At 69.8% G+C, this 57,671-nt stretch carries 41 protein-coding genes and 1 pseudogene (2 of these 42 running past the window's edge); 21 read left to right on the forward strand and 21 right to left on the reverse strand.

What is annotated here, in order from left to right:
- Together IE97_RS0124400 and IE97_RS0124405 are read right to left on the reverse strand one after the other, a co-directional pair.
- Positions 1-1,078 carry the 5' portion of a pyridoxal-phosphate dependent enzyme gene (locus IE97_RS0124400; RefSeq protein ID WP_030244446.1) on the reverse strand. Its footprint begins 263 nt before the window's first position, so only the first 1,078 of its 1,341 coding nucleotides appear in the window; the start codon lies at positions 1,076-1,078; its stop codon lies beyond the left edge, outside the window.
- Positions 1,075-2,547 (reverse strand): Y4yA family PLP-dependent enzyme, encoded by a 1,473-nt coding sequence (locus tag IE97_RS0124405; protein WP_030244455.1) that lies wholly within the window; start codon positions 2,545-2,547, stop codon positions 1,075-1,077. Before IE97_RS0124405 ends, IE97_RS0124400 begins: the two co-directional genes overlap by 4 nt.
- Before the next feature lie 652 nt (positions 2,548-3,199).
- On the opposite strand from IE97_RS0124405, the gene IE97_RS0124410 reads away from it, so the two are divergent.
- Positions 3,200-4,060, forward strand: a complete 861-nt coding sequence (locus IE97_RS0124410) for an alpha/beta fold hydrolase (protein WP_030244462.1) — start codon at positions 3,200-3,202, stop codon at positions 4,058-4,060.
- 21 nt (positions 4,061-4,081) lie between these two features.
- On the opposite strand, the gene IE97_RS0124415 is transcribed toward IE97_RS0124410, so the two are convergent.
- The 4 genes from IE97_RS0124415 to IE97_RS0124430 are packed head-to-tail and all read right to left on the reverse strand — an operon-like array spanning position 4,082 to position 7,820.
- Positions 4,082-4,963 (reverse strand): sugar phosphate isomerase/epimerase family protein, encoded by an 882-nt coding sequence (locus IE97_RS0124415; protein WP_030244465.1) that lies wholly within the window; start codon positions 4,961-4,963, stop codon positions 4,082-4,084.
- On the reverse strand, positions 4,960-5,826 hold the full coding sequence (locus IE97_RS0124420) for an alpha/beta fold hydrolase (RefSeq protein ID WP_078603361.1): 867 nt from the start codon (positions 5,824-5,826) through the stop codon (positions 4,960-4,962). Before IE97_RS0124420 ends, IE97_RS0124415 begins: the two co-directional genes overlap by 4 nt.
- A gap of 34 nt (positions 5,827-5,860) precedes the next feature.
- The gene (locus IE97_RS0124425) at positions 5,861-6,934 is read right to left on the reverse strand and encodes a class I mannose-6-phosphate isomerase (RefSeq protein ID WP_030244469.1); all 1,074 of its coding nucleotides are present in this window, start codon (positions 6,932-6,934) and stop codon (positions 5,861-5,863) included.
- 40 nt (positions 6,935-6,974) lie between these two features.
- Positions 6,975-7,820, reverse strand: a complete 846-nt coding sequence (locus IE97_RS0124430) for an SDR family oxidoreductase (RefSeq protein WP_030244470.1) — start codon at positions 7,818-7,820, stop codon at positions 6,975-6,977.
- Positions 7,821-8,073: 253 nt separating this feature from the next.
- On the opposite strand from IE97_RS0124430, the gene IE97_RS0124435 reads away from it, so the two are divergent.
- Together IE97_RS0124435 and IE97_RS0124440 are read left to right on the forward strand one after the other, a co-directional pair.
- Positions 8,074-9,087, forward strand: a complete 1,014-nt coding sequence (locus IE97_RS0124435; RefSeq protein ID WP_030244472.1) for a permease — start codon at positions 8,074-8,076, stop codon at positions 9,085-9,087.
- Positions 9,084-9,800 carry a TIGR03943 family putative permease subunit gene (locus IE97_RS0124440; protein ID WP_030244475.1) on the forward strand — a complete coding sequence of 239 codons (717 nt, stop codon included), beginning with the start codon at positions 9,084-9,086 and terminating at the stop codon, positions 9,798-9,800. The genes IE97_RS0124435 and IE97_RS0124440 overlap by 4 nt, the downstream gene beginning before the upstream one ends.
- Before the next feature lie 43 nt (positions 9,801-9,843).
- On the opposite strand, the gene IE97_RS0124445 is transcribed toward IE97_RS0124440, so the two are convergent.
- From IE97_RS0124445 to IE97_RS0124455, 3 genes are all read right to left on the reverse strand, one after another.
- Positions 9,844-10,263, reverse strand: a complete 420-nt coding sequence (locus tag IE97_RS0124445; RefSeq protein ID WP_030244477.1) for a PIN domain nuclease — start codon at positions 10,261-10,263, stop codon at positions 9,844-9,846.
- Positions 10,263-10,505, reverse strand: a complete 243-nt coding sequence (locus IE97_RS0124450) for a type II toxin-antitoxin system VapB family antitoxin (RefSeq protein WP_030244479.1) — start codon at positions 10,503-10,505, stop codon at positions 10,263-10,265. Before IE97_RS0124450 ends, IE97_RS0124445 begins: the two co-directional genes overlap by 1 nt.
- An 89-nt stretch (positions 10,506-10,594) precedes the next feature.
- Positions 10,595-11,032 carry an ATP-binding protein gene (locus tag IE97_RS0124455; RefSeq protein WP_030244481.1) on the reverse strand — a complete coding sequence of 146 codons (438 nt, stop codon included), beginning with the start codon at positions 11,030-11,032 and terminating at the stop codon, positions 10,595-10,597.
- Between the two features lie 175 nt (positions 11,033-11,207).
- Here IE97_RS0124455 and IE97_RS0124460 point away from each other — a divergent pair, with 175 nt between their 5' ends.
- Together IE97_RS0124460 and IE97_RS0124465 are read left to right on the forward strand one after the other, a co-directional pair.
- The gene (locus IE97_RS0124460) at positions 11,208-12,089 is read left to right on the forward strand and encodes a helix-turn-helix domain-containing protein (RefSeq protein WP_030244484.1); all 882 of its coding nucleotides are present in this window, start codon (positions 11,208-11,210) and stop codon (positions 12,087-12,089) included.
- On the forward strand, positions 12,086-12,277 hold the full coding sequence (locus IE97_RS0124465; RefSeq protein ID WP_030244486.1) for a DUF397 domain-containing protein: 192 nt from the start codon (positions 12,086-12,088) through the stop codon (positions 12,275-12,277). Before IE97_RS0124460 ends, IE97_RS0124465 begins: the two co-directional genes overlap by 4 nt.
- Before the next feature lie 65 nt (positions 12,278-12,342).
- Here the strand turns inward: IE97_RS0124465 and IE97_RS0124470 are convergent, their stop codons facing one another.
- On the reverse strand, positions 12,343-13,989 hold the full coding sequence (locus IE97_RS0124470; RefSeq protein WP_078603362.1) for a hypothetical protein: 1,647 nt from the start codon (positions 13,987-13,989) through the stop codon (positions 12,343-12,345).
- 826 nt (positions 13,990-14,815) lie between these two features.
- On the opposite strand from IE97_RS0124470, the gene IE97_RS0124480 reads away from it, so the two are divergent.
- On the forward strand, positions 14,816-19,642 hold the full coding sequence (locus tag IE97_RS0124480) for a ricin-type beta-trefoil lectin domain protein (RefSeq protein WP_234310487.1): 4,827 nt from the start codon (positions 14,816-14,818) through the stop codon (positions 19,640-19,642).
- Between the two features lie 10 nt (positions 19,643-19,652).
- Positions 19,653-20,330, forward strand: a complete 678-nt coding sequence (locus IE97_RS0124485) for a hypothetical protein (RefSeq protein WP_030244493.1) — start codon at positions 19,653-19,655, stop codon at positions 20,328-20,330.
- A gap of 78 nt (positions 20,331-20,408) precedes the next feature.
- Here IE97_RS0124485 and IE97_RS0124490 read toward each other — a convergent pair whose 3' ends face one another.
- Positions 20,409-21,938, reverse strand: coding sequence for a helix-turn-helix domain-containing protein (locus IE97_RS0124490; protein ID WP_030244495.1), 1,530 nt, complete (start codon positions 21,936-21,938; stop codon positions 20,409-20,411).
- Between the two features lie 83 nt (positions 21,939-22,021).
- A complete protein-coding gene (locus tag IE97_RS0124495) occupies positions 22,022-22,222 on the reverse strand; it encodes a DUF4236 domain-containing protein (RefSeq protein WP_030244497.1) in 201 nt (66 codons plus the stop codon).
- A gap of 250 nt (positions 22,223-22,472) precedes the next feature.
- On the opposite strand from IE97_RS0124495, the gene IE97_RS0124500 reads away from it, so the two are divergent.
- Complete coding sequence (locus IE97_RS0124500; protein WP_078603363.1) at positions 22,473-25,286, forward strand: aconitate hydratase; 2,814 nt, start codon at positions 22,473-22,475, stop codon at positions 25,284-25,286.
- Positions 25,287-25,429: 143 nt separating this feature from the next.
- On the opposite strand, the gene IE97_RS0124505 is transcribed toward IE97_RS0124500, so the two are convergent.
- The 5 genes and pseudogenes from IE97_RS0124505 to IE97_RS0124525 all read right to left on the reverse strand — a co-directional run.
- Positions 25,430-26,788, reverse strand: a complete 1,359-nt coding sequence (locus IE97_RS0124505; RefSeq protein WP_030244502.1) for an ABC transporter substrate-binding protein — start codon at positions 26,786-26,788, stop codon at positions 25,430-25,432.
- 112 nt (positions 26,789-26,900) lie between these two features.
- Entirely contained in the window at positions 26,901-28,196 is a 1,296-nt protein-coding gene (locus tag IE97_RS0124510; RefSeq protein WP_234310489.1) for a sugar ABC transporter permease, read from the reverse strand.
- Positions 28,193-28,972, reverse strand: coding sequence for an ATP-binding cassette domain-containing protein (locus tag IE97_RS0124515; RefSeq protein ID WP_030244506.1), 780 nt, complete (start codon positions 28,970-28,972; stop codon positions 28,193-28,195). Before IE97_RS0124515 ends, IE97_RS0124510 begins: the two co-directional genes overlap by 4 nt.
- Positions 28,973-28,990: 18 nt before the next feature.
- Positions 28,991-30,070: a substrate-binding domain-containing protein gene (locus IE97_RS0124520; RefSeq protein ID WP_030244508.1), complete on the reverse strand. Its 1,080-nt coding sequence runs from the start codon at positions 30,068-30,070 to the stop codon at positions 28,991-28,993.
- 602 nt (positions 30,071-30,672) lie between these two features.
- Positions 30,673-33,408: pseudogene (locus IE97_RS0124525) on the reverse strand (SpoIIE family protein phosphatase); the annotation flags it as partial.
- A gap of 239 nt (positions 33,409-33,647) precedes the next feature.
- On the opposite strand from IE97_RS0124525, the gene IE97_RS0124535 reads away from it, so the two are divergent.
- The gene (locus IE97_RS0124535) at positions 33,648-34,571 is read left to right on the forward strand and encodes an aminoglycoside phosphotransferase family protein (protein ID WP_030244515.1); all 924 of its coding nucleotides are present in this window, start codon (positions 33,648-33,650) and stop codon (positions 34,569-34,571) included.
- A 110-nt stretch (positions 34,572-34,681) separates the two neighbouring features.
- Here the strand turns inward: IE97_RS0124535 and IE97_RS0124540 are convergent, their stop codons facing one another.
- Positions 34,682-35,773, reverse strand: a complete 1,092-nt coding sequence (locus IE97_RS0124540) for a lytic polysaccharide monooxygenase auxiliary activity family 9 protein (protein WP_030244517.1) — start codon at positions 35,771-35,773, stop codon at positions 34,682-34,684.
- Between the two features lie 325 nt (positions 35,774-36,098).
- Complete coding sequence (locus IE97_RS0124545) at positions 36,099-37,088, reverse strand: acetylxylan esterase (protein WP_030244519.1); 990 nt, start codon at positions 37,086-37,088, stop codon at positions 36,099-36,101.
- A 231-nt stretch (positions 37,089-37,319) separates the two neighbouring features.
- On the opposite strand from IE97_RS0124545, the gene IE97_RS0124550 reads away from it, so the two are divergent.
- Genes IE97_RS0124550 through IE97_RS0124570 form a run of 5 tightly spaced genes read left to right on the forward strand, consistent with a single transcriptional unit; the run spans position 37,320 to position 43,595 of the window.
- The gene (locus tag IE97_RS0124550; RefSeq protein ID WP_030244522.1) at positions 37,320-38,312 is read left to right on the forward strand and encodes an ABC transporter permease; all 993 of its coding nucleotides are present in this window, start codon (positions 37,320-37,322) and stop codon (positions 38,310-38,312) included.
- On the forward strand, positions 38,306-39,178 hold the full coding sequence (locus IE97_RS0124555; RefSeq protein WP_030244526.1) for a carbohydrate ABC transporter permease: 873 nt from the start codon (positions 38,306-38,308) through the stop codon (positions 39,176-39,178). Before IE97_RS0124550 ends, IE97_RS0124555 begins: the two co-directional genes overlap by 7 nt.
- Before the next feature lie 40 nt (positions 39,179-39,218).
- Positions 39,219-40,874, forward strand: a complete 1,656-nt coding sequence (locus IE97_RS0124560; protein WP_030244528.1) for an extracellular solute-binding protein — start codon at positions 39,219-39,221, stop codon at positions 40,872-40,874.
- Between the two features lie 34 nt (positions 40,875-40,908).
- Positions 40,909-41,592, forward strand: coding sequence for a hypothetical protein (locus IE97_RS0124565; RefSeq protein WP_030244530.1), 684 nt, complete (start codon positions 40,909-40,911; stop codon positions 41,590-41,592).
- The gene (locus IE97_RS0124570) at positions 41,589-43,595 is read left to right on the forward strand and encodes a beta-galactosidase (RefSeq protein ID WP_030244532.1); all 2,007 of its coding nucleotides are present in this window, start codon (positions 41,589-41,591) and stop codon (positions 43,593-43,595) included. Before IE97_RS0124565 ends, IE97_RS0124570 begins: the two co-directional genes overlap by 4 nt.
- Here the strand turns inward: IE97_RS0124570 and IE97_RS0124575 are convergent.
- Together IE97_RS0124575 and IE97_RS0124580 are read right to left on the reverse strand one after the other, a co-directional pair.
- Positions 43,589-45,571, reverse strand: coding sequence for an alpha-glucuronidase (locus IE97_RS0124575; protein WP_030244534.1), 1,983 nt, complete (start codon positions 45,569-45,571; stop codon positions 43,589-43,591). The two genes, IE97_RS0124570 and IE97_RS0124575, sit on opposite strands and share 7 nt — an antisense overlap.
- Before the next feature lie 20 nt (positions 45,572-45,591).
- Positions 45,592-49,389, reverse strand: coding sequence for a GH92 family glycosyl hydrolase (locus IE97_RS0124580; RefSeq protein ID WP_199807009.1), 3,798 nt, complete (start codon positions 49,387-49,389; stop codon positions 45,592-45,594).
- Between the two features lie 366 nt (positions 49,390-49,755).
- Between IE97_RS0124580 and ngcE the strand changes: the two genes are divergently transcribed.
- The 7 genes from ngcE to IE97_RS0124615 all read left to right on the forward strand — a co-directional run.
- Complete coding sequence (gene ngcE / locus IE97_RS0124585) at positions 49,756-51,210, forward strand: N-acetylglucosamine/diacetylchitobiose ABC transporter substrate-binding protein (protein ID WP_030244539.1); 1,455 nt, start codon at positions 49,756-49,758, stop codon at positions 51,208-51,210.
- Positions 51,211-51,252: 42 nt separating this feature from the next.
- On the forward strand, positions 51,253-52,179 hold the full coding sequence (locus IE97_RS0124590; RefSeq protein ID WP_030244542.1) for a carbohydrate ABC transporter permease: 927 nt from the start codon (positions 51,253-51,255) through the stop codon (positions 52,177-52,179).
- A 4-nt stretch (positions 52,180-52,183) separates the two neighbouring features.
- Positions 52,184-53,107 carry a carbohydrate ABC transporter permease gene (locus tag IE97_RS0124595; RefSeq protein ID WP_030244544.1) on the forward strand — a complete coding sequence of 308 codons (924 nt, stop codon included), beginning with the start codon at positions 52,184-52,186 and terminating at the stop codon, positions 53,105-53,107.
- Positions 53,108-53,600: 493 nt separating this feature from the next.
- A complete protein-coding gene (locus tag IE97_RS0124600) occupies positions 53,601-54,812 on the forward strand; it encodes an ROK family transcriptional regulator (protein WP_030244546.1) in 1,212 nt (403 codons plus the stop codon).
- Between the two features lie 133 nt (positions 54,813-54,945).
- Complete coding sequence (locus IE97_RS0124605) at positions 54,946-56,046, forward strand: sugar ABC transporter substrate-binding protein (RefSeq protein ID WP_030244548.1); 1,101 nt, start codon at positions 54,946-54,948, stop codon at positions 56,044-56,046.
- A 200-nt stretch (positions 56,047-56,246) separates the two neighbouring features.
- Positions 56,247-57,038 (forward strand): ATP-binding cassette domain-containing protein, encoded by a 792-nt coding sequence (locus tag IE97_RS0124610; protein WP_030244550.1) that lies wholly within the window; start codon positions 56,247-56,249, stop codon positions 57,036-57,038.
- Positions 57,035-57,671 carry the 5' portion of a sugar ABC transporter permease gene (locus IE97_RS0124615; protein WP_030244553.1) on the forward strand. The gene runs 665 nt beyond the window's last position, so 637 of the gene's 1,302 nt are visible here — the first part of the coding sequence; the start codon lies at positions 57,035-57,037; its stop codon lies off the right edge, out of view. Before IE97_RS0124610 ends, IE97_RS0124615 begins: the two co-directional genes overlap by 4 nt.

Below are 57,671 nucleotides of genomic sequence, written 5' to 3' on the forward strand. Positions count from 1 at the left end.
CGAGCGGCCGGGCGGACTCGATCCACCGCCGGGCTTCGGCCACGGTGACCGAGGGCGCTCCGCTCACCTCGGCGTCGGTCAGGTCGGCCGGCGAGTTCCTCCGGGCCGGCCGGCCCAGCAGATCGGGCCGCCGCTGCCGGACGTAGCTCAGATAGCTCTCCACGCGGTCGCAGACGATGAACACCGCGGTCCGGCGCTCCGTCAGTTCCTCGCCGCGCTCGGTCAACTCCTCGTCGAGCGGGCGCAGATGGCGGGCGGCCCCGAAGTAGGCGGCGCCCGAGGTGGGTCCGCCCAGGATGCCGCAGCGGCGGTTCAGGACCAGCATCCCCTCGATCGCCTCGTCGGCGCTCACCGACTCCAGCGTGTCGTACGTCCCGGGATCGAACAGGCCGACCTCCTGCACCTCGTCGATGGTGCGGATCCCCGGGATGAAGTCGGACTTGGCCGCGACCAGTCCGACCACCCGCACCGACGGGTCCTCCTGGCGCAGCGCGCGGGCCACGCCCGTGGAGGAACCGGCCGTGCCCACACACGCCACGAACCAGTCCGGCACCCGGCCGTCCAGGTCCTTGACGATCTCCGGGCCGGTGCCGGTGAGGTGCGCCTCGGTGTTGCGCGGGTTGAAGTACTGGTCGGTGTGCAGATGGGCGCTGCCGGAGGCGGACAGCGTCCGGTGGAAGAGGGTCAGCGGGTCGTCCGTCGCGGTCGGGTCCAGGCACTCGCTCTGCCCGGGCAGTTCTTCGATCTCCGCGCCGAGCAGCAGCAGCAGGTCCTTGATCTCCGGGACCCGCATCCGGTTGGTGACGCTCTTGAAGTCGAGACCGTGCATGCCCGCGACGACCGCCAGCGCCTTCGCCGTGTTGCCGCTCGACAACTCCACGACCTGACTGCCCTGTTCGACCGCGCCGGCCAGCAGGGGGCGCGCCATGCTCCAGGCCGCCCGGTCCTTCACCGACCCCCAGGGGTTGAGCATCTCCAGCTTGGCGAACAGGTCGATGTTCCGCAGCCCGTGCACGGCCGGGTCGATCCGCACCAGCGGGGTGTTGCCGATCGCATCGGTGATGCTGTCGTACCTCACTGGGATCCCCCCGAGGGCGTGGTCGGCCAGAACAGTTCGTCGAGGCACCAGCGCCACAGGTCGCCCTCCTGCCAGGCGGCGACCTTGCGGGCGGCGGGCTGGTGCTGGGCGCGGGTGGCGTGGAAGTCCATGACGTAACCGGCGGTGTTGGCGAAGGCCAGCAGGTCGCCCGGTTCCGGGCGGCGCGGCAGGAACACCGTACGGCGGGTGATCAGGTCCGTCTCCAGGCAGAGACTGCCGAGGAGATGCACGGCGACGGGACCGGAGCCGCTGAGCGACCCCGTCGGGCTTCTCGGTACGACGACCGGGTCCATGAGCACTCCGTGGTCCTCCAGGGCGATGTCGTCCGCCTTCGCCGCCAGCCGTACGAGGAGTTCACCGCCGGTCTCCTGGGCGCGGACCTCCAGCACTCTCGCCAGTGTCAGCCCGCACTGGTCCAGCAGTGCCCGGCCGGGTTCGGTGTGCAGGTCGTAGAGGTGCTCCAGCAGCAGCGCGGCCAGCGGCCGGCCGCCGAGGGAGGCGGCGGGACGGGACAGCAGCTCGTCCAGGTACGCCGCGCCCGCGAGGGGCCGGTGGGCGGGGTAGAGGCCCAGCGCGCCCCGCAGGGTGCCGGACTCCTCGCGCAGCCCGTAGCCGTGACCTCCCCACGTCAGCGGCGGACGCCGGCCCAGCACGGCCGACGTCAGCGCGGTCGTGTACGCCTCCCACTGCTCCCGCTCGGCCAGGTAGCTGACGCCGAACCCGCCGCCGATGTCCACCGCCCGGGGCCGTAACCCCCGGCTCCGGCACGCCTCCAGAGCGGCCAGACAGCCCTCGAGCGCGGTCGCCTTCTCCGCGACGCTGGTGGTGTCCAGGTGGTAGGCCACGCCGACCGGATCGACCGCGTCACCGTGCCGCTCGACCGCCTCCAGCAGGGCGTCCAACTCCCGTACGGGAGTGCCGAACCGGCTACGGCGGCTCAGCACGCGCACACCCGGCGTCTCGAACCCCGACAGACGCAGCAGCACTCGCACCGGGGCGAGCGCGTGCGCCCGCACCAGGGCGGCCAGCTGGTCCAGCTCGGCGGTCGTGTCCACGCTGACGGTCACGCCCGTACGGGCCGCGAGCCACAGGAACTCGGGGTTCTTCGGCCCTGTGGCCGTGATCCGGTCGCCGGTGAAACCGGCCCCCAGGGCGTGCTGCAACTCGCCCAGGGACGCGACGTCGACGCCCGCGTCCGTGGTGGCGAGGCGGCGCAGCAGCGCGCTGGACCGGTTGGCCTTGTGGGCGAAGAAGACCTGGCCGGACAGATGGTGCGTGCGATACACCGACCGGAACCCGTCCAGGTTCTCCGCGATCTGGTCCGGCACCACGACGTGCAGGGGTGAGCCGAGCGCGTCGCTGAGCGTGTGCAGCGTCCCGGTCGCCGCCAGGAGCGACCCGAGCCGGGGTGCCAGCCGGGGTTCCAGATACAAGGGCCGGCCGTCCATGCGCGCTCCCTCCCCTGAAGCCGCGCGCCCGGTGTCCGGGCACGTCCCGACACTCCCCGCGTTTCGCCGTATAGCCCCTATCCATTCTTCGGTCGCTTTACGCCCGGAACGGGCCGGTCCCGTCCCGTCGCACCAGCCCGTCGCTCACCGCGTACCGCACGCCGTCCCAGGAGTGGCCCCGTCGCCGAATCGAGATCGATCCGGAGCCCGATGCCCAGTTCGGCCCGCGGCCGCTCGACCCCGTCCGGGCTGCCGACTTCGTCACCGGCAACCGTCTTGGGCGCCCGTGGATCAGGGCGGACCCGGAAGGGGGGCGGCAGGGCGGTCCGGGGAGTTGAGGCGCAGGACGGCGCCCGGTGACATCGGGGCCCCTTCGACGCCTTCACCGGCCGGTCGGCCAGATTGCCGAGGGCCGGGGAGTACCGGCCAGAGCCGGGGGCGACTGCCGCCCGTAAGGCGCTCAAATGGTCGACGAGCACCCCGACCCTGGATACGGCATATGGCCGTATCCAGGGTCGCAGCGACTGGCACACGGGTCATGCTGGGCTCCATGGACGTCCGCCCCTTGAGTTCGCGGTCAGCGACGGAAGACAGCCCGGGCCTGGCCACTGCCGCCGGACGCGGTCAGCAGCCGCGAAAGCTGTCTCCGGGGGTGCGCCCGGTCACCCTCGACGCGAACGGCATCACCCTTTCCGGCTTGCTGAGTGAGCCGGCCCAGGATCCGCCGCGCGCTGTGATCGTCGCCCTGCACGGCGGTGGCGTGAATGCCGGGTACTTCGACGGCCAGGCGCACCCCGACGTGTCCCTGCTGACGCTGGGCGCGGGCCTGGGCTACACGGTGCTGGCTCTGGACCGCCCGGGTTACGGGGCCTCCGCCGCCGGCCTTCCGGGCGGGCAGAGACTCAGCGCGCAGGCCACCACCGTCCGTGCGGCGATCGCCGCCTTCACCGCTGCCCATGCCTCAGGGGCCGGCACGCTGGTGCTGGGCCACTCGTTCGGCGCCAAGGTCGCTTTCGCCGTGGCCGCCGACTGGCACGCGCCGGCGCTGCTGGGCGTGGATGTCTCCGGGTGCGGCCGCCGGCTGGCCGTACCCGCCGGCCGGCTCGACCCCGACCGGAGTGAGGGGCTGCGGCACCGGAACTGGGGACCCCTGAACCTGTATCCGCCCGACACGTTCCGGATGAGCCGGACGGTCGTGGCGACCATGCCGGCTCAGGAGTTCAGCACGGTGGCGGGCTGGATGCGGCTGTCGGCGGGGATCCTGCCGCGGGTCCGCGTCCCGGTCCGGCTCACCTTCGCGCAGCACGAGTCGTGGTGGGGCCGTGAGGACGATGACGTCGCCGACCTGATGGGACATCTGTCGGCGGCCCCCCGGATCGTCGTCGACCATCTCCCGCACGCCGGGCACAACATCAGCCTCGGCTGGGCTGCCCGCGCGTACCACCTCAAGGCGCTGGCATTCGCCGAGGAGTGCCTGACCGCTCGGGCTCACCAGGCGCGGCAAGACCGCTGAGCGGCACGCGTGGCCATGTTCTCAGCCGGTCCGCCAGGCGGCATCGAGCGCTGTCCGGTTGGCGCGGACCAGCTCGTGCAGATCCGTCTCGTACAGGGAGTCGGGCACCTGGTCGGAGAAGATCTCCAGCACACATGGCCCGCGGTACCCGGCACCGTGCACGGCGCGCAGCAGCGGACCCACGGGTATGTCACCGGTACCGACGGTGCGCCTGTCCATGGGGGAGCGGGGTGTGCGCCAGTCGCTGACCTGGAGCAGGAACAGACGGTCGGGGGCGGTGTCGAGCGTGGCCGTCAGCTCGCTGTCCTGCCACAGATTCCACAGGTCCAGGCAGACGCCCACGTTCTCCCGGTCGACCTCCTGGACGATGTCCAGCGCCTGCCGGTACGTCCAGATGGCGGTCTCCGTGTTGATGAGCACCGGGTTGAGCGGCTCCAGCGCGACCCGTACGCCATGCTCCGCGGCGATGCCGGCCAGTTCCCGATGATGGGCGATCACCCCATCCACGGCCCGGTGCAGGTTCCCGTCCGGCGCGGGACCGGTGTTGGTCACGAAGACCGCGTCCGGCGCCACGGGGGCGATCAGCTCCACGCTCCGGCGGAAGCGGGCCAGCCGGTCGCGCCTGTCGGTGGGCTCCGGCTGCGTCCGGCTGGGGAAGACGGTGCGTACGGCCGGCTGCACCGAACTGATCGGCAGGCCCGCGTCGGCGACCGCGGCGAGCTGCGCCCTGGCCAGGCCGGGGCTCTCGCCGCCGTCGCCCCGGGCGCCGAGTTTGGCCTCGCACAGCTCCATGGCCTCGACGCCGAGCCGTGCGTAGCGCTCCACGTCCTCCTCGAAGGACCACGGCATCGTGGTGAACTGGTTGACGCCGTACGCGAAGGGAAGGGCGGCGGTGTCGTTCATGTCAGGGTGTCCGTGTCCGTGTCCGTGTTCGTTTCCGTGTCGGTCTCGGTCTCGGCCTCGGTGAGGAACTCCGCGACCGTGCGGTTGAACTTCTCCGGTTCGTCGAAGAACAGCGCATGGCCGCCGTGGTCGAAGAAGACGGTCCTGGCGCCAGGGATCGCCTCGCCGACCCACGCCGGCCCCTGCCAGGGGAACACCTCGTCCCGGCGGGCCACGAGGACGAGGCTGGGCAGTCGGACGGTGGGCAGCAGATCACGCCAGTCGTACCGGGTGTGGTCCGCCATCAGCGCGCTGCGCGCCCACGGCGGTGACTTGGCCATCTCCCCGAGGAACAACTCCCTTTCCTCCCCGGTGGGTTCGGTGGCGAACACCGTGTCGATCTGGTCCCGGTCGAAGGCGGGCGGATCGCAGGTGAGCTGGGTCTGCAAGGCGGCCAGGGACGCGTCGTCGTAGCAGGTGGCGTGTGCGTGCTTCCAGTCCTGGGCGTAGTACTGGCGGGGCGCCTGCTCGACGAAGACCGCCCGCGCCAGCCGGTGCCGGCCGAAGAGTTCCAGATAGCTCCAGATGACGGGGCAGCCCAGTGACCAGCCCAGAACCGTCACCTCGCGCAGGTCGAGCGCTTCGAGAAGATCGAACAGGTCCCTGGCGAGCCGTGGGACGCGATAACCGTGGGGTGGTGTGCCGGAGTCGCCGTGCCCGCGCAGATCGACGGTGATGACCCGGGCGTGTTCCGCCAGAGCGTCCACATTGCGGGTGAAGAACCGGCCGCTGAAGCCCCAGCCGTGGATCAGGACCAGCGGCGGTCCGCTTCCGTGTTCCTCGTAGTGAAGGGTCACGCCGTCGTTGGTGGTGATGTCACCCATCCGTGGTGTGCGCCTTTCCCGTCGTTCTCTGCTGTCAGCCGGTCCCGTCGAGCCCTTCGCCGAGCGCGGCGACGGCGGCCTGCCCGTGCCCTGCCGCCAGCAGCGGCGAGCGGATGTCGTGCTCCAGGTCGGGCAGATACCCGGCGAGCACGTCGGCGGGCCCCTGGATCCGCACCCTGCCCAGCGCGGCGGGCAGCAGAAGAGTGCGGGCGCGGTCCAGCGGCACCCGCTGCCCGCCGGACTCCACCGTGACCGCCGCCCCGGCGTTGCTCAGCACCAGTGCGGTGGAGAAGTCGCGCACCAACGGCGCCGCGGTACCGACCCGCCACCGCTCCAGGGCGAAGTGCGGACCGGCGCACAGCACCGTGCGCTCCACCCCGTCGTCCACCGGGACGCACAGCCCCGGCTGGAAGTCGGGCCGCGACTCGGGGCGCCACTGCTCGAGCAGCCGCTCCAGATTGGCGTGCCGCTCCTCCTCGTCCAGGGCGGAGCCGTCCTCCATGCGCCACGCCATGGCGTGCTGCTGGATGTCGGAGGTCTGCTCGATCTCGTACACCAGGGTGCCGGGCCCGAAGCTGTGCAGTGTCCCGCCGGGGACGTACAGCGTCTGCCCCGCCCGTACCGGAAGCCGGCGCATGACCTCGTCGAAGTCCTGTGCCAGCAGGGCCCGGTGCAGCCGGTCCCGGTCGACGCCGGCCTTCACCCCGACCAGGGCGGTGGCGCCTGGTTCCGCGTCGAGGACGTGCCAGGCCTCGGTCTTGCCGTGCGGTTCGCCCTCCAGCCGGCGCGCGGTGGCGTCGTCGGCGTGGAGATGAACCGGAAGGGGGCCGGCCGCGTCGATGAACTTCGTCAGGACCGGGAAGTGCGGGCCGCGCCATCCGGGCCCGACGAGTTCGTCGGGGTGGTTCTCGGCGAGGCCGCGCAGCGAGTGTCCGGCCAGCGGGCCGTCCGCCACCCGCGCGCCCTCCCCGTCGACGTCGCTGACCTCCCAGGTCTCGGCCACCGGCCCGTCGGGCAGGCCGGTGCGCCCCCACCGTTCGGCGAGCGCCCGGCCACCGAACACGTGCTGCTTGACCGGTGTGGTCAGGCGCAGCGGGTACCAGTCCACGAGTGGCTCCTGCTCGTCGGAGGATCGGTCAGTGGATCGGTCAGAGGATCGGCTGGCCACCGGTGACCGGGACCCGGGCACCGGAGACGTACGAAGCCTCGTCCGAGGCGAGCAGGACGTAGACGGGGGCCACTTCGGCGGGCTGGCCGGCGCGGCCCAGCGGTGCCTGGTCGCTGCCGAAGTCCTCCACCTGCTCGGGCGGCATCGTGGCCGGGATCAGCGGTGTCCAGATCGGGCCGGGGGCGACGCTGTTGGCCCGGATGCCGCGGTCGGCGAGCAACTGGGCGAGCGAGCCGACCATGTTGGCGATGCCCGCCTTGGTCACGTTGTACGGCAGCAGGGCGGGCGGCGGCATGTCGGAGTTCACCGAACTCGAGGCGATGATCGACGAACCCGGCTTCATGTGCGGCACCGCCGCCTTGCACAGGTGGAACATGGCGCTCAGGTTCGTCGCCAGTGTGTGGTCCCACTCCTCGTCGGGGATCTCCTCCAGGGAGTCGCGGCTCATCTGGAAGGCCGCGTTGCTGACCAGTACGTCGATCCGTCCGAAGGAGTCCACGGCCCGGGCCACGACCTCCCGGCAGACGGCCGGGTCCGCCAGGTCACCGGGCACCAGCACCGCCTTGCGGCCGGCCTTCTCCACCCAGTGCGCGGTGTCTTGGGCGTCCTGCTCCTCCTCACCCAGGTACGAGATCAGCACATCGGCGCCTTCCCGGGCGTACGCGATGGCCACGGCCTTGCCGATGCCGCTGTCGCCACCGGTGATCACGGCCGCCTTCCCGGCCAGCCTGCCGGAGCCGCGGTAGCTGTGCTCGCCGTGGTCGGCCGAAGGCCGCAGTTCTGCCTCGCTGCCCGGCGGTTGCTGCTGCTGGGCGGGCAGACGCATGGGAATCCCTCACTCCTGCTGATCGGGTGTCACGTGCTGTGCGCGGCCGCTTCTTCTTCCGCGCGCTCCGGCGTCACATGCCGTGGGCGTCTCGAGACGCGCCGGAGGGCCGCGTTGCCCGGTCCGGGTTGCCCGGCACCGCACCGCCCAAACGAAGGCGGTGCCGGTCTCCGTCAGCCGCATCGGACGATGGACGTCCCACCCGATATGTTGATCCGGTCTTATGAAGAAACCGTGACGGCTCGGAGCGTGGATGCAGGACACACAGGAACGCTCCCCGGAAGCGCCCGTGGCTCCCGAGCCGGGTGCCCACGCCTGGCCGCGGCACTGGCTGCTCCTGCTGGGCGCCGCCGTGCTGCCCGGTCTGGTGCTCTACCTCGTCGGGAGGTGGGGTGACGCGCCGGCGGTACAGGCCTGGCGGACGGTCGCGCTCTCCGTGACGGTGCAGGCGGTGCCGTTCCTGCTGCTGGGCACCGCGCTGTCCGGGGCGATCAACGCGTTCGTACCGGCCTCGGTCTTCACCCGGCTGCTGCCGAAGCGGCCGGCCCTGGCGGTGCCGGTCGCCGGGGCCGCGGGGGTGGTGCTCCCGGGTTGTGAGTGCGCGTCCGTTCCGGTCGCGAACAGCCTGATCGCACGCGGGGTCACGCCCGCCGCCGCCTTCGCCTTCCTGCTGTCCGCCCCGGCCGTCAACCCGATCGTCCTGACCGCCACGGCCATCGCCTTCCCCGGTCGGCCCGAAATGGTGCTGGCACGGCTGCTCGCCTCGCTTCTGGCGGCCGCCGCGATGGGCTGGCTCTGGCTCTGGCTCGGCAAGGAGGAGTGGCTGCGACCGGCCGTACGGCACACCGGGCACCAGCCGGGGCACAGCCGCTGGACCGAGTTCCGCAGCGGCTTCCAGCACGACTTCCTCCACGCCGGCGGCTTCCTGGTGGTGGGGGCGCTGGCCGCGGCCACCTTCAACATCGCCGTGCCGCCCTCGGTGCTGGGTACGTTCGCCGACTCGGCCTGGCTGTCGGTGCTCTTCCTGGCCGCACTGGCCATCCTGCTCGCGGTCTGCTCGGAGGCGGACGCGTTCGTGGCGGCCTCGCTGTCCGGTTTCTCGCCAGTCGCACGGCTGACGTTCATGGTGGTCGGGCCGATGGTCGACGTAAAGCTGATCGCCTTGCAGGCGGGCACGTTCGGGCGGGCGTTCGCCGTCCGCTTCTCCGCCGCCACGACGGTGGTGGCGATCGTGTGCAGCGTGCTGATCGGAGGGGTGCTGTTGTGAAGCGGCCCGTACAGGCGGTCCTGCTCCTCCTCAGCGGTCTCGGCCTGCTGCGGGCGTCGCTCTTCACCGACATGTTCCTGCGGTACGTGAAGCCGGGCATGCGCCCGCTGCTGATCGTCTCCGGCGTCGTGCTGCTGACGCTGGGGCTGGCGGAGGCGTGGAGCGCGTACCGCACGGCGCGTCGCGAAGAAGGGCACCCCCCTCCCCACGTCGCGTGGCTCCTCTTCCTCCCCGCCCTGAGCCTCCTCTTCTACTCCCCACCCGCTCTCGGCTCCTACACCGCGGCCCGCGAGGCGCCCCGCGTCACCGAAACGCGGGACGCGGGGGGCGAGGACTTCGATCCGCTGCCCGCGACCTCACCCGTCCCGATCACCCTGGGCGACTTCACCAGGCGCGTGCGGCAGGACCGCACCGGGGCCATCAAGGAGCGCACCGTGCGGATGACGGGCTTCGTGACGCCCGCCGACGAAGACGACGGCTGGTACCTGACCCGCCTGCTGCTCAACTGCTGCGCCGCGGACGCCCAGTCGCTGAAGGTGCGGGTGCACGGCGTCGAGGCGCCGAAGGCCGACACCTGGGTGACGGTGATGGGCACCTGGCACCCCGGCGGCACCCTGGGCACCAACTCCGCCGAGGTCGCCCTCGACGTCCGCGAGGTGAAGAAGGTGCAGCGCCCCTCGAACAGCTACATGGACGCGCTCCCGCTCGACTGACCACTGCCGGCGGTCAGGGGGAGCGGCGGGGATGCCCACGCGCTCACCGGTCGGCACTGCCGGGTGGGACGACCCATTCGGTGGGCTGGCCGGTGAGGGAGGCGATCATGTCGAAGTCGCCGTCGTAGTGGAGGACCGTTCGCTGGTTCAGTTCCGCCGTGGCGGCGATCAGCAGGTCGGGAAGGGACAGGGCGCGGTGGAAGCCCGCGTTGAGGGCATGACGCTGGATCTCAAGAGCGCGGGTGAAGGCCTCGTCGTCGGTTCCGAGGTAGTCGAAGGCGTGGAGCCAGGTGCTGATGCGTGTCGCTTCCGAGCTGTCCCGTGCGGAGTGGATCATCTCGAACTCGGTGGGGCGGCATACGGCGAGGAGGTAGCGCTCGTGCAGAGGCTTGAGCACCTCCTTGACGCTCGGCTTCGTCCAACGGGCGAGCGCGGACTTGTCGATCAGGTAGCGGTCCTGCATCAGGCGGCTCTGCCTCCCCCGCGCTTGAGGGAGCCGTCTGCGTTGCGGGGGCCGGTGTTCTCGACGATCTCGCTGAAGTCGAACTCGCCGGCGTCCATGGCGTCGAAGCCCTCCTGTCGCAGGTGCCTCTTGACGGCGTCTTCCATGGCGAGGCGGACGGCCTTGGCCTTGGTTTTGGTCCCGAAGATGCGCATGGCCTCGGCGACCATGTCCTCGTCGAGGTCGATGACGGTTCTGGCCATGTGGACGATCCCTTCGGAGACGACTCTACCAGCGAAACGATACCATTCTGAACCTATAGAAGATATCGTTTGAAGTGTAAGTCCTCCCTTCACCTCGAGAGCACTGCCCGGACGGTCTTGCCGCTGGGTGGGTAGGGGACGCAGTCCCAGTGGTCGGCGAGGGCGGTGACGAGCGCCAGGCCGCGCCCGCCGAGGCGGAGTGCGTCGGGGTCGGCCGCACCCGTCGCGATCTGTGGACAGAGGTCACCGCGGGCATCGCTGACCTCCACGCGCAGGCGGCCGGCCGAAGGGTGGAAAACGAGCGTCAGCCGGAAGCAGCGGCCCGGCGCGCGGCCGTGGAAGACGGCGTTGGCGGCAAGCTCCGCGACGACGACCTCGGCACGCTCCGTGAGGTCCTGCGGTACGCCCCAGGATCGCAGCTCGGTGACACCGAGCAGCCGAGCCAGCCGGGCGCCGCGCCGGGTGGACGACAGCAGCTGCGTGAAACTGCGGGTGGGGGCGTCGAGTTGGGGGACGGGGTGGTTCATGACACCAGCGTGGCGGTCGGAGGCGGGTGTGCGCGAGCGCGGCCGCACGTACGCGGAGTGAGCGTACGGGCACATTGGGTGGACAGTACGCAAGGCGCTCCGTCACGCTGAGTGGCGTATGTGGAGCGGCGGCGCAAGGGCCTGTCGCGGTGCGGTACAGAACGAGGGGCGGCGGATGGACATCGTCGAAGCGGGTGCGGCCGGGGACGCTGGAGCGCGGGCGGTCCCCGCGGGGGATTGGGAGCGGGAACCCCACCCGTCGGACAGTCTGCGCACCTTCGGCGCGGTCGTCCAGGCGTTGCGCGAGCACGCGGGGCTCAGCAGGGTCGACCTCGGCGACCGGGTGCGGTACTCCAAACACACCGTGGAGTCGGTGGAGTTGGGCCGCCGGATGCCGGACAAGGCGTTCGTGGAACGCGCGGAGGAGGCGCTCGGCAACACCGGTGCGCTGCGCAAGGCCGCCCGCCATCTCACCCGCGGCGAGGCAGGTCTCGCCGCGTGGTTCCGGCAGTGGGCTCGGCTGGAGCGGGAGGCGGTGAGCCTGTGTACGTACGAATGCCGACTGGTGCCGGGGTTGTTGCAGTCGGAGGCGTACGCGCGGGCGGTGTTCGAGGGCACGATCCCGCTGCGGACGGATGAGGAGCTGGAGGCGCAGCTCGCGGCTCGGATGGAACGGCAGGCGATGATGCGGGAGCGGCCGACCGTGCCGTTCAGCTTCATCGTCGAGGAGCATGTGTTCCGGCGGCGGTTCGGTGATGCGGAGGCGATGCGCGGGCTGTTCGACCATGTCCTGGAGCTGAGTGCTCCGCGCAACGTGACGCTGCAAGTGGTACCGCTGGAGGCTGGGCTGCACCCGTGCCTGGATGGGCCCGTACGCATCTTGGAGACCCCTGCGGGGCAGCGGCTCGGCTACTCCGAAGGGCAGGAGAACGGGCGACTGATCTCGGACCGGAAAGAGGTGAGCCTGCTCTGCCAGCGCTATGAAACACTGCGCTCGCAGGCCCTGAGCCCTACGGAATCCCGGGCCCTGCTGGAGCGACTGCGAGGAGAGCTATGAGCAGCGGTACGACGGAACTCGCCTGGTTCAAGTCGAGCTACAGCGGTAGCCAGGGCGACGACTGCGTAGAGGTCGCGGTCGCCGAACAGGCCGTCCACGTACGGGACTCCAAGGACGTGACCCGGCCGGACTTCGCGGTGAGCCGTGAGGGCTGGGGGCGGTTCGTGCGGTTCGCGTCGGAGTGCTGAGCTCGAGGTGTGCTGTCCGCCGCGTCTGAGGCTGGAGCGACGGACAGCACACGTGCGCGGGAGCGTCAGGTGAGGGTGTTGCGCAGGTGCGGGCCCAGGTGGCCGACGTACACCTTCCCCGAGCGGGGACAGTCGTCGTAGAAGTGGAGGCGCGGGGCGATGGTGTTGCCCCCGCCGATCTTCAGGTGTGCCTGCATGAAGACCCGGCCGTCGGGGTTCACCGCCTTCGGAACCGGGAGCATGCGCTCAGCGCGCAGTTTCGGTTTGCGGGCGACGGTGTCCGACTCGCGCATGGCCACCTTGGCCGCCGGGAAGGGAAAGGCGCTGGAGGCGTCGGACTTGCACCAGCTCAGGAAATCGCCGGAGGTCGCGCCGTCGGCGGAGGACCTCGCGAAGTGATCCAGGGCCAGTAGCCCGTCCCAGGCGACGTACAGCCAGTTGTCCACCGACTGGCTGTCGAGGGACCGTGTGGTCTTGGGGTTCCCGGTGAACGAGATGCCGGACAGTTCGTCCAGGCGGTCCAGCAGCTCGGAGAAGGTCGTCGGGTAGGTGATGTCCGCAGCGACGGCGGCCGTGTGCGCGACGGCGAACCGCCCGGCCTCCTGCAGCTGTTCACGCAGGAACCGGATGAGCCGCTGGGACTCCTGGGCCTTGTCGTACAGTTCCTCGTTCTCGCCGCGCAGTTCGTTGCTGGCCTGATCGGCCTTCGCGAGCTCCGCGTACAGGTCGTTGATCTCGTTGACCCGGATCTGCTCCGCGCGCTCCGCCTCGTCCAGCAGGGCTGTCAGAGCCGTGTTGTCGGAGCGGAGTTCGGCGATGTCCGTGCCGTCCGAGGTCGAGCGGGGGCGAGTGCGCTGGCGCGGAATGCTGAGCAGAGCGGCGGGCAGCGGCTGCCGGGAGGACAGTCGCTGGGGGAGTGCCGCGAGTGTGGAGGCGGCGCGGCGGGGGTCGGCCTCGATGGTGCGGCGCGACATCACGGGGTGACGTTGTGCGTCGGGTTTCCACGCCGGGTCGAGTCCCGGCAGGTAGGTGCGGACGCCACCGCCGAACACGGGGTGGTACTCCAGCGCGGCGTTGAACTTGGCCTGCGCTTCCGGCGTGAGGACGTAGAGCACGGCCAGCCCGTGCAGACAGTAGAAGAGCGGTTCGACGACCGATCGGGACCAGTCGTCGGGATCCTTTCCGTACGGCACCGTGGCGATGACGACGGGCAGACGGCGGTTGCTGTCGCAGAGTTCCTCGATGGCGTCGTCGACGTCCTCGGCCTCGATGAAGACCGGCGCGGAGGCGACGTCGGCGAGCGCGTCACGTGCTTCGAGCGCGTCCAGGAGGGAACGGACGATGTTCGGTGTCTTGGCGCGTTTGGGTACGTCGCCTTCGCGGGCCGGCTGGTGCTCGATGTCGATCTGCACCCATGTACGGCCTTCGTCCTCCTCCAGGCCGGAGCGCACGATGAGTGTGGACTGCCAGGTGCCCGAGGTCGAGGAGGGTGTTTCCCGCATGCGCCACCGGCTGTACGCGCCCTTGCGACCGCCTTCCGAGTCACGGTCGAGGGTGGCGTGCGGGGCGATCTCGGTCCGTCCCTCGTCGAGCCCTGACGGGTCGTACCCCTTGCCGCGTATCCATTCGATCAGCTGCCGCTCCGCGATGCCGCAGGCCTTGACGTAGTTGAGTTCGGTCGAGACCACCATGCGGTAGCCGCGTGGTTCCATGGGCGCTCCTCGCTGCGGGGTGGGGCGGGGCGGTTCTCAGTTCGGGACAGGCGGCCTTGCCGCTGCCCCAGGCCTTGTCGGTCGGCTCCTGGCCGGGGGCCGCACGGTTGATGAAGCGGTCGCCGAGGTCGCGAGCAGGCGTGAGCCTCGGCTTCCGCGCCGTGGCGCTCGCCGTCGACTTCTTCGCGACAGAATTCTTACCGCCCGAGTGGGCGGATGGTGCCCGTTTCGGCTTCTTGCCCTGTATCGCGGCCGGCGGGTTGCGCGCGGTGTGCGGCATCAACGGATTACCCGCGAGTAGGTAACTTTCGGTCAACCTTTGACGGGTAATCTCCGGTACGCACACTCCTTCCTTACATCTCTCACACATGTGACTCCTGCTGTGAGCTCCGCATTTGCAGATGCCGCGCCGTGAGGGGCCACGCCCCACAACGCCGTGGAGTGGTCCGGACGCCTGGGGCAGTGCTTGCCCTGCCCGGTTGGCCTGTGGCTTAGTTGATCGCCGCGCAACGCGTCAGGGGCCTTGACCATCCCCTGTCGTGACGTGTGCTCGTCATTCGGCGGCGGGGACTGTGCCGCTACGGGGAGGAATGCTTCGTCATGCCGCGACACCGGCTCGTTGTGAACGCCCGCCTGGCCGCTGCTGCCTGCTGCCCCTGCTCCCTGGGCTGACCGACCCGCGCGTTTCGCAACCGCCTGTTCGGGCGGTCGCCCCCGCCTGCTCTCGTTCGCTTGCTACGAAGGATGCCCCCCTTTGCGATTCAGACCGGGGTTGTTGAACCCCAGATCACCCATGTCCGCGACGGTCACTTCGGCTGTCACGTCGGTGGCTGCATTGGCCGTGCTCGGTGGCCTGGTCGTCCAGCCAGGCCAGCTTGGTCGAGGCACCGGACAGACCATCGCGCCTGTCGCCGCGACGGGTGACTCGTACGACGGCTTCGACACCAAGGCGGCTGAGCAGCTGCGCGAGGACCAGTGCGTGGCCGTCGACGCCTTGCGCAAGGGCGGGCCCAACTTGTTCGCTCTGGCACAGGAAGCCCTCGGACTTCCACCTGGGCAACTTCATCAGAAGCTCCGCCGGGACTTCCTCGACAACAAGACCCCGCTGCACCAGGCCGAGGATGCGGACAGCGACAGCAGAAACCAGTGGGTCGAGAAGATTCAGAACCAGGAGTTGGCATTCGCCAGGACCACCACCGGTCTGAGCTCCTACCCGGGCGAACCGCCGGGCGAGTTCGAGATCTATGACAAGACCGGGCTGCTTCCTTGGCTGTGGCAGTCGTACAACGACTCGACGGAATTGGTGCTCTCCCCGTACTGGGATCCGTCGCCCACCGCCGACGACAAGACGAAGGCCGCCGCGCTCGCGATCGGTGACCCGCTGTACACCTCCGGGGGGACACCGCAGGAGCAGCAGGCGTGGAAGCTGTGGAAGAAGAACTCGGGGAAGATCGAGCCCAATGTGCTGTTCGTTCCCAGGGTGTTCGCCGATGATGCCCGTATCTTCCTGGCCTCCGGCGGCTTTCCCCGCACCGCCCCGGCCCCGGGGACCGCGGAGTACCGCATCGCGGTCGAGGATCTGAAGGCCCGCTTCGCCTCGTGCGCCTGGCACGCCCCGATCGACCCGAACCGGGTGCTGGGCAAGGAGGTGGCGCAGGCGTCCGCCGAGTGGCAGCAGGAGATCGCCTCGCAGGCCACGCAGCGCCAGCAGATCCTAACTGCCAGTGCCACCGCCACCAAGGCGTTGCAGGAGGGCACGTTCACCCTGGGGCTGGTCCTGGGCCAGTCCTGGCTCGCGGACTATTCCGCGCGCTGGCAGGACTACTACTCCGCCGGCGGGCTGGGCTGGATCGGCGACAGCCCGGTCACGATCGAGGTGCCGGGCGCGAAGGGCAACTGCCTGGACGTCGCGGGCGGGAAGGAGGCCAACGGCACGCCCGTGCAGATCTACACCTGCAACGGCAGTTCGGCCCAGCAGTGGACGTTGGAGGGCAGCGAGGGCAACCTCCACCTCCGCAACGTCAACTCCTTCAAGTGTCTGGACGTGGCCGGGAACAAGTCGGCGAACGGCACGAAGGTCCAGATCTATGACTGCTACAAGTCCGAGGGGCAGTCGTGGAAGGGTGATGTCCGTGCCACCTCGCCCTTGAAGAGCGTCAGCACGGGCAAGTGCCTGGACCTGAGCGCGTTCACCAAAAGCACGGATGCGCGGCTGTGGGACTGCAAGAACACCACTGCGCAGAAGTTCCTGATCAAGCCGTCCGGCCACCAGGGAACGGACAGCCCCTCCTACCCGGACAAGGCGGAGTTCGACAAGGCGAAGAAGGTCATCACCGACGCCCAGGCGGCGGCGAAGAAGCACCTGGTCACGCTCAAGACCCAGTTGGAGAACGCCAAGAAGGCAGCCACCGCCTCCGACAAGGCGGAGCAGGCCGCGTACGACATCGCGGACGCCGCTGGTGCGCCGCGGGGCCGCGGGCTCCTGGTCGGCCAGCAGAAGGCGCAGGTCACCAACGGGTCGGTGGCGGCGCTGACGGCGATGGTGAAGGCCGCTGAGACCGCCGAGGCCGCGACCAGGGCTTCCGCGGGCGACAGCCAGACCATCGCCCAGCGCGCTCTGGCGCAGGCGGCGCAGTCGAAGGCGGAGTTCCGCAAGGCCGCCGCGGCGATGGCCGAGTCCCAGGCCAAGGCCGCGGCCGACGCGGCGAAGGTGCACCGGGACAACGCCAAGAAGGACAAGGAGACCGCGCAGGCCAAGCTGGCCGAGGCGCTGAAGGCCGAAGGTGTCGCCAAGGCGGCCGCCGCCGACGCGCACGCCAAGCGGCTAGCCGCCGAGGCCGAGGAGAAGACGGCCAAGGCGGAGAAGGAGACCGCCGAGGCCAAGCAGACCGAAGCGGCTCGGCACAAGCAGAACGCCCAGGCCGAGGCGGCGAACGCCAAGGACGCCAAGGAGAAGGCCGAGGCCGCCGAGGCGACCGCGGTCGCGCGGAAGGACGACGCGGTCAAGGCCCGCGACAAGGCGCGTGACCTGCGTGACGACGCCTGGGACGCGGAGCAGAAGGCGGATGCCGCCCGCGCGAAGGCGGACGCGAAGGAGGCGTTCGCCCAGGCCCACGAGTCCGACAGCAACGCCCAGGAGTCCCGAGCGGCGGCAAACGCGGCTTCCGCGCACGCGGACGACGCCGAGGCAGCCGCGGGCCGGGCCCGGGCCTCCGCGAACGCGGCCACCGAGGCGGCGGCCGAGGCCGACGCCGCGGCCACCCGCGCCGAAGCCGCCGCCAAACGGGCCCGCTCCCACGCGGACGCCGCCCACGCCGCCAAACTGAAAGCGGACGCGGCGATGAAGACCGCCACCAGCGCGGCGGCCGACGCCATCGAGGCGTCCGAGCACGCCTCCTCCGAGGCCAAGACGGCCGTCGAGCTGGCGAACGAGGCGGAGAAGCTGGCCAAGACCGCCAAGTCCCAGGCGGACGAGGCGAACAAGGAAGCCGCCAAGGCCCTGGCCGCCTCCGCCAAAGCCGCCGGTTTCGCCCACGTCACCGCGCGAGCCGCCACCGACGCCGGCAACGCCGCCGTCCAGGTCGCCAAGCCCGCCAACGACGCGGTCGAACTCGGCTCCCCCTACGTGACCACCGACTCGGCCGCCGGCCTGGTCGTCCTGACCGGGCAGGCGTCGAAATCGATCGCCGAACAGCAACAAGCCGTCGCCGACGCCCACGCCAAGAACGCGCAGGCCGAGGCGGCCGCCGCCAAGAACCTCGCCGAACAGGCAACCGGCGACGCCAAGGCCGCCTACCAGCACGCCGCCAACGCCGCCGGACACGCGGCCACCGCCCGCACCTACTCCAAGGAGGCACTGGGCTACGCCGCCGACGCCGCCAAGGCCGCCTCGCAAGCATCGGCATCCCTGGCCCGCACCATCGACTACAACCGCCAGGCCACCGCCGACGCAGCCGCCGCCGACAAGGCGGCAGGCCGCGCCGAAGGCCACGCCAGGGACGCCCGCGCCTCGGCCGACCAGGCCGCTCTCGACGCCCAGGCCGCACGCGACGCCGCCTCACAGGCCGAACAGGCCGCCAAGGACGCCCGCGCCGCCGCCAACCGCGCCGATGCCGCAGCCACCGAAGCCGAACAAGCGGCCAAGGACGCACTGAAGTACGCCAAGGAGGCGCAGAAGGCAGCCGAGGAAGCGGCACGCAAGGCCGCGAACAAGCAGGTCTCGACCGGCGCGGGCACCGGAGTCGGCGGCACGTGGTACGTCGTCGACGAGGACAGCATCGAGATCACCGACGCCAAGCAGCACGACCCCTGCGTCATCGACATCGGCTTCGAAGGCTGCACCACCACGTTCACGGTCACCTTCAGCGCGGTGGTCGACTTCTTCCTCTGCACCAACCCCGACACAACGGCCAGCGCCGACCGCTGTCCGCCGGCGGACACGGTGCTCGTCGAGAGCAAGCGCATACCGGGTCTGAAAAAGGACATCACCCGTTACTTCTCCAAGCTGGAACTCATCCAGCAGACCCTCACCTACAAGCTCATCAAGGCGGTCCTGGTCCAGGACTTCGTCGACTGCTGGCACGGCAGCGCCAGCGGCTGCGCCTGGGCAGCGAGCAACTTCATTCCCGGCAAGGCGTTCGGCAAGGTCTTCGAAGGGATCCAGGCTCTGGACGCCGCCATGAAGACCGGCGTCGGGGTCCGTGACGCGTTCCATGCCCTCAAGGCCCTCGACCTGGACCCTGGGACCCTCGCCAAGCTCAACGCCATCGTCAACGCGCACGAGGACCTGTACACCGCCTGCAAGGTGAACAGCTTCCCTGGCACCACCAAGGTGCTGATGGCGGACGGCTCACGACGGCCCATCAGCCTGGTGGGCGTGGGGGATCTCGTCAAGGCCACGGATCCGGCTACCGGCCAGACGCGGGCCCGACAGGTCACCGACACCTTCAAGCACGACACTCAGCGGCTGGTGGGCATCACCGTGGCCGGCGGGGGGAGGCTGGACAGCACCGCCGGTCACAAGTTCTACGTGGTGGACCGTGGGTGGACGCTCGTCTCCGACCTGCGTGTCGGCGACCGTCTGCGTACTCCGGACGGCTCCGTCCGAACGGTGACCGGCCTCCACGACCGCTCGGGGCTGGCCCCGCGTACGGTCTACGACCTCACGGTGGACGACCTGCACACGTTCTTCGTGCTGGCGGGGGCTACTCCAGTGCTTGTTCACAATTGCAAAGTTGCGTTGGGGTGGCAGAATAACGGCAAGCTCGACAAGTGGGCCGGGGAGAACAAGCTCACCACCTTCTCCAACGCGTCCCCAAGGGACTTCGCCCGCATCGCGGAAATGGCCATCGCCGACCCGAACGTGACGCTGCACGTCAACATGACGGGACTGAACGAACTCGGAGGCTTCATGGCAGCTGCCCGGCGCGGCCTGAGGGCCGGCGAGGCCGGACATGCCACCGACTACGAGATGTCCATGATCGCGAGGGCCCTCGCCAATGGTCAACGCTCGTGGGATTCGATCAAGTTCTACTCCCCGTCAGGTCCAGACGGGGCCATGCGACTGGACTCCCCGACCGGCATGCCGGACCTGTCGGTGCTGGGAGAACTTCCCCCAGTGAAGGGTTCGGTCATCGGTTACTGTCACTGCTGAGGAATCGAATATGGGCACCCATCGGAAAGACCTGTACCCGGACGTGACCGCTGCGGGCGGCCTTGCGTCGGCAATGAAAGAGGCCGCCGAACTGCGCGAAGGTGAAATCTGGCCGGCGCCGTCGACCACCGGCGCCATCATCGTCGAGACGGCAAGGGGCCTCCTGTCGGTCGATCCAGCGACCGGGAAGCGTCTCTTCCGGCTGCGTGTCCATATTCCCGGGTTCACCTGGGACGCTTCCGGGTTGACCTGGGAGATCGGCTCGACGGACGATCTCGCGCTGCTCTCGGAGATGGTCGCCGCATGGCGGGAAGGCGTACCGTTCGACGAGTTGGCGGTGCGATTCCCGTTCCTGCAACTCGACGCTTTCGTCAAGGCCTTCGAGAGGGGAGAACCCACTTCTTCGCAGTGGGCCGAGCTTCTGTCGAGCGAGTTTCATCGGACGCAGTGGCACCTTCTCCGTCGCCTCCACGAGGACGAAGTGCTGCGGCACATGTTCCCGACGATCTCGCACGGTGCCATCCGTCTGCGCGTGGACGTGTTCGACGGAGCAAGCCGTCAGGTCCTGGTGCATGAGCTGCACGGAGAGCGTTATGAGGTCCGTACCGGAGCGCCCGGGGCCGCCTGGATCGAGGTGCCGGCGGATGAGCTGATCGCTCACCTTCGAGCCGCCTTGAACGAGCAGTAGGCTCGACAGATCCATGAAGTCGAAACCCCGCCAGGACATCCCTGGCGGGGTTTCTTCATGCCCAGATGGCCCTGATGCTCAGATGTCCCGGAACGTCTCGATCTGCGCCCCGACCGAGTTCAGCCGCTCCGCCAGGTCCTCGTAACCCCGGTTGATGACATACACGTTGCGCAGCACCGACGTGCCCTCCGCCGCCATCATCGCCAGCAGGACGACCACCGCGGGACGCAGCGCGGGCGGGCACATCATCTCGGCGGCGCGCCAGCGGGTCGGGCCCTCGACCAGGACCCGGTGGGGGTCCAGGAGCTGGAGCCGGCCGCCGAGGCGGTTCAGGTCGGTCAGGTAGATCGCGCGGTTGTCGTAGACCCAGTCGTGGATGAGGGTCTTGCCCTGGGCCGCCGCCGCGATGGCCGCGAAGAACGGGACGTTGTCGATGTTCAGGCCGGGGAACGGCATGGGGTGGATCTTGTCGATCGGCGCCTGCAGCTTGGAGGGCCGGACGGTGAGGTCCACCAGCCGGGTGCGGCCGTTGTCGGCGAAGTACTCGGGGGTGCGGTCGTGGTCGAGGCCCATCTCCTCGAGCACGGCCAGCTCGATCTCCAGGAACTCGATCGGGACCCGGCGCACGGTCAGTTCCGACTCGGTCATGACGGCGGCCGCCACCAGGCTCATCGCCTCGACCGGGTCCTCGGAGGGGGAGTAGTCGACGTCGACGTCGATGTCCGGAACGCCGTGCACGGTGAGCGTGGTCGTGCCGATGCCGTCGACCTTGACGCCCAGGGCCTCCAGGAAGAAGCACAGGTCCTGGACCATGTAGTTGGAGGAGGCGTTGCGGATGACCGTGATGCCGTCGTGCCGGGCGGCGGCGAGCAGCGCGTTCTCGGTCACGGTGTCGCCGCGCTCGGTCAGCACGATCGGACGGTCGGGGCGGACCGAGCGGTCCACCACCGCGTGGTACTGGCCCTCGGTCGCCGCGATGTCGAGCCCGAACCGGCGCAGCGCGATCATGTGCGGCTCGACCGTGCGCGTGCCGAGGTCGCAGCCGCCGGCGTACGGCAGTTTGAAATGGTCCATGCGGTGCAGCAGGGGACCGAGGAACATGATGATCGAGCGGGTGCGGCGGGCGGCGTCGGCGTCGATCGCCGCGAGGTCGAGTTCGGCGGGCGGCGCGATCTCCAGGTCGACGCCGTCGTTGATCCAGCGCGTGCGCACGCCGATGGAGCCCAGTACCTCCAGGAGGCGGTACACCTCCTCGATGCGCGCGACGCGGCGCAGCACTGTGCGCCCCTGGTTCAGCAGTGAGGCGCACAGTAGCGCCACGCACGCGTTCTTGCTCGTCTTCACGTCGATGGCGCCGGACAGCCGGCGCCCGCCGACCACCCGCAGATGCATCGGACCGGCGTAGCCGAGCGACACGATCTCGCTGTCGAGGGCCTCTCCGATGCGCGCGATCATCTCAAGGCTGATGTTCTGGTTGCCGCGCTCAATCCGGTTGACCGCGCTCTGGCTGGTTCCGAGCGCCTCGGCCAGCTGCGACTGTGTCCAGCCCCGGTGCTGCCGGGCGTCACGGATGAGCCTGCCGATGCGTACGAGGTAGTCGTCTCCCATGTGATTGAGGTTATCTCAGATATGAGATGGTGCACGATGAGGTGATCGTTCGGGTGACGGGGAGTCGATCCGCCCCGGCCGCCTCAGTGCCGCTTGGCGGTGTGCGTGCGCCGCCAGCCGAACGGCCCGGGCAGATCCATCGATGTCGTACGACGTCCCGTGCTGCTGCGGGTGTATCGGGGGCCGTTCTTTCCGCCGCCGGTGGTGATGGACCAGGAGCGCTTGTTGATGTTCAGACGCACCCCCGGCAGGATCCGGAAGCTCTTGCGGAACGTGAGCGGCATGCCTGTCTCCTCTCCGTTTGTGGCGTGGGTACCCGGTTCGGATACCCCGCGGAGAGGTGTGCATGACCGCATGGCGGACACCGGGGCATGACCAACCGGCCCGGGTGTACTAGAGTTATCTCGACATCGAGATATCTGCCGAGGAGCACCGCAGCCGCCACGCCCCGGTAAGGGCTACCTAACTTAGCCTTACCTTAGCGGATCGGTCGAGATGCCGTGGCGGCAGGATCGTGGTGGTACGCGCACATCAATGAAGGAGACTGTCGTGTCGGCGAACAGCTTCGACGCCCGCAGCACGCTGCAGGTGGGCGACGACTCGTACGAGATCTTCCGGCTGGACAAGGTGGAGGGCTCGGCTCGCCTTCCCTACAGCCTCAAGGTCCTGCTGGAGAACCTGCTCCGCACCGAGGACGGCGCGAACATCACCGCCGACCACATCCGCGCCCTCGGCGGCTGGGACTCGCAGGCCCAGCCGTCCCAGGAGATCCAGTTCACGCCGGCCCGCGTGATCATGCAGGACTTCACCGGCGTTCCCTGTGTCGTGGACCTCGCGACCATGCGTGAGGCCGTCAAGGAGCTCGGCGGCGACCCCGCGAAGGTCAACCCGCTCTCCCCGGCCGAGCTGGTCATCGACCACTCCGTCATCGCCGACAAGTTCGGCACGAACGACGCCTTCAAGCAGAACGTCGAGCTGGAGTACGGCCGCAACAAGGAGCGCTACCAGTTCCTGCGCTGGGGCCAGACCGCGTTCGACGACTTCAAGGTCGTCCCGCCCGGCACCGGCATCGTCCACCAGGTGAACATCGAGCACCTGGCGCGCACGGTCATGGTCCGTAACGGCCAGGCGTACCCCGACACCCTCGTCGGCACCGACTCGCACACCACGATGGTCAACGGCCTCGGCGTCCTCGGCTGGGGCGTCGGCGGCATCGAGGCCGAGGCCGCCATGCTCGGCCAGCCGGTCTCCATGCTCATCCCGCGCGTCGTCGGCTTCAAGCTCACCGGTGAGCTCACGCCCGGCACCACCGCCACCGACCTGGTGCTGACCATCACCGAGATGCTGCGCAAGCACGGTGTCGTCGGCAAGTTCGTCGAGTTCTACGGCGAGGGCGTCGCCGCCACCTCCCTGGCCAACCGTGCCACCATCGGCAACATGTCGCCGGAGTTCGGCTCCACCGCCGCGATCTTCCCGATCGACGACGAGACCCTGAACTACCTGCGCCTGACCGGTCGCTCCGAGCAGCAGGTCGCCCTCGTCGAGGCGTACGCCAAGGAGCAGGGCCTCTGGCTGGACCCGAAGGCCGAGCCGGACTTCTCCGAGAAGCTCGAGCTGGACCTGTCCACGGTCGTCCCGTCCATCGCCGGCCCGAAGCGCCCGCAGGACCGTATCGTCCTCGCCGAGGCGGCCCAGCAGTTCGCGAAGGACGTCCTCAACTACGTCGATGCGCCCGTCGCGCAGCAGCCCGCCGCCTCGGCCTCCCCGGTCGACGAGGCCAGCGCCGAGTCCTTCCCGGCTTCCGACGCCCCGGCCTACGGCAACCAGGAGAACGGCGCCGGCGCGCCGCAGCACGCCGACGGTACCGGTGCGGCCGTCCCGTCCAACCCGGTCACCGTGACCGCCCCCGACGGCACCTCGTACGAGCTCGACCACGGCGCGGTGACGGTCGCGGCCATCACCTCCTGCACCAACACCTCCAACCCGTACGTCATGGTCGCCGCCGCGCTGGTGGCCAAGAAGGCGGTGGAGAAGGGCCTGACCCGCAAGCCGTGGGTCAAGACCACCCTCGCCCCGGGCTCCAAGGTCGTCACCGACTACTTCGAGAAGTCGGGCCTGACCCCGTACCTCGACAAGGTCGGCTTCAACCTCGTCGGCTACGGCTGCACCACCTGCATCGGCAACTCCGGCCCGCTGCCGGAGGAGGTCTCCAAGGCCGTCAACGACCACGACCTCGCCGTCACCTCGGTCCTCTCCGGCAACCGGAACTTCGAGGGCCGTATCAACCCCGACGTCAAGATGAACTACCTGGCGTCCCCGCCGCTGGTCGTCGCCTACGCGATCGCCGGCTCCATGAAGGTGGACATCACCCGGGAGGCCCTGGGCACCGACCAGGACGGCAACCCGGTCTTCCTGAAGGACATCTGGCCCTCCGAGGCCGAGGTGAACGAGGTCGTCGCCAACGCCATCGGCGAGGACATGTTCTCCAAGTCCTACAGCGATGTCTTCGCCGGTGACGCCCAGTGGCAGGCGCTGCCCATCCCGACCGGCAACACCTTCGAGTGGGACCCGCAGTCCACCTACGTCCGCAAGCCCCCGTACTTCGAGGGCATGACGATGGAGACCACCCCGGTCTCCGACATCTCCGGCGCCCGCGTGCTCGCCAAGCTCGGGGACTCGGTCACCACCGACCACATCTCCCCGGCCGGTGCGATCAAGGCCGACACCCCGGCCGGCAAGTACCTCACGGAGCACGGCGTCGAGCGCCGCGACTTCAACAGCTACGGCTCGCGCCGAGGCAACCACGAGGTCATGATCCGCGGTACGTTCGCCAACATCCGCCTGCGCAACCAGATCGCGCCGGGCACCGAGGGCGGCTACACGCGTGACTTCACGCAGGACGGCGGCCCGGTCTCCTTCATCTACGACGCCTCGCAGAACTACCAGGCCGCCGGCATCCCGCTGGTCGTCCTGGCGGGCAAGGAGTACGGCTCCGGCTCGTCCCGCGACTGGGCGGCCAAGGGCACCGCGCTCCTCGGCGTCAAGGCCGTCATCGCCGAGTCGTACGAGCGCATCCACCGCTCGAACCTCATCGGCATGGGCGTCCTGCCGCTGCAGTTCCCGGAGGGCCAGTCCGCCGAGTCCCTCGGCCTCACCGGTGAGGAGACCTTCTCCATCTCCGGCGTCACCGAGCTGAACGACGGCACCACGCCGCGCACGGTGAAGGTCACCACCGACACCGGTGTCGAGTTCGACGCGGTCGTCCGCATCGACACCCCCGGTGAGGCGGACTACTACCGCAACGGCGGCATCATGCAGTACGTGCTGCGCAGCCTGATCCGCAAGTAAGCGGACCGGCGAGGCGGTTCACGGCGGTTCGAGGGCCGCGTTCCCGGGAGACCGGGGGCGCGGCCCGCGCTGTTCCCGGAACGGGCCCGCGCCGTTTCCCGGAGCCGCGCCGACCTGCCCGGCCGGAGTCGGCCGGCGCCCGCTCACTCGCCGCGGTACTTCGCCACCGCGGCCTGGGCGAGGTCCTGCGACTTCTCCAGAGCCGTGTCCACCGACTGCTGCCCGGCGATGGCCGCGGCGATCTGCTCGGAGACCGCGGTACCGAGCACGGCGAACTCGGGAATCCCCAGGAAGCCGATGCCGGTGTAGGGGCGGGGGCCGACGCCGGGGTTCTTCGGGTCGGCGGAGTCCGTCGCCGCCGTGTACTCCTGCCGGTACCAGGCGCCGGCCGCCTGCTGGTACTCGGGGTTGGCGTAGAGCGACTTGCGGTTCCCGGCGGGCGCCGCGGTCCAGCCCATCTCCTGGCCGACCAGCTCCTGGTACTCCTTGGAGGAGGCCCAGGAGATGAACTTCCAGGCGGCGTCCTTGTTGTCGCTGGCCTCCTGGATGCCCCACGCCCAGGTCCACAGCCAGCCGGCCTTCTCCGTCTTGTCATGCGGCGCCGGGACATAGCCGACCTTGCCCTTGACCGCCGAGCCGTCGGCCTCGACCGACGACGCCAGGACGGTGGCGTCGTACCACATGGCGCACTTGCCCGCCACGAAGGCGTCGAGGACTTCCAGGAAGCCCATGCGGTGGGCGTCGGGCTGACCGTGCTCGCGCACCAGATCGACGTAGAACCGCACCGCCTTGCGGAACTCCGGTGAGGTGAGCCGGGCGTTCCACTCCATGTCGTACCAGGAGCCGCCGAAGGTGTTCACGACCGTGTTGATCGGGGTCAGGTTCTGTCCCCATCCCGGCAGACCGCGCAAGCAGATGCCGCTCGTGCCGTCGGTGCCGTCGACCTTGGCCGCGAGCGAGGCGACCTGCTCCCAGGTCGGGTTCGCGGGCATGGACAGCCCGTCCTGGCGGAAGAGGTCCTTGCGATACGCCAGGAAGGAACCCTCCCCGTAGAACGGCTGGGCGTAGAGCTTGCCGTCGGCCCCGGTCAGCGATGTGACGAGGTTGGGGAAGATGTCGTCCTGGTCGAAGTCCTTGTCCGCCTTCACGTAGGAGTCCAGCGGGGCGAGCCAGCCGCGCTCCGAGTAGATCGGCACCTCGTACGCGCTGACGCTCGCCACGTCGTAGTGCCCGGCCTGGCGGGTGAACTCGCGGTCCATCCTCCTGCGGACGTCGTTCTCCGGCAGCAGCGTGTAATTGACCTCTATGCCGGTCTCCGCGGTGAAGTACTTCTTGGTGAGCTTCTTCAGGTCCTGCATCGGCGGGTTGCCCACGCTGAGTACGTTGATGCTGCCGTTCGATCCGCCGGGCGGCGGCGGGTCCGCATCCCCGCAGCCCGAGAGGATCAGGCCGGTGACGGCCATGGCAGCCACGGTCAGCCGGGCGAGGCGGCTACGTTTCATGACGCTCCGATGGACAGGATGTCGGTCCTTGGCCCTCGCGTGGCCCCCTACCCACCCCCGTCACCCATTTAGACATTTAACCAGAAGAAAGGTTTATCGTGCGTAAAGGGTGTTACGGACGGCCTCTTCGGGCCTCCGTCCGTCTGGTGAGCGCGTCCGCCGCGACGGCGGCCAGCAGTACCCCTCCGGTGATCATGAACTGCACGGCGTCCTCGACCCCGAGCAGCCCCATGCCCGAGGCGATCGACTGGATCACCAGCACGCCGAGCAACACGGACCAGGGCGAGCCGCGTCCGCCGAACAGACTCGTACCGCCGATGACGGCTGCCGCGATCGCGTTGATCAGCAGCATTCCGGAGCCGGCGGCACGGGCCGTCGTGGGGCTCGCCGAGGTGAGACCCGAGGCCACGAACAGGCCACCGAAGGCGGCCAGCGTTCCCGACACCATGAACATCGCGACCCGCACCCGCTCCACTCCGATTCCGGCGCGCCGCGCCGCCTCGACCCCGCCGCCGAGCGCGTACACGCGCCGCCCGTAGCGGGTGCGGCGCAGCACGTAGTCGGAGACGACAAGGACCGTCAGGAAGATCAGCAGGGCGAGCGGAAGCCCCTGGAACCGGTTGAGGGTGTAGGCGGCGGCGAAGGAGACCGCCGCGAGGACACCGGTGCGCACCAAGATCTCGGGCGTCTGCCGGTAGGGCATCCCGGCGGCCCGGTGGCGGATGCGCTTGCGGTGGGCGGCCAGGAAGTACCCGGCGGTGCCCAGCGCCGCCACCGCGTACGCGGCCAGGTCGTCGCCGAAGTGCCGACTGGTCAGGGAGGCGACCAGGCCGTCCTCGTCGATGTTGATCGTGCCGCTCGCGCCCAGCAGGTAGAGCGTCAGGCCGTTCCAGATCAGCAGCCCCGCCAGTGTCACGACGAACGCCGGCACACCGAGCCAGGCGAAGAAGAACCCGTGGAAGGCGCCCACGGCCATGCCGACGGCCACCGCCACGATCACCGCGAGCCACTCCGGCACCCCCTCGTTCACGTTCAGTACGGCGAACGCGGCCCCGGCCAGGCCGCTGACGGAACCGACCGACAGATCGATCTCCCGGATCAGCAGCACGAACACGATGCCGACGGCGACCAGGCCGGTGCCGACGATCTCCACGCTGAGGTTGGACAGGTTGCGGGGCGAGAGGAACTTGTCGTCCAGGGCCTGGAACACGATCCAGATCACGATCAGCCCGGCGATGACCAGCAGCGGGCCGCGCTCGCCGTCCCGGACGCTGCCGCGGACCTCCAGGGCGTAGTCGCGCAGGTTGCCCGACCAGCCGCGGGGGCGCGGCCGGCTGCCCGCCGTCACCGGCCCGGCGCCACCCGTCCCGGCCGGTCCGCCGTCCCGGTGCGGCCCGTCCCGGCTCACGGCCACGCCTCCTCGTCACCCTTCGTGCGATGCGCCACGGCGTTGTCCGCCGCCCCCGTGACGGCGGAGATGATCTGCTCCTGCGTCACGGTGCTCACGTCGAACAGGCCGTTGTTGCGTCCCAGCCGCAGCACCGCGACACGGTCGGCGACGGCCTTGATGTCGCCCATGTTGTGGCTGATGAGGATGATCGCCATACCGTGGTCGCGCACATCTTCGATGAGGTCGAGCAGATGGCTGGTCTGCTCGACGCCGAGGGCGGCGGTCGGCTCGTCCAGCAGCAGGACCTTGGGCGCGCCCATGAGCGAACGGGAGATCGCGACGGCCTGCCGCTGCCCGGCGGACAGTGCCGCGACCGGTATGCGCACGTCGGGGATGCTGATCGACAGCGCGCGCATCAGATCGCGGGCGCGGCGCTCCATCTCCACCTCGTCGAGGACGCCCACCCGGTCGATCTCGCGGCCGAGGAAGAGGTTGCCGACGACGTCCAGGTTGTCGCACATGGCGAGGTCCTGGTAGACGGTCGCGATGCCCAGGGCGTGCGCGTCGTGGGGGCGTTTGATCTGCACGAGCCGTCCCTCCCACTCGATGACCCCCCGGTCGGCGGGGCTGACACCCGAGATCGCCTTCACGAGCGTCGACTTGCCCGCGCCGTTGTCGCCCGCGAGGGCCACGACCTCACCGGCCCGGACCTGCAGGTCGACATCCACGAGCGCCTGTACGCCGCCGAACCGCTTGGAGATGCCGCGCAACGCCAGCACGGGCGGATGGGCCACCACCGGGAACCACCTCCTTCACCGGGTGAGTCCGATTTGGGCACAGTCCGACCGGAGCTTCGGGGGGCAGATCTGATCGATCGTGTAGACGCCGTCCCGGATCAGCGTCGGGCCGATGTTGTCCTGCGTCACGGACACCGGGTCGAGCAGCCGCGCCGGGACGTTCTCGGTGGTGGGACTGTCCACACGCGTCGTGACCAAGGCGCCGAGATCGTTGCCGCGGGCCAGGGCGACGGCCATCGCGGCGGCCGCTTCGGTCTCCTGGCGGAAGGGCTTGTAGACGGTCATGTACTGCTCGCCCTCGACGATGCGCCGCACGGCGCTGAGGTCGGCGTCCTGGCCGGTGACCGGGGGCAGCGGCGAGACGCGGGCGCTCTTGAGCGCCGCGATCACGCCCGCGGCGATGGAGTCGTTGGCCGCCAGCACCCCGTCGATCCGGTTCGGCCCGAGGTCGCTGATCGCGGCGGACATGTGGTCGTGCGCGTTCTCCGTGCGGTACCCCACGGTGTTGTACGACTTGAGGATCCGTACCTCGTCCCGGAGGACGGACCGGGCCCCGCCCTCGTACCAGGCGGAGTTGGGGCTGGACGGGTCGCCGTTCACCATGACGACGCCATCGCCTTCGGCCCTGGCTCTGATGCCCTTCAGCAGCGCCTCGCCCTGGAGCCGGCCCACCTGCCCGCCGTCGAAACTGACGAAACCCGAGATCGGGCCCTCGGCGAGCCGGTCGTAGGCGAGGACCGGGATGCCCTCCCGGTCCGCCGCCCGGACCGAGGAGCGCAGGGCCTTGGGGTCGACGACGTCCAGGATCAGGACCGAGGCGCCCCTGGTGATCATGGAGTTCATCTGCTGCCGCTGACTCGCCGCGTCGTTCTCGGCGTTGGCGTACATCAGCGTGCAGTCGGGGCACAGCTCCTTCACCCGCTTCTCGATCAGAGGCTTGTCGGACTGCTCCCAGCGGGGCACGGCACGGCTCGGCAGCAGCAGCCCGACGGTCAGGCCGTCCTCGCCCTCCCCGCCGTCCGTACACCCGGCCAGGGACACCGCCAGCACGCCCGCGAGCAGCCCGGCGGCCACCCGCCACCTACGACCCCTCATCCCGGCCCTCCCCACTCCGCCCGGCCCTGGCCCGCGGTCAGGTCCGGGCCCACACCTCGACCTCGTCCCCGCTCCCCGGCGAAACCGAGGCCCGGACCCTGGCTCCGGTCCCGGTGGCCGGTGTCGGCTGGAGCCGCGCCGCGGGTTCCGTCCCGGCGCCCGGTGAGGTCCGGGCTCGCGCCCCGGCTCTGGTCCTGGTCCTGGGTGCGGTCCGGGTCCCTGCCGCCTCGGTCCCGGCGCCCGGTGAGGTCCGGGTCCCTGCCCCGGCTCCGGTTCCGATCCTCGGTGAACTCCGGGCCCACGCCGCCTCGGTCCCGGCGCCCGGTGAAATTCTGGGCCGCGCCCTGGTTCCGGTCCTGGCCCCCGGTGAAGTCCCGGGCTGCTCCCTGGCTCCGGTCCTGGCCCCCGGTGAGGTCCGGGCCGCCTCGGTCCCGGTCCCCGCCTCTGCCCCGGTCCCGGTCCCGGTCCCGGTTTCTGCCCATACTCCAGCCGCGGTCCCGATTCCGGTCCCGGTCCGGATCCCGGTTTCGGTTCCGGTTGCGGCCGAGGCTCCAGCCCCGCTCCCTGCCAGGCTGCCGCTCCTTGCCCGCATCGATCCACGGCCCGGCCGCCGGCTCCGACTCGGCCGCCTCTGGTGTCTCCTCCGCTTCCGGGCGGGACACGACGATCTCGCTCCAGACCTGCTTGCCGCCGCCGACCGGGACCGAGCCCCACGCCGCCGACATCGCCTCGACGAGGAAGAGCCCCCGGCCGCCCGTCGACTCCCAGTCCACGACCACCGGCTTGGCCGGGGCCCGGGGCGAGGAGTCGCTCACCGTCACCCGCAGCCGGTCCGCGGCCAGGGTCAGGTCCAGACGGACCGCGCCCTGTGTGTGCACCAGCGCGTTGGTGACCAGCTCCGACACCACGAGCAGGACGGTGTCGGCCTCCTCCACGACGTCCCAGGAACGCAGCGTGCGCGCGCTGAACCGGCGGGCGTGCATGACCGCGTCCGGCAGCCGCCACACCACCCAGCCCGCCCGCACCGGCCGGATCCGCATCCCGTCGTAGCGCAGCAGCAGCAACGCCACGTCGTCCTCCCGGCGGCCCGCCTCGCCGAGCAGTCCGTCCGCCATCCGCCCCGGGTCGGCGGGATCCGCCGCGGCGAGTGCCTCGCGGACCAGCCGCATCCCCTCGTCCACCTGCAGATCCGCCGATTCGACCAGCCCGTCCGTCACCAGCGCGAGCACCGTGCCCGGGGCCAGCGCCAGCGCCGTCAGCGGGAACTCCGCGTCCGCGAGGACACCCAGCGGAAGCCCGCCCTCGACCGCGACCTCCTCCGTGCCGCCGTCGGGATGACGCACCAGCGGGGACAGATGCCCGGCCCGCACGAACAGCGCGTTGCCCTCCTCCATGTCCAGCTCGACGTAGCAGCACGTGGCGAACAGGTCGGTCTCCATGCCGACGAGCAGCCGGTTGGCGTGCCCGACGACCACGTCCGGCGGATGCCCCTCCACGGCGTAGGCCCGGACCGCGGTGCGCATCTGACCCATGATCGTCGCAGCCCCGGCGCTGTGCCCCTGCACATCACCGATGACCAGCGCGACCTTCGACTCCGACAGGGCGATCACGTCGTACCAGTCGCCGCCTACCTGGAGCCCGCGCCGGGCGGGCAGATAGCGGGCCACGGCGGTGCCCCCGGGCAGCCGGGGCAGGCGGCGCGGCAGCAGGCTGCGCTGGAGCATGGTCGCGAGCTCCTGCTCCGCGTCGTAGGCGTGCGCGCGTTTCAGGGCCTGCCCCACCAGTCCCGCGGTCGCCGTCAGCAGGGCCCGCTCCTCGGGAGTGAACTCGTGCGGCGCGTCCCAGCCGACCAGACACACCCCGGTCATCCTGTTCTTCGCCGGCAACGGCAGGACCGCGAGCCCGCCGGGTCCGATCCCCGCGAGTCCGGGTTCCAGCTCGGCACCCGCCGGCCACAGGCTCGTCCGCCCGTCCCGCAGTGCCGCCTGGAGTGTGGGCAGGTCGCTGACCGACGCGTCGGGCCACTCCGAACGCCACTCGGAACGCCACAGTTCCGGCCAGGCACCGGCGCCCGGCGGATCCAGCACGGTGACGGCCAGCCGGTCCTCCAGCAGCTCGGCCAACGCCACCCGGTCGGCGCTCAGCGGTTCGCGCAGTGCGGCGACCACCACACGGCTGACGTCCCGGACCGTCATCGCGTCGTCGAGCGCGGCCGTCAGCCACTGGATCCTGGCGACGTCACTGGCGCTCCGGCGCAGCACCGGGGCCGCGGTCACCACCCCCAGCACCCGCTCCGGAGCACCGTCGGGCCTCTTCAGCACGCGGCAGCTCAGGTGCAGCCAACACAGTTCGCCGGTGGGCCGGCGGATACGGAACTCCAGCTCCCGCCGCGCCGGGGACTGCGCGGACGGCTCGATGACCGCCATCAGGGCGGGGACGTCCTCCGGCACGCTGCAGGAGAGCAGCGTGTCGGTCTTGCCGTCGAAACCGCCCTCGACGCCGACGAGTTCGAGCAGGGCCGCGTCCGTCTCGACCAGTCCGCTGCCGGGCGTCAGGGCGAAGGAACCGACCCCCAGGGCGCGCAGGGCGGAGGCCAGCAGGGGAGAGGGGGCGCACCGGTCGGCCTCACCCCGCAGGCGCTCGGTGACGGCGTCGCCGTACCGCTCCAGGAACTCCCGCTGCTCGCCGCCGAACTGCTCCCCGGCCTCTCCCACCACGACGAGACACCCCAGCCAGCCACCCGCCGCCCCCAGCGGCAACGCCCCGAGCGGCAAACCGGCCGCGTCGGCTTCCGCACGGCCGGGAAGCACGGCACCCCGGAGCCACAGGGGCCGCCCCCTCCGGAAGGCGTCGGCCACAGCCGGTCCGCAGTCCCCGGCCCCAGGTGGGTCACCGGGGGAGGCTGCGGACGAGGTGTCCGGCGCCACAGGTACCGGTGCCGGCGAGGTGCTCGCCTCATGGGCCAGTGGTGCCGGCGAGGTGCTCGCCTCGTGGGCCGCCGGTGCCGGCGAGGTGCTCGGCTCGTGGATCTCCGGTCCCGGCGACGTGCTCGGCTCCGTGGCCGGGCCGGTCGGGCCGCCCACCACCGCCGGCCCCCCACCGGCCGCCACCGGTGCGCCCATGGCCACTGGGACACGGCCCGGCAACCCGTACGTGTCGGGCCCGGCCGCCCCGGCCGATTCCACCAGCCGCAGCTCCGCACCGTCCTCGTTCCGCACGTACACCGCTGCCAGCGCCACCCCGGCGAACGCCAGCACCCGCTCCCTCGCCGCGGCCTCCGGCGCGGGAGGACGAGACGGACCGGGGACGGACGCCCGGGCATCGCCGTAACGGGGCATCTCCCCATCCACCTCCCGTCCATGCCGCGGCCACCGGCAGGGGGAGTCCCCGGGACTCACACGACGACGACGCGGCAGGTCCACGCCGCAGCTGAGCGGCAGGGCACCCTCACCAACAGAATCGCATACATGGATAACCGCGACATATGAGGGTTAAAGGTCGACAGGATCGATGCGTCCGCCCGCTTGTGAACGCACGCCCGCCCACACGCGCCGCCACCCGGTTAGCGTGACGTCGCATGACCCACACGGAGATCGAGATCACGGCCTCACTGATCCGGGAACTGCTGCACGACCAACACCCCGACCTGGCCGACCGTCCGCTGCGGCTCGGCGCGCGCGGCTGGGACAACCAGCTCTGGCGCCTCGGTGACGACCTGGCCGTACGGCTGCCCTGGGCCACCCCGGACGCGGACGAACTGCTCCGCAAGGAGCACACCTGGGTGCCCGGCCTCGCTCGGCAGCTCCCTCTCGAGGTCCCCGTCCCGCAGCGCCTCGGTGAACCCTCCGAGCGCTTCCCGCGGCCCTGGATCGTCACCACCTGGGTGCCCGGCACGCCCGCCGACCGGGCCCCCGCCACCCGCGCCGCGGAGTCGGCCGACGCCCTGGCGCGATTCCTGACCGCGCTCCACCGCCCCGCTCCTGACGACGCTCCCGTCGGCCGGGGCCGCGGCGGCCCCCTGGCCGACAGTGCCGAGGGGTTCGCCAAGCACCTCGCCTCCGCCACCGAGGCGGGCCTCATCGAGGACCCGGACGGTGTCCGCGCGGTCTGGGAGGACGCCGTGACCGCGCCCGACTGGACGGGCCCGGCTCTGTGGCTCCACGGCGACCTGCACGCCGCGAACGTCCTCACCGCGGACGGCACCTTCTGTGGCGTGATCGACTTCGGCGACCTCTGCGCGGGTGACCCGGCGTGCGACCTCGCCGCCGCCTGGACGCTGCTCCCGGACGGTGCCGCCGACCGCTTCCACTCCGTCTACCAGCCGGCCGTCGACCCCGCGACCCGCCGTCGCGCCCGGGGCTGGGCACTGATGCGCGCCGTGGCCTGCATGCTCATCGGCCATGCCGGCGTCCACGGCCGCCCCGGCGGCAAACCCACCTGGGGCCCACCCGCCCAGGCGGCTCTCCACCGCCTCGTCGCCACGGCCGGACAGCCCGGCTGATCCTTCCAGCGACCGGCCGACGGCGAAGCAAGCGGGCCCGCAGGCCAGGACTCCCCGGTCGCGGGCCCGCCGACCAGAACTCCCGTGGCGGGCCCGCCCGGAACGACGGTTCAGCCCACCCGGCAGGGCAGGCTCGTCGTGCTGTCACCTCCGGAGCCGGACACGACGTAGCCGAACGTCGTGCTTCTGCCCGGGGCCAGCGAGCCGTTCCAGCCGACGTTGTGGACCATCACCGCCTGGCCGTTGTACGTCGCGTTGCCGCTCCACAGGCTCTCGACCTTCTGACCGGCCGGGAGCGTCCAGTCGACCATCCAGCCGAGCATCGGGACGGTGCCGGTGTTGGTGACCGTCACCTCGGACTGGTAGCCGCCGTTCCAGGTGCCGGTCGTCTTCCGGGTGGCCGTGCAGGTGCCGGGCACCGGCTCGGACGGGGTGCCCGGCTGCTTGATGCCGGTCACCTCGCCGTTGCCGCCGTCGAAGACGACGTCGGAGCAGGAGTAGAAGGTCTCCTGGCTGTCGGAGCGCTGCCAGACCATGTAGATGATGTGGCGGCCGTCCTTGCCGGAGGGGAGCTTGCCGGTCCAGGAGTAGTCGGCCTCGACCGTGCCCGGGGAGCCGTTCAGCGGCGGGTGGTCGACGCTCAGGAACGGCCGCTCCTCCATGTCGTTCCAGGTGAGCGGCTTGGCCGGGTCGAAGCCGTCCTTGGTGATGTAGACGTAGAACCAACCCGGGTGCGCGGCCCACGCGTTGTACGAGAAGTCGACCGTCGCCCCCGAGGTGAGGTGGGTGAGCGGCCAGTCCTTGCTGGGCGTGTTGAACCCGGTGAAGTTGGTGTTGCCGCCGCTGCACAGCTCGCCGTCCGGCACGAAGCCCCGGGTGCGGCCGGCTCCGTCCGAGCGGAGCACGGAGAACCAGTTGTAGAACGGCGTGGTACCGCTGACCTGCTGCGCGGCCTTGCATGCCGGGTTGACCGGCTTGATCTCACCGGTGTCGGTCAGGCCGTCCTGCCAGCACAGGAAGGTACGGCTGCCCGGCTTCATGGGCGTACCGTGCGCCTCCGCCTCACCCCCGGCCGTCATGACCAGGCCGAGGGCCGGGACGGTGACCAGGAGGGACAGCAGGACCAGGAAGAGGGCTCTGGCCCGGGTGACGAGCGCAGGCGGGGGCGTGAGGGGATTTCCCGCCCTTCTTGTCGTGATCATGACAGCATCATCCGTTTCCTTGGTATGCGGGCCTGCGGATGCGTGTGCGGGGACGAGTGGAGCGGGAGCGACTCGAGGGCGGGTTCCGGTCCACCCTTATGGGAGCGCTCCCACTCCACCTGTTGCGGAAGTTAGCGCCGGGCGGCGCAGATGTAAACGGCCAGGGCGGCGGGGTGGACGCTCAGGCTGGTCGGGCCCCGCCCGGGGGAGCCGGGAGGTGGGGGCGCTGTCGGCGCAGCGGCTCCCCGCGCGCTGGGGACGCACGCCCGTGCGCGTGCGGGCGCGACCAGCCACAGCGCGCACGTCCCGGCTCCGGGCGTCCCCGCTACCGGGCAAGCAACCCCGCCAACCAGTCCAGTTGACGCCGGACATGCACCGCGTCCCCGCCTTCATGCCCGTTGAACGGATACGCGTGGATCTCCTTGCCCCCGCCCACACCGGTCAACTCGCCGTAGCGGTTGAACGCCCCGTACGTCCCGCTCGGCGGGCACACCACATCCCGCAGCCCCACCCCGAAATGAGCCGGCGCCTGCGCGCGTCGAGCGAAGGAGACGCCCTCGACATAGGAGAGGGTGCGGTACGCGTCCCGCTCCGCCCCCCGATGGACGGACAGGTACGCGGCGATCTCCCCGTACGGCCCCGCGTCCGTGAGGTCGAGCGCCCGCCGGATCCCGCACAGCAACGGAGCCGTGACGAGCAGGGCCGCGAGGTCCGGGACGAGCCCCGCCACCGCCAGGGCGAGTCCACCCCCCTGACTGTTGCCGACGGCGACGGTCCGGCCGGGGTCCACGCCGGGCAGCCCCCGCACCGCCGCGACCGCACGCACCGCGTCGGTGATCAGACGCCGGTAGTGGTAGTCGCCGGGGGCGAGCAGGCCGCGCACGGCCGGCCCGGGGCCGCCAGGGGCGCCGGCGTGCGGGTCGGGGGTGTCGCCACCGCACCCGTACTGGTCGCCCTGGCCGCGGTTGTCCATGAGTAGATGTGCGTACCCGGCGTTGACCCAGGTCAGGCGCTCGTGGGGGAGACCCCGGCCGCGTCCGTAGCCGGCGAACTCGACGACCGCGGGAAGGAGTTCGCCGGCCCCCGCGGGCCTGCTGAACCAGGCGCGTACCGGGTCGCCCGCGAAGCCCCGGAAGGTCACGTCCCAGGTCCGCGTCAGCGTCAGGCCCGTCTCCACCGGCCGCACCGACACCAGCGGGTCGGTCCGGCCGTGCTCCTTCAGGGTGCTCAGCCAGAACCCGTCGAAGTCGGCGGGCTCCTCGATGTCCGGGCGATGGTGCTCCAGTCGGGTCAGCGGCAGGTCGAACGCGGGCACGGCGGCACCTCGCAGGAGTCGGTGATCATTCGGAAACTTGCGATGGGTGGTGGGGATGCGTCCCAGGGCTCTACCCAGCTTCGACAGGAATCCAACGCGGTCGCTGGCGCCCCGTATGACACCGCAGCACCCATTGACAGCGCTTTCCACGGGCCTTAGGTTGCCGCAAAGTTGCCGGTAAGAGCTCGAAAGTTTCGGTTCCCCATCCCATGCCCACGGGAGGCCCGAGCAATGAGCACGTCCACCACGTCGGCCCCGCCGGGCACCCAGGACCCGCCTCCGGCGAGAGCCGCACCCCGCCGCCGCAAGCGGGACCCCGCCCGGACCGGTTGGCGGCGGGCGCTGCGCCGCGACTGGCAGTTGTACTCGCTGGCGATCCTGCCGCTGCTGTTCTTCCTGGTCTTCCGCTATCTGCCGATGATCGGCAACGTGATCGCCTTCCGGCGCTTCGAGCCCGGGGGTTCGCTCTTCGGCGAGGACTGGGTGGGACTGCGCTATGTGCGGATGTTCCTCAGCGACCCCACCTTCTGGCAGGTGTTCCGCAACACCCTGTGGATCGGCGGACTCACCCTGCTGTTCTGCTTCCCGGTGCCGATCGTGCTGGCGCTGCTGCTCAACGAGGTGCGCCGGCGCTCGCTGAAGCGGTTCGTCCAGTCGGTGTCGTACCTGCCGCACTTCCTGTCCATCGTGATCGTCGCGGGCATCACCATGCAGATGCTGGCCAGTGACGGACCCGTCAACCACGTCCTCGGCTGGTTCGGCCACGAACCCGTCCGCTTCATCCAGGAACCCGAGTGGTTCCGCACGATCTACGTCGGCTCCGAGATCTGGCAGACCGCCGGCTGGGGCACGATCCTCTACCTCGCCGCGCTCACCACGATCGACGAGGACCTGTACGAGGCCGCCCGCATCGACGGCGCCAACCGCTGGCAGCAGATCTGGCACGTCACACTGCCCGGCATCCGGCCCACCATGGTCACGCTGCTGATCCTCAACATCGGCACGTTCATGGCGGTCGGCTTCGAGAAGGTGCTGCTGCTCTACAACCCGCTGACGTATCCGACCGCCGACGTGATCTCGACGTACGTCTACCGCTCCGGTGTGGAGTCCAACAGTTTCAGCTACGCCGCCGCCATCGGTCTCTTCGAGGCGATCATCGGCCTGGTCCTCATCACGTCCGCCAACCAGCTCTCGCGCCGCACAGTGGGGACGAGCCTGTGGTGAAGCCGAGTCGTTCCTACCGGGCCTTCCAGGGGGTCAACGGGGTGATCCTCACCCTGGTCGTGCTGGTGACCCTCTACCCCTTCGTCAACATCCTCGCGCGGTCCTTCAGCGGGGAGCGGCAGATCCGGGCGGGTGAGGTGACCCTGCTGCCCAAGGGGTTCAACCTCACCACATACGAGATCGTGTTCCAGGACTCGATGTTCTGGCGCAACTACGGCAATACCGTGCTGTACACGGTCGTGGCGACGGCCGTGGCCATGGTGCTGACGACCTGTTACGCCTACGTGCTCTCGAAGAAGAACCTCAAGGGGCGCGGCGCGCTGGTCGGCATCGCCGTGTTCACCATGTTCTTCACCGGCGGGCTGATCCCGAACTACATCCTGGTCACCAACCTGGGCCTGAAGAACAGCGTCTGGGCGATCGCCCTGCCGAACGCCATCAGCGTCTTCAACCTGCTGGTGATGAAGGCCTTCTTCGAGAACCTGCCGACCGAACTCGAGGAGGCCGCCCAGATCGACGGCCTGAGTGCCTACGGCACCCTGCTCAGGATCGTGCTGCCGCTGTCCAAGGCGGTCGTGGCGACGATGGTCCTCTTCTACTCGGTGTCCTTCTGGAACTCCTGGTTCAGCGCGTTCCTCTACATGGACCGAACCGACCTGATGCCGGTGACGGTCTACCTCCGCAACCTCATCCAGGGCGCCACCGGCGGCGGCAACGCGGGCGCCGACACCGAACAGCTCAGTCAGGTCGGCGCGAACATCCAGTCGGTCACCATCGTCCTCACCGCGCTGCCGATCCTCTGTGTGTACCCCTTCGTCCAGCGCTACTTCGTCTCGGGCGTGATGCTCGGCGCGGTCAAGGGCTGACGCCGCCTCCTCAACTCGCCTACGGAACAAAGGAGTCTCCGTGATGAACGCAGGGCAGCTCTCGCGGCGCCAGATCCTCGCCGCCGCCGGATTCGTCTCCCTCGCCACGGTCACCGGCTGCGGCAGCGGGGGCGACGGCGGGGGCAGCAAGGACCTGTCCAAGAAACAGAACGGTGCGATGAAGAACTACCGGGCCGGGCAGCGGTTCAAGGCCGCCAAGCCGCTGTCCTTCTCCGTGCTGCACAACAACAACCCGGTCTACCCCATGAAGGACTCCTGGCTGTTCTGGAAGGAACTCACCCAGCGCACCGGCGTCACCCTCAAGCCCGTCGACGTCCCGCTGGCCGACTACGAGAAGAAGCGCAGCGTCCTCATCGGCGCCGGAGACGCCCCGTTCCTCATCCCCAAGACGTACCACCCCTCGGAGGTCGCCTTCGTCTCCTCCGGCGCCATCCTCCCGGTCAGCGACTACGTGAAGCTGATGCCCAACTTCCGCGACAAGGTGCGCAAGTGGAAGCTGGAGCCCGAGCTCGACTCGATCCGCCAGTCCGACGGCAGGTACTACCTGCTGCCCGGCCTGCACGAGAAGGCCAAGGCCGGCTACTCCCTGTCCTTCCGCACCGACGTCCTCGACAAGCACGGCCTCAGCCTGCCGACCACCTGGGACGAGGTGTACGACGTCCTCAAGGCGCTCAAGGAGGAGTACCCCGGCAAGTACCCCTTCTCCGACCGCTGGAGCACCAACACCCCGTTCCCCTGCGGCGCCCTGTTCCTCTACCTCGGCCAGGCCTTCGGGGTCAGGGCCGGCTGGGGCTACGACAACATCAGCTTCGACCGGAAGGCGCGGAAGTTCGTCTTCACGGGAGCCCAGGACGCCTACCGCCAGATGGTCGAGTACCTGCGCAGACTCGTCGCCGAGAAGCTCATGGACCCGGAGAGCTTCAGCCAGACCGACGACCAGGCGCTGCAGAAGCTGCTCGCCGAGAAGTGCTACGCGATGAGCGCCAACCCCCAGGTGCTGGTGCAGGACTACCGCTACAACCTGCAGAAGCAGGTCAAGGGCGCGAAGATCGAGATGCTCCCGGTGCCCGTCGGCCCCGCGGGCCCCGTCGTCCTCGGCGGCAGCCGCCTGGAGAACGGCGTCATGGTCTCCAGCAAGGCCCTCAAGAGCGACAGCTTCGTCGCCATGATGCAGTTCCTCGACTGGCTCTGGTACTCCGACGAGGGCCAGAAGTTCTGCAAGTGGGGCGTCGAGGGCGTCACCTACACCGAGTCCGGCGGCCGGTACGAGCTGAAGCCCGGCATCTCCCTCATGGGCTCCGACCCGGACGCGGGGAAGGACCTCCAGAAGGACTACGGCTTCTTCAACGGCGTCTTCACCTACGGCGGCAGCTGGGACCTGGTCTCCTCCTCCTTCAGCCCGGACGAGAAGAAGTTCCAGGACGCCATGGCCCAGCGCGAGCAACTGCCCGTCGACCCGGCCCACCCCCTCCAGTCCTTCGAACAGGAACAGGCCACCCTCTGGGACACCCCCCTCAAGGACCACGTCATCCAGAACACCCTCAAGTTCGTCCTCGGCAAGCGGCCCCTGACCCAGTGGAACGCCTACCTCGCCGAGCTGAAATCGAAGAACATGCAGCAGCTCGTCGACCTGCACAACAAGGCGTACGAGCGGTTCAGGAAGGAGAACGGGTGATCCGCGTCCCCGGCTCCGGGACCGGAGCGCCCGTATGAGCACCGTAGGCACCTCCGGCTTCGGCACCGGCACCCTCTCCCGCGCCTCCGCCCTGATCCACACCCTCCTCACCGTCGAGGCGCTGCTGCTCCTCACCGCCGCCCCGGGCCTGGCCGGACTGCTCCTGCTCGGCCGGGACCCCGCCAACCTGCCCCTCGCGGCCCTGTGCCTGCTGCCCCTCGGCCCGGCCCTGTCCGCCGCGCTCTACGCCCTCCACCACCGCAGCCGCGACCTCACCGAACTCCACCCGGCCCGCGCCTTCCTGCGCGGCTGGCGGCTCAACGCCGTACCGGCGCTGAGACTGTGGACACCCCTGCTGGCCTGGCTGACGGTCATCGCCTTCACCCTCACCCACTTCTCCGCCAGCGGCCTGCCCGGCTGGTGGGCGCTGCTGCTCGGGGCGATCGGCGCCGGCTCCCTCCTCTGGGGCGCGCACGCCCTCGTCCTCACCGCACTGTTCGCTTTCCGCGCCCGCGACACCGCCCGCCTCGCCGGGTACTTCCTGTTCCGGCACGGCCGCGCCACCCTCGCCGCCGCCTCCCTGCTGATCCTCACGGCCGCACTCACCGCCCTGCTGACCGAGGCCCTGCCCGCCCTGCTGGCCGCCCCCCTGCTGCTGTCCCTGCTGCACGGCAGCCGCACGGTGATCACCGAGACCCAGGAGCACTTCACGGCATGACCGCGCCCCGCACCCCCAAGATCCCCTACGGCGGCGACTACAACCCCGAGCAGTGGCCCGAGGCGGTCCAGGACGACGACCACCGCCTGTTCACCCGGGCCGGCATCGACACGCTCACCGTCGGCGTCTTCACCTGGTCCCTCACCCAGCCGGCCCCGGACACCTACGACTTCACCGTCCTGGACCGGATCCTGGACCGGGCCGCCACCGAGGGCCGCCGGGTCTGCCTGGCCACCGGCACCGCCGCCCTCCCGCCCTGGCTGGCCAAGCGGCACCCCGAGGTCAACCGCACCGACTTCGAGGGCCGCCGCCACCGCTACGGCCAGCGCCACAACTTCTGCCCCAGCTCACCGGCGTACCGCGAGCACGCCACCGCGCTGGCCTCCCGCCTCGCCGAACGGTACGCGCACCACCCGGCCCTGCTCGCCTGGCACGTCAACAACGAGTACGGCGGCGCCTGTTACTGCGACCTGTGCGCCGAGGCGTTCCGGGTGTGGCTCCGGGACCGGCACGGCACCCTGGACGCCCTCAACGACGCCTGGTGCACGGCCTTCTGGTCGCACCGCTACACCGACTGGGACCAGATCGAGCCGCCCAACGCCCTCACCGAGCACTGGCGCGGCCCCGACCACACCGCCTTCCAGGGCATCACCCTCGACTACTTCCGCTTCACCACCGACGCCCTCCTCGGCTGCTTCCTGGCCGAGAAGGAGGTGATCCGCGCCCACGACCCGCACACGCCGGTCACCACCAACTTCATGGGCATCTTTCGCCCCCTCGACTACCACCGCTGGGCGCCCCACCTCGACTTCGCCTCCTGGGACAACTACCCGCCCCTCGACGCCCCGCCGACCCGACCCGCCCTCGCCCACGACCTGATGCGCGGCCTGAAGGACGGAGCCCCCTTCTGGCTGATGGAACAGACCCCGTCGACGACGGCCTGCCGGGACGTCAACCCGCTCCGCCGGCCCGGCGAACTCCGTCTCGCCACCTTCCAGGCGATCGCCCACGGCGCGGACGCCGCCCTCTACTTCCAGATGCGCGCCTCACGGGGCGCCTGCGAGAAGTACCACGGGGCGGTCATCGGCCACGCGGGCCGCGACGACACCCGGGTCTTCCGTGAAGCAGCCGAGCTGGGAAGGGAACTGGAGGCGCTCGGAGACCGCACACTCGGAGCCCGCACCCCGGCCCGCACCGCCCTCCTCTTCGACTGGGACAGCTGGTGGGCCCTGGAGATCTCCGACGGCCCGTCCCGGCTGGTGAAGTACCCGGACGTGGTCCACGCCTACTACCGGGCCGCCCGGGAGGCGGGCGCCGACGTCGACGTGATCCCGCGGACCGCCGACCTCGCCCCCTACGACGTGGTCCTCGCTCCCGCCCTCCACATGATCAAGGGGGACCTCGCGCCCCGTCTCGAAGCAGTGGCCGAACGCGGCGGCACAGTCCTGACCACCTTCCTCTCCGGCCGCGTCGACGAGCACGACCGTGCCTTCCTCACCGACGTGCCCGGCCCCCTCGCGCCCCTCATGGGTGTCCGCGTGGACGAGTGGGACTCCCGGCCGCCGGAGTTCGCCCGGCCCGTCCCCGAACTGGGCGCCGAGGCCCGGCTCGTCTTCGAGATCGTGCAGCCGCGCGGCGCCGAACCGGTCGCCACCTACGGCACCGACTTCTACGCGGGCACCCCCGCCGTCACCCGCAACCGGTTCGGTGAGGGCGAGGGCTGGTACGTCGCCACCGCCCTCGACCAGCCGGGCGTCGACGAGGTCGTCCGCCGCATCCTGACCCGCCACGACCTCATCGGCCCCTACGCGGACCACCCGGCGGTGGAGACCGCCACCCGGATCGCCCCCGACGGCACCCGTCTGCTCTTCCTCCTCAACCACGCCCCCGAACCGGCCCGCCTCACAGCCCACGCCACCGCCACCGACCTGCTCACCGGCAAGCGCGTGGACCAGGGCGAACCCCTGGTCCTGGACCCCTACGGCGTCGTGATCCTTCAGTAGACCCGCCGCCCCCGCGCGTCCGGCACCCCGGACTTGCGGAAGAAGTAGCTGTTGATCTGGTCGCGCCACTCGCGGGCGCCGCGGAGCTGCTCCTCGTACCGCTCCGCCACCCGCGCGTGACGCGCCGGATCCACCAGCCCGGCGAGCGAGGCCCACGTCCCCCGGGCCTCCTCGACCTCCGCCACACCCTCGAAGTGCGTGTCGTAGATGTGCTGGATCACGGTCTTCCCGCTCTTCAGCACATGCCCGTACGGCACATGGTGGAAGAACAGCAGCAGCTCGTCCGGGCAGGTGTCCGGCGACTCGTACAGCTCGGACCACGGCTTGCCGTACTGCCCGGCGTATCCCGTGCCGGTGGCCACGCTCCGGTCCACCCCGATTCCGTCCCGGTCGGCGAAGTGGTACGTCCCCCACGGGCTGTACTCGTACCCGTCGACACTCGGCCCGTAGTGGTGCCCCGGCTGCACCATGAAGCCCACGCCGAGGGGAGCGGTGTACTTCTCGTACGTCCGCCACGAGCCGTCGAGCACCGCGTGCAGTCCGTCGGCCAACCGGGCCGGGGCGTCCGGGAAGGTGAGCCCGATCCACTCGTCGAGCACCTCGCGCGGCTCGGCGTCCGGCCGCCAGGCCAGCCGCCCGAAGGTGTACAGGTTCGCCTGCGCCAGCGGATGCCCGGTCCAGAACGGGTCGTCACCGGCGTTGGACACGGCCACAAGCCCCCCTCGGGCCAACTCACCTACCGAGGATCCCTGTTCATGCCGGAACCGCAGCACCTCGCTCCACATCGGCCCCAGCCAGCACACATGCCGCTGCTGCCCGGTGTACTCCTGCGTGACCTGCAACTCCACCGCCAGTCGAGTGCGCGGCATCGCGCCGATCAACGGCGAGACCGGCTCGCGCACCTGGAAGTCCATCGGCCCGTGCTTCACCTGCAGCACGGCGTTGCCGGCGAACTCCCCGTCCAGCGGCACGAAATGGTCGTACGCGGCACGGGCCCGGTCCGTCGTCCGGTCCCGCCAGTCCTGGCGGTGGTTGTAGACGAACGCCCGCCAGTGCACCGTGCCGCCGAACGGATCCAGCGCCGCCGCCAGCAGGTTCGCTCCGTCCGCGTGACTGCGGCCGTAGGCGAACGGTCCCGGCTGCCCCTCCGAGTCGGCCTTCACCACGTACCCGCCGAAGTCGGGTATCGCCTCGTACACCCCTCGCGTCGCCCCGGCCCACCAGTCCCGCACCGTCTCGTCCAGCGGATCGGCCGTGGGCAGCCCGCCGAGCAGCATCGGCGCGGCGAAGGTGACCGACAGGTGCGTCCGGATGCCGTAGGGCCGGAACGCGTCGGCCAGCAAGGCCACTTCACCGATCCGGTCGGTCAGCAGACGTGCCTCGGTCTCGTGCACGTTGACGTTGTTGACGGCGACCGCGTTGATCCCGCAGGCCGCCAGCAGCCTGCCGTACGCCCGCACCCGCTCCAGGCCGCCGCGTGCCCGCCCGTCGTCCCAGAACAGCGAGCCGCCCGCGTACCCGCGCTCCACCTGGCCCATGACGGGATGCACGGCCACGTTGTCCCAGTGGTCGAGCATGCGCAGGGCGAGCGCGGGGCGGTGGACCTCGCGGGCCCGCTCACCGCGGAAGGCGTCCTCGCCGAGCCGTACGACATGGAACAGGCCGTACAGCAACCCCCGCCCACCGGAGGCCATGACGGTCGTCGTGCCGCCCTCGCGGGCGACCGTGAAGCCCTCGTCGCCGAGACCGTCGGCGCCGAGGCCGAGAACCAGGTCGTACGTGCCGCCCGGCGCGGCATCTCGTACCACCCGGCCCCCGGACCGACGGCAGGCCTCCGCCACCTCCCCGTGCACCGTCTCCACCAGCGGACCCGATCCACGGATCAGCGTCCGCCGGCCGCCGACCGCCCGGAAGGCGGCGGGCGGCAGCCAGGCCGGGTCGACACCCTTCGGCGGGACGGGCACGGGAAGCGGCATGAGACCCCCAACTCACTTGCTCAGGAGAGCAGTTCGACCTCCGCCAGGGTGCCCTCGCCGTCGAGGACCAGGCGGTACTTCTCGTACGTACCCGGGGCCCTCACGCTGAACGCGCGGGTCTGCCGGTCCCACGCGAAGGACTCCCCGGAGCGCCGGTCCAGGGTTTGCCAGGTGGTGCCGTCGGACGAGCCCTGGAGCGTCCAGCCGGCCGGTGCCCTCGTCCGGTCGGACGACGACGTCAGGGTGTACTGGACCGCCTCCGTCCGCTCAGCGGCCGGCAGGTCCACGGAGGTCACCGTCGCGTCCGTCGCCGACGTGTCGTCGAACAGGGCGCCCTCACCCTCCAGCACGTCCGCGCGGGGCGTCGGCACGTTGCCGTCCCGGGTGATCGACACGGGCGCGGCATGCTTGCCCGTGCCCCACGACGACGGCCGCGGACCCATGTCGAACTCCAGGACACCGCCCCTGGCGACCACCGAGTGCGGCAGTGAGGTCTTGGTCCACGTCCGGCCGTTGACCTTCAGCCCCTGCACGTACACGTTCCTCGCGCTGTTCCGCGGCGCCTTCACCACCAGCTCGCGCCCGTTCTCCAGGTGCACGGTCGCCTTCTCGAACAGCGGTGAGCCGATCGCGTACTCGCCGCTGCCCATCACCAGCGGGTAGAAGCCGAGCGCGGAGAACAGGAACCAGGCCGACTGCTCGCCGTTGTCCTCGTCGCCGTGGTATCCCTGGCCGATCTCGCTGCCGGTGTACAGCCGGGACAGCACCTCGCGGACGTTCTTCTGCGCCTTCCAGGGCTGTCCGGCCGCGTCGTACATGTAGATCGCGTGGTGGGCGACCTGGTTGGAGTGCCCGTACATGCCCATCCGCACGTCCCGCGCCTCCGTCATCTCGTGGATGACACCGCCGTAGGAGCCGACGAACTCGGGGGAGGCGGTCTCCGGCGTGGAGAAGTACGCGTCGAGCTTGTCGGCGAGGCCCTTCCGACCGCCGTACAGGTTGGCCAGGCCCCGGCTGTCGTGCGGGGCGGTGAAGGCGTACCCCCATCCGTTGGTCTCGGTGTAGTCGTGACCCCACACCCGTGGGTCGTACTTCGCGGACTCGACCCGCCAGTCGCCCTTCGCGTCCCGGCCCTGGAAGAAACCGGCCTTCGTGTCGAAGAGGTTCACATAGTCCTGGGCGCGGTCGAGGAAGTACTGCGCCTCCTCCTTGTAGCGCCGCTCGCCGGTCTCCTCGTACAGCTTCCGCCCCATGCGGGAGATGCCGTAGTCGTTGAGGTAGCCCTCCAGCGCCCAGGACAGGCCCTCGCGCGTCTCGGTGCTCGTGTAGCCGAGGAAGGGGGACGTGGCCATGCCCTTGCGGCCGACGCCCGGGTTCGGCGGTACGACCGTCGCGTTCTTCACGGCCGCTTCGTACGCCGCCTTCGCGTCGAAGCCGACGCCCTTGACGTACGCGTCCGCGAACGCCACGTCCGAGGACGTGCCGGTCATGAGGTCCGCGTAGCCCGGGGAGGACCAGCGGGAGGTCCAGCCGCCGTCCTTGTACTGCTGCACGAACCCGTCCACCAGTTCACCCGCCCGCGACGGGGTCAGGAACGAGTACGCCGGCCAGGTCGTCCGGTACGTGTCCCAGAAGCCGTTGTTCACGTACACCTTGCCGTCGACGATCTTCGCCCCGGTGTGGGTCGGGGTGTCCGGCTTCGGCATGGGGGAGAAGGGCGAGGCGTACCGGTGCTCCCCGCCGACCTTCTCGAAACCGGAGTTCGGGTACAGGTACAGCCGGTACAGGCTGGAGTACAGCGTGGTCAGCTGGTCGGGGGTCGCGCCCTCGACCTCGACCTTGCCGAGCAACCGGTCCCACTGCCGCTGGGCGCTCCGCTTGACCGCCTCGAAGGAGGTGCCGTCCGGGATCTCCTGGCGGAGGTTGTCCCTGGCCTGGTCGACGCTGATGAGCGAGGTCGCGAGGCGCAGGGTGACGGTCCGGTCGTCGGCCCTGAACCTGAGGTAGCCCTTCACACCGGACGACGAACCCTCGCTCACCGGCTTGTCGAACTCGCCGTAGACGAACAGCCGGGTCGCGCCCGTCGACAGCCCGGACTTCACGTCGGAGTAGCCGGTGACGGTCCCGTTCTCCTTGTCGAGCGTGAGCCCCGCCTGATCCGTCACGTTGTCGAAGAGGACGCTCGCGTCGTCGCCGGGGTAGGTGAAGCGCAGTGCCGCCGCGTGATCCGTCGGCGCCATCTCGGCCTTCAGCCCGTTCTCGAACCGCACCCCGTAGTAGTACGGCCGCGCGGTCTCGTTCTCGTGCCGGAAGGCCAGCTCCCGGGCCTCCCGGCCCAGGTCCGGGGTACCGGCCGCGACGGACGGCATCACCTGGAACGTCTGCCGGTCACCCATCCACGGACTCGGCTCGTGGCTCGCGCTGAACGCCTGGATCGTCGGCAGGTTGTCCGCGTTGTTCGCACGCGCGTAGTCGTACAGCCAGCTCAGCGATCCCGCGTTGGTCACCGGCGTCCAGAAGTTGAACCCGTGCGGCACCGCCGTCGCGGGGAAGTTGTTGCCCCGTGAGAAGCCGCCGCTGGAGTTGGTGCCGCGGGTCGTCACCGCGTAGTCGGACAGATGGGCGCTCGGGCGCTCGGGCACGACGGACTCGATGGTCACGTCGTCCAGCCAGCCCCGGAACCTCGCCGGGCCCTTGGGCGAGTCGTACGCCACCAGGATCCGGTCCACGGTCTTCCCGGCCGCGACCGACCCGATCCGCGAGACCACGTTGTTCCACTGGTTGACGTACAGGACCTTCGAAGCGCCCTGCCCCCGCGGCGTCAGCGGAAAGCCGTGCTGGTCGGTGGCCCGCAGGCCGCTCAGATGGGTGCCGTCGGTGAAGGCGAGGTCGACGGAGACGTTGGTCGCGTCGTAGTCGAGGTCGCCGTCCGCCATCGACGGGAAGATCCGGTACGACAGCCGGGTGTGCCGCCCGACGGCCACGTCGACGTCGAAGACCTTGTTGTACGAGTACGCCGGCCCGTCGGCGGTGTGCCGACCGGCGTAACGCAGGGCCCGCTTTCCCGTGAACCCGGCGCCCGCCTTGGCGGTGGGGGAGCCGCTCGGACCACGGTCCACGAGCGAGAGCATGTCCTGCGGGACGGGCCCGTCGCCGCCGCCCGTGGAGAACTGCACATCGGCGAGCTGGAGGATGTCACCGCCGTTGTTCCCGGTGACGTCGAGCCGGAAATGCCGGTACTCGGCAGGCTCCGCCGGCTCGTAGCTCTTCGTCTGGAACCGCTCGGAGAAGAACTCGCCGGTACGGCTGTCGAGCGTCTTCCAGTCCTTGCCGTCGGTGGAGCCCTTCAGCGTCCAGTCCCTGGGATCGCGCTCGTCGTGGTCGTTCGCCGACGTCAGTGCGTAACGCACCACTTTGACTGGTTTGTCCAGGTCGAACTCGGCCCACCCGGTGGGCTCGAACGCGAGCCACTTGGTGCTCGGCTCGCCGTCGACGAGGTTCTCCTTCACCTCCCCGCCGCCCGTGTTCTCGGCGCTGGCCCGGACATCCGTCACCTGGTCCGTCACATTGCCCGGGATCCCGCTGCTGTAGCCGCCGTCGACCCCCGAGGCGCGTTTGCCGCCGTCGGGGGCGGTGTCGACGGTGTTCAACCAGTCCGGAACCGGGTCGTCCGCCTCGAAGGAGGAGGCGAACCTCCGGTCGGCGGCCTCCGGAGCTTCAGGCAGTGCGACCGCAACGCCCTGCGAGCTCAGAGCCAAAGCGAAGGCGGTCGTCGACACGACCGCCGAACCCCATCTGTGCCGAGATTTCCGCTGCATCAACGGGTACCCTCCGTGCGCGGTGGACAACGTTGTCAACTTCGAGGCGCAAGGACCAGTAGTCGCTCAAGTGACGAAGGGTGTCAAGGGTGTTGGTTGTGGCATTCGCAGGCGATGACCGGGATTTCTCCACCGAGCAGCACACGGACCGCTCGTCTTTCCGCGAGGTCTCAACTCGGATAAGGCCGTGACCAACCCTGTGTTCGATCTTGATCCGCTGGCGGGAAGTGGACTATACCTGTCGGGCGCTTCACATAATCCGCACGTCACCACCCGCACTTTCCTGCACGACCCAGCTTGACCCGATCGCGGTGCCGGAAGGATCCGGTTCACCGCCTGAGTCCTGGAGAAGGCGAGGACTTGAGCATGGGATCCACTTCCGCCGAGAACCACGGCACCGAGGGTGTCGGCCGCCGTGATCTGATCAAGAGGTCCGCCGCGCTCGGGCTGATCTCCGTACCGACGATGAGCTTCCTCTCCGCCTGCGCCAGCAGTGGTGGCGACGACAGCGGCGACAAGGCCAAGGCCGGCAAGAAGACCGCGAAGAACCCGCTCGCCGTCAACGACACCGCGGGCATGGAATTCGTCCTGTTCGACGGCGGCTTCGGCAAGGAGTACGCCGAGGACGCGGTGAAGATCTACGAGAAGAACTTCCCGAAGGCACAGGTGAAGTTCTCCGCCACCCAGAAGATCCAGTCCACCCTCCAGCCCCGCTTCAACCAGGGCACCCCGCCGGACCTCATCGACAACTCCGGCGCCGAGCAGATGGACATGGGCGTCCTGGTCGGCAAGAACCAGCTCACCGACCTCACCCCGCTGCTGGACGCGCCGTCCTACGACGACCCGGCCAAGAAGGTCCGCGACACACTGCGCCCCGGCATCGTCGAGATGGGCCAGTTCGACGGCGCCCCGGTCTGGATCCTCTACTACGCCTACACGGTCTACGGCGTCTGGTACTCGCAGAAGGCCCTCGACTCGCTCGACGAGCAGTACCCCGAGACCTGGGACCAGATGCTCACGGTCTGCGAGAAGGCCAAGAAGAAAGGCATGGCGGGCTGGACGTACGCGGGCAAATACCCGTACTACCTCCCGTTCTCGCTCTACCCGATGATCGGCAAGGTGGGCGGCCGCGAGGTCCTCGACGCCATCGACAACCTGGAGCCGAACGCCTGGAAGCACCCGGCCGTCAAGGCATGCTTCGAGGCCTACTACGAGCTCTACAAGAAGGGCTACGTCCTCAAGGGCACCCCGGGCCTGGACCACATCCAGTCGCAGACCGCGTGGGCCCAGGGCAAGGCCCTCTTCATCCCGAACGGCTCCTGGGTGGAGAACGAGTCGGCCAACGTCATCCCGAAGGACTTCGACCTGGCCGTCTCCGCGCCCACCGGCCTCGACTCCTCCGACAAGCTGCCGTTCGGCACCATCTGGGCCTCCGGCGGCGAACCCTTCATCGTCCCCGCCAAGGCCAAGAACGCCGCCGGCGGTATGGAGCAGCTGCGCATCATGCTCAGCGAGGCGTCCTCGAAGAACTTCACCAGCAAGGTGAAGTCGCTGACCGCCTACAACGGCGGCACCGACGGCATCGCTCTCACCCCCGGCCTCAAGTCGGGCGTCGCGGCGCTGGACAAGGCCGGCGACAACGTGGTGAACCCCCGTATGCAGGACTGGTACGTCCAGTTGCAGAAGGAGAAGATCGGCGTCTCCGGTCTCGGCGAGATGATGGCCGGCCGCCTCACACCCGCCGAGGCCATCAAGAAGATCCAGGGCTTCGCCGACGAGACCGCCAAGGACGACTCCATCAAGCACTACAAGCACCAGTAACGGCACCGGAACCCCAATTTCCGCAACGGCACCGGAGTGGCGATGCAGCACGGCAAGTACCGGTTCATCGTGGGCTTCCTCGCGCTGCCCCTGGGACTGTACGCGCTTTTCGTGGTCTGGCCTTTCATCCAGTCCATCTACTACTCGTTCACGGACTGGACCGGCCTCAGCCCCGAATTCAAGATGGTCGGTTTCGGCAACTACAGCCGGATGCTCGACGACGAGATCTTCTGGAAGTCGTTGCAGCACAGCCTGCTGTTCGCCCTCCTGCTGCCGGTGGTGACGATCGGCCTCGCGCTGTTCTTCGCCTTCATGATCAACGTAGGCGGCAGAAAGCGAAAGAACGGCCCGGTGGTCACCGGCGTCCGCGGCTCGTCCTTCTACAAGATCGTCTACTTCTTCCCGCAGGTGCTCTCCATCGCCATCGTCGCGCTGCTGTTCGCGTTCGCGTACAACCCGGACAGCGGCGCGATCAACTCCATCCTGCGCGGGATCGGCCTCGACAACGTCCAGCCGCTCTGGCTGGGCGACCCCGACCTCGCACTGTGGGCCGTGATGGCGGTCCTCGTCTGGTCCACGGTGGGCTTCTTCGTGGTCCTCTTCTCCGCCGGAATGGCCTCCATCCCCGGAGAGATGTACGAGGCGGCCCTCCTGGACGGCGCGAACCGCGTCACCACCTTCTTCCGCATCACCCTGCCCCTGCTGTGGGACACCGTGCAGTCCGGCTGGGTCTACATGGGCATCCTCGCCCTGGGCGCCGAGTCGTTCGCGGTCGTGCAGATCATGACCACCGGTCCGGGCGGTCCCGACTACTCGACCACCGTCATGGTCCTGTACGTGTACCAGAAGGCGTTCCGTGACGGGCAGGCCGCCTACGCCACCACCATCGGTGTCGCCCTGCTCGTCGTCACGCTGGCCTTCGCCGCCGTGGTGATGCGGCTGGGCCGTCGCGAGCGGCTGGAGTACTGAACAAATGAAGACGACGGAGACCCCCGCGCCCCTGCCCGCCGAGTCCGGCGCCCCCCTCACCAAGTCCGACACCCCACCGGCCCCGCCCCCTGCGGAGAAGAAAGAGGGCACCGTCCTCAACGTCTTCTCCCACGGCGTCCTGGTCATCTGGGCGATCATGGTGGTCATGCCGCTGCTCTGGGCGGTCATGACGTCCTTCAAGGACGACAGGTCGATCTTCAGCTCGCCCTGGTCGCTCCCGGACTCACTGCACTTCGACAACTGGTCACGGGCCTGGACCGAGGCCAACATGAGCGACTACTTCCTCAACACCGTCCTGGTGGTGGGGGGTTCACTCATCGGCACCCTGGTCCTCGGCTCGATGGCGGCCTACGTCCTGGCCCGCTTCGACTTCCCGGGCAACCGCTTCATCTACTACCTGTTCATCGGCGGCATGAGCTTCCCGATCATGCTGGCGCTGGTCCCGCTGTTCTACGTCGTGAACAACATGGGCCTGCTGAACACCATCCACGGGCTGATCCTGGTCTACATCGCCTACTCGCTGCCGTTCACGGTGTTCTTCCTCACGGCGTTCTTCCGCACGCTGCCGACGTCGATCGCCGAGGCGGCCTTCGTCGACGGCGCCTCCCACAGCCGCACGTTCTTCCAGATCATGCTGCCGATGGCCAAGCCCGGCCTGGTCAGCGTCGGCATCTTCAACTTCCTGGGCCAGTGGAACCAGTACATGCTGCCCACGGTCCTGAACACCGACCCGGACAAGCGCGTCCTCACCCAGGGCCTCGTCCAGCTGGCCGTGAGCCAGGGCTACAAGGGTGACTGGTCGGGCCTCTTCGCGGGCCTGGTGATGGCGATGCTCCCGGTTCTGGCCGCGTACGTCATCTTCCAGCGGCAGGTGGTGCAGGGGCTGACGGCGGGGGCGCTGAAGTAACGCGGGCCGGCGGGTCCCACCGGCGTTTCGAGGTGCTCGGCGCCATTGCTGGGCGGGGCCTTGCGGAACCCGGCCGTAGGCAGGCGCTCGGCGTTGGTGCGGGGGCGGGGTGGGTGCGCAGCCCGGCGTGGCGGGGTGCCTCCCCCAAGTTCTCGGCTTCGCTCGAACAGGGGGGACCCCCACGCCCACCCGTGCCGCCCCAGCGGCACGACTCCCCATCGCGCCGTTCCGAGGACGGACACCCCCCGGCGCGGCCCCGACCCACCACGACCGCTGGCGCTACGCGCACCCCCCACCGAAGCCGCCACAGGCCGCCGCAGGCACCCGGCGACAGAAAGCGCGAACCACCACGTAGCCCTGCGCAACCACCCGCACACACCCCGGAATCAGTTCAACCTCTTGACGGGAGGCAACCCGAACGGCTCGACTTAGAGTTCACTAGTTGGACATGGACGGGGTCTCACCGAAGCGGCCCCGCGCGCAGGAGGTCGTCGTGGAGACTCCGGGGTCGCAGTCATCGCTGCACCGAGCCAACCTGGAGCGGGTCGTACGAGCCGTACGCCTGGCGGGCTCCCTCACCCAGGCCGAGATCGCGCGGACGACCGGTCTGTCCGCGGCGACGGTCTCCAACATCGTCCGGGAGTTGAAGGACAGCGGCACCGTCGAGGTCACACCCACCTCGGCCGGCGGACGCCGGGCCCGGAGCGTTTCGCTGAGCGGGGACGCCGGGATCGTCATCGGGGTCGACTTCGGGCACACCCACCTGCGCGTCGCGGTGGGGAACCTGGCCCACCAGGTGCTCGCCGAGGAGGCCGAGCCGCTGGACGTGGACGCCTCCTCGGCCCAGGGCTTCGACCGGGCGGAACAACTGGTCAGCCGGCTGATCGAGGCGACCGGTGTCGACCGGTCCAAGATCGCCGGCGTCGGCCTCGGCGTACCCGGCCCGATCGACGTCGAGTCCGGCACCCTCGGCTCGACCGCGATCCTGCCCGGCTGGACCGGCACCAGGCCCGCGGAAGAGCTCCGCGGCCGCCTCGGTGTCCCCGTGCACGTGGACAACGACGCCAACCTCGGCGCCCTGGGCGAGATGGTCTGGGGCAGCGGCCGGGGCGTGCGCGACCTGGCCTACATCAAGGTCGCCAGCGGTGTCGGCGCCGGCCTGGTGATCAACGGCAAGATCTACCGAGGCCCCGGCGGTACCGCAGGAGAAATCGGACATATTACACTCGACGAATCCGGCCCCGTCTGCCGCTGCGGAAACCGCGGCTGCCTGGAGACCTTCGCGGCCGCGCGCTACGTGCTCCCGCTCCTCCAGTCCAGCCACGGCACCGACCTGACCATGGAAGGCGTCGTACGACTGGCGCGGGACGGAGACCCGGGCTGCCGTCGGGTGATCGCCGACGTCGGCCGCCACATCGGAAGCGGAGTCGCCAACCTGTGCAACCTGCTGAACCCGAGCCGCGTGGTCCTCGGCGGTGATCTCGCCGAGGCCGGTGAGCTGGTCCTCGGGCCCATCCGGGAGTCCGTGAGCCGCTACGCCATCCCCAGTGCGGCCCGCCACCTGTCCGTTCTCCCCGGGGCGCTCGGCGGCCGTGCGGAGGTGCTCGGAGCGCTCGCCCTGGCCCTCAGTGAGATGGGCGATTCAACGCTTTTGGACGGAACTGCCGCCGGAGCGCTGCAGACGGCCGCGCCTGCCTTCACTTAGAGAACGGATGGCACCGTTGCCATCTCGTTAAGGATTTACTTCTTGACGTCGCACGTGTGGCCGAGTTGACTTCCAGCCACCTCGGCCGCAACGTCGCGGCCTCGTCAGGGAGGTTTCTGAAGTGAACACGCGTATGCGTCGCGCCGCCGTTGTTGTTGCCGCTGGTGCGATGGCTGTTTCGCTTGCTGCCTGTGGCAGCGCCAAGGAGTCCGGCGACAACGCCGACTCCTCCGGGTCCCCCAAGAAGGGCGACGACATCAAGGTCGGCCTGCTCCTTCCGGAGAACGCGACCGCGCGGTACGAGAAGTTCGACCGGGTGCTCATCGAGAAGAAGGTCAAGGAACTCACGGGCGGCAAGGGCGAGGTCGTCTACGCCAACGCCAAGCAGGACGCCAGCACGCAGAACCAGCAGGTCGACACGATGGTGACCAACAAGGTCGACGTGCTGATCATCGACGCCGTGGACTCCAAGGCCATCGCCGGCTCGGTGAAGAAGGCCAAGGACGCGGGCATCCCCGTCGTCGCCTACGACCGCCTGGCCGAGGGCCCGATCGACGCCTACACCTCGTTCGACAACGAGACCGTCGGCAAGACCCAGGGCGAGGCCCTGCTGAAGGCCCTGGGCGACAAGGCCAAGGACGGCCAGATCGTCATGATGAACGGGTCGTCCACCGACCCCAACGCCGCCCAGTTCAAGAAGGGTGCCCACTCCGTCCTCGACGGCAAGGTGAAGGTCGGCCGCGAGTACGACACCAAGGAGTGGAAGCCGGAGAACGCCAACTCCAACATGGAGGGCGCCATCTCCGCCCTCGGCAAGGACAAGATCGTCGGCGTCTACTCCGCCAACGACGGCATGGCGGGCGGCATCATCACGGCCCTCAAGGCCGCCGGCATCGCCGACATCCCCGTCACCGGCCAGGACGCCGAACTCGCGGGTGTGCAGCGTATCGTCACCGGTGAGCAGTACATGAGCGTCTACAAGCCCTACCCGCAGGAGGCGAACGTCGCGGCCGAGATGGCCGTCGCCCTCGCCCAGGGCAAGTCGCTCGACTCCATCGCCAAGGACAAGGTCGACAGCCCCACCACCAAGGCCATCCCGTCGGTCCTGGTCCCGGTCGTCTCCCTGACCAAGGACAACATCAACGACACCGTCATAAAGGACGGCATCTACACCGTCGCCGAGATCTGCACGGGCAAGTACAAGGCCGCCTGCGACAAGATCGGCCTCAAGTAAGCAGCCGTCAGGTCCTCCACCGGGACACGGGAGTCCGCCTCCGGACTCCCGTGACTCCGCTCCGGGGCCGGCTGCCCCGAGTTCCTCCGGCGCCCCGCCATACCAGCCCCGCAAGCTACGCGGGGCGCCGGAGTGATCACTCCCGCACTCTCTGTCAAACCTTCTGTACATACCTCCCGCCGGGTCAGGCGGCGAAGGAGATGGTTCACGTGTCCGCTACGCCCGTGCTGGCGTTGCGCGGGGTCTCCAAGCGTTTCGGTGCCGTCCAGGCGCTCACCGACGTAGAGCTTGAGGTCCACGCCGGTGAGGTGGTCGCCCTGGTCGGCGACAACGGCGCCGGAAAGTCCACGCTGGTCAAGACGATCGCCGGCGTGCACCCCATCGATGAGGGCGTCATCGAATGGGACGGCAGGTCCGTCCAGATCAACAAGCCGCACGACGCCCAGAACCTGGGCATCGCGACCGTCTACCAGGACCTCGCGCTGTGCGACAACATCGACGTCGTCGGCAACCTCTACCTGGGCCGGGAGATCCGCAAGCGCGGCGTCCTGGACGAGGTGGAGATGGAGCGCCGCTCCCGTGAGCTGCTCGACACGCTGTCGATCCGCATCCCCAGCGTGCGCATCCCGATCGCCTCGCTCTCCGGCGGCCAGCGCCAGACCGTGGCCATCGCCCGCTCCATGCTCGGCGAGCCCAAGCTGGTCATCCTCGACGAGCCCACCGCCGCCCTCGGCGTCGAGCAGACCGCGCAGGTCCTCGACCTCGTCGAGCGGCTGCGCGAGCGCGGCCACGCCGTGATCCTCATCAGCCACAACATGGCCGACGTCAAGGCCGTCGCGGACAAGGTCGCCGTGCTGCGGCTCGGCCGCAACAACGGTGTCTTCGAGGTCAAGTCGACCTCGCAGGAAGAGATCATCTCCGCCATCACCGGCGCCACCGACAACGCCGTGACCCGCCGTGCGGCGCGCACGAACGGGGAGGGTTCCAAGTGAGCATCGACAAGACCTCCGCGGCTCCGGGAGCACCCGAAGACCACATCGTGGAGAACCCCGAGGCGGCCAAGGCCGCCGTCACCGTCGTCGACCCCCGGCTGCTGGTGCGCGAGCAGGGTCTCGCCGGCTACATCACCGAGTTCAGGCGGAAGATGAAGTCCGGTGACCTGGGGTCCATCCCGGTCGTCATCGGCCTGGTGATCATCTGGGCCATCTTCACCAGCCTGAACTCCAACTTCCTCACCGCGGGCAACCTGTCCGACATGTCCGTCGCCATGGTCGGCACGGGCATGATCGCCGTCGGTATCGTGTTCGTGCTGCTGCTCGGCGAGATCGACCTGTCGGTCGGCTCGGTCTCCGGTGTCGCCGGTGCGAGCTTCGCCGTGCTGAACGTCACCAACGGCATGAACGAGTGGCTCGCCTTCGTGCTGGCCATCCTCACCGGCACCGTCGCCGGCGTGCTGCACGGCTTCTTCTTCGCGAAGGTCGGCGTTCCCGCGTTCGCCGTCACGCTGGCCGGCCTGCTGTTCTGGAACGGCTTCATGCTCCAGATCCTGGGCGACAACGGCACCATCAACCTCGACCCGGACGGGGTCGTGGCCCAGCTGACGAGCTACTACTTCTCCGACGTGG

This window comes from Streptomyces sp. NRRL S-455 (genome assembly GCF_000717875.1).
Taxonomy (GTDB): domain Bacteria; phylum Actinomycetota; class Actinomycetes; order Streptomycetales; family Streptomycetaceae; genus Streptomyces.

Coding starts and splice junctions, on each gene's coding strand:
- IE97_RS0124520 (WP_030244508.1), bottom strand. CDS start 30,070: ATGAGGGGTCGTAGGTGGCGGGTGGCCGCCGGGCTGCTCGCGGGCGTG.
- IE97_RS0124590 (WP_030244542.1), top strand. CDS start 51,253: ATGCAGCACGGCAAGTACCGGTTCATCGTGGGCTTCCTCGCGCTGCCC.
- IE97_RS0124455 (WP_030244481.1), bottom strand. CDS start 11,032: ATGAACCACCCCGTCCCCCAACTCGACGCCCCCACCCGCAGTTTCACG.
- IE97_RS0124540 (WP_030244517.1), bottom strand. CDS start 35,773: ATGATCACGACAAGAAGGGCGGGAAATCCCCTCACGCCCCCGCCTGCG.
- IE97_RS0124415 (WP_030244465.1), bottom strand. CDS start 4,963: ATGAACGACACCGCCGCCCTTCCCTTCGCGTACGGCGTCAACCAGTTC.
- IE97_RS0124570 (WP_030244532.1), top strand. CDS start 41,589: ATGACCGCGCCCCGCACCCCCAAGATCCCCTACGGCGGCGACTACAAC.
- IE97_RS0124595 (WP_030244544.1), top strand. CDS start 52,184: ATGAAGACGACGGAGACCCCCGCGCCCCTGCCCGCCGAGTCCGGCGCC.
- IE97_RS0124490 (WP_030244495.1), bottom strand. CDS start 21,938: ATGGGAGACGACTACCTCGTACGCATCGGCAGGCTCATCCGTGACGCC.
- IE97_RS0124445 (WP_030244477.1), bottom strand. CDS start 10,263: ATGCAGGACCGCTACCTGATCGACAAGTCCGCGCTCGCCCGTTGGACG.
- IE97_RS0124430 (WP_030244470.1), bottom strand. CDS start 7,820: ATGCGTCTGCCCGCCCAGCAGCAGCAACCGCCGGGCAGCGAGGCAGAA.
- IE97_RS0124495 (WP_030244497.1), bottom strand. CDS start 22,222: ATGCCGCTCACGTTCCGCAAGAGCTTCCGGATCCTGCCGGGGGTGCGT.
- IE97_RS0124485 (WP_030244493.1), top strand. CDS start 19,653: ATGGGCACCCATCGGAAAGACCTGTACCCGGACGTGACCGCTGCGGGC.
- IE97_RS0124505 (WP_030244502.1), bottom strand. CDS start 26,788: ATGAAACGTAGCCGCCTCGCCCGGCTGACCGTGGCTGCCATGGCCGTC.
- IE97_RS0124470 (WP_078603362.1), bottom strand. CDS start 13,989: ATGGAACCACGCGGCTACCGCATGGTGGTCTCGACCGAACTCAACTAC.
- IE97_RS0124565 (WP_030244530.1), top strand. CDS start 40,909: ATGAGCACCGTAGGCACCTCCGGCTTCGGCACCGGCACCCTCTCCCGC.
- IE97_RS0124420 (WP_078603361.1), bottom strand. CDS start 5,826: ATGGGTGACATCACCACCAACGACGGCGTGACCCTTCACTACGAGGAA.
- IE97_RS0124550 (WP_030244522.1), top strand. CDS start 37,320: ATGAGCACGTCCACCACGTCGGCCCCGCCGGGCACCCAGGACCCGCCT.
- IE97_RS0124450 (WP_030244479.1), bottom strand. CDS start 10,505: ATGGCCAGAACCGTCATCGACCTCGACGAGGACATGGTCGCCGAGGCC.
- IE97_RS0124435 (WP_030244472.1), top strand. CDS start 8,074: ATGCAGGACACACAGGAACGCTCCCCGGAAGCGCCCGTGGCTCCCGAG.
- IE97_RS0124605 (WP_030244548.1), top strand. CDS start 54,946: ATGCGTCGCGCCGCCGTTGTTGTTGCCGCTGGTGCGATGGCTGTTTCG.
- IE97_RS0124405 (WP_030244455.1), bottom strand. CDS start 2,547: ATGGACGGCCGGCCCTTGTATCTGGAACCCCGGCTGGCACCCCGGCTC.
- IE97_RS0124535 (WP_030244515.1), top strand. CDS start 33,648: ATGACCCACACGGAGATCGAGATCACGGCCTCACTGATCCGGGAACTG.
- IE97_RS0124465 (WP_030244486.1), top strand. CDS start 12,086: ATGAGCAGCGGTACGACGGAACTCGCCTGGTTCAAGTCGAGCTACAGC.
- IE97_RS0124580 (WP_199807009.1), bottom strand. CDS start 49,389: ATGCAGCGGAAATCTCGGCACAGATGGGGTTCGGCGGTCGTGTCGACG.
- IE97_RS0124460 (WP_030244484.1), top strand. CDS start 11,208: ATGGACATCGTCGAAGCGGGTGCGGCCGGGGACGCTGGAGCGCGGGCG.
- IE97_RS0124610 (WP_030244550.1), top strand. CDS start 56,247: ATGGTTCACGTGTCCGCTACGCCCGTGCTGGCGTTGCGCGGGGTCTCC.
- ngcE (WP_030244539.1), top strand. CDS start 49,756: ATGGGATCCACTTCCGCCGAGAACCACGGCACCGAGGGTGTCGGCCGC.
- IE97_RS0124575 (WP_030244534.1), bottom strand. CDS start 45,571: ATGCCGCTTCCCGTGCCCGTCCCGCCGAAGGGTGTCGACCCGGCCTGG.
- IE97_RS0124500 (WP_078603363.1), top strand. CDS start 22,473: ATGAAGGAGACTGTCGTGTCGGCGAACAGCTTCGACGCCCGCAGCACG.